The 55,875-nt window shown below is 68.0% G+C and carries 61 protein-coding genes (1 of these 61 only partly in view); 12 read left to right on the top strand and 49 right to left on the bottom strand.

Annotated elements, in window-relative coordinates; genetic code table 11:
* Together HZB86_02925 and HZB86_02920 are read right to left on the bottom strand one after the other, a co-directional pair.
* Positions 1–677, bottom strand: the start of a protein-coding gene (locus HZB86_02925) for a PAS domain S-box protein (GenBank protein ID MBI5904495.1). Its footprint begins 2,365 nt before the window's first position; only the first 677 of its 3,042 coding nucleotides appear in the window; it begins with the start codon at positions 675–677; its stop codon lies off the left edge, out of view.
* 15 nt (positions 678–692) lie between these two features.
* Entirely contained in the window at positions 693–902 is a 210-nt protein-coding gene (locus tag HZB86_02920) for a hypothetical protein (GenBank protein MBI5904494.1), read from the bottom strand.
* A 14-nt stretch (positions 903–916) separates the two neighbouring features.
* Here HZB86_02920 and HZB86_02915 point away from each other — a divergent pair, with 14 nt between their 5' ends.
* Positions 917–1,480 (top strand): DUF4124 domain-containing protein, encoded by a 564-nt coding sequence (locus HZB86_02915; protein ID MBI5904493.1) that lies wholly within the window; start codon positions 917–919, stop codon positions 1,478–1,480.
* Here the strand turns inward: HZB86_02915 and HZB86_02910 are convergent.
* Positions 1,473–2,378 carry an RluA family pseudouridine synthase gene (locus tag HZB86_02910; GenBank protein ID MBI5904492.1) on the bottom strand — a complete coding sequence of 302 codons (906 nt, stop codon included), beginning with the start codon at positions 2,376–2,378 and terminating at the stop codon, positions 1,473–1,475. The two genes, HZB86_02915 and HZB86_02910, sit on opposite strands and share 8 nt — an antisense overlap.
* A gap of 80 nt (positions 2,379–2,458) precedes the next feature.
* On the opposite strand from HZB86_02910, the gene HZB86_02905 reads away from it, so the two are divergent.
* Positions 2,459–2,944, top strand: coding sequence for a universal stress protein (locus HZB86_02905; GenBank protein ID MBI5904491.1), 486 nt, complete (start codon positions 2,459–2,461; stop codon positions 2,942–2,944).
* Positions 2,945–2,985: 41 nt separating this feature from the next.
* On the opposite strand, the gene HZB86_02900 is transcribed toward HZB86_02905, so the two are convergent.
* A complete protein-coding gene (locus HZB86_02900; protein MBI5904490.1) occupies positions 2,986–3,576 on the bottom strand; it encodes a peptidyl-prolyl cis-trans isomerase in 591 nt (196 codons plus the stop codon).
* 80 nt (positions 3,577–3,656) lie between these two features.
* On the opposite strand from HZB86_02900, the gene HZB86_02895 reads away from it, so the two are divergent.
* The 4 genes from HZB86_02895 to HZB86_02880 are packed head-to-tail and all read left to right on the top strand — an operon-like array spanning position 3,657 to position 8,310.
* Positions 3,657–5,153, top strand: a complete 1,497-nt coding sequence (locus HZB86_02895; GenBank protein ID MBI5904489.1) for a TolC family protein — start codon at positions 3,657–3,659, stop codon at positions 5,151–5,153.
* Positions 5,150–6,346 carry an efflux RND transporter periplasmic adaptor subunit gene (locus tag HZB86_02890; protein ID MBI5904488.1) on the top strand — a complete coding sequence of 399 codons (1,197 nt, stop codon included), beginning with the start codon at positions 5,150–5,152 and terminating at the stop codon, positions 6,344–6,346. Before HZB86_02895 ends, HZB86_02890 begins: the two co-directional genes overlap by 4 nt.
* Positions 6,347–6,352: 6 nt before the next feature.
* The gene (locus HZB86_02885) at positions 6,353–7,087 is read left to right on the top strand and encodes an ABC transporter ATP-binding protein (protein ID MBI5904487.1); all 735 of its coding nucleotides are present in this window, start codon (positions 6,353–6,355) and stop codon (positions 7,085–7,087) included.
* 50 nt (positions 7,088–7,137) lie between these two features.
* The gene (locus tag HZB86_02880; protein ID MBI5904486.1) at positions 7,138–8,310 is read left to right on the top strand and encodes an ABC transporter permease; all 1,173 of its coding nucleotides are present in this window, start codon (positions 7,138–7,140) and stop codon (positions 8,308–8,310) included.
* Positions 8,311–8,314: 4 nt separating this feature from the next.
* On the opposite strand, the gene HZB86_02875 is transcribed toward HZB86_02880, so the two are convergent.
* Positions 8,315–9,763 carry a cytochrome c3 family protein gene (locus HZB86_02875; GenBank protein MBI5904485.1) on the bottom strand — a complete coding sequence of 483 codons (1,449 nt, stop codon included), beginning with the start codon at positions 9,761–9,763 and terminating at the stop codon, positions 8,315–8,317.
* Between the two features lie 56 nt (positions 9,764–9,819).
* On the opposite strand from HZB86_02875, the gene HZB86_02870 reads away from it, so the two are divergent.
* A complete protein-coding gene (locus tag HZB86_02870; protein ID MBI5904484.1) occupies positions 9,820–10,926 on the top strand; it encodes a tetratricopeptide repeat protein in 1,107 nt (368 codons plus the stop codon).
* A 22-nt stretch (positions 10,927–10,948) separates the two neighbouring features.
* On the opposite strand, the gene HZB86_02865 is transcribed toward HZB86_02870, so the two are convergent.
* Together HZB86_02865 and HZB86_02860 are read right to left on the bottom strand one after the other, a co-directional pair.
* Positions 10,949–11,641 carry a DUF3047 domain-containing protein gene (locus tag HZB86_02865; protein MBI5904483.1) on the bottom strand — a complete coding sequence of 231 codons (693 nt, stop codon included), beginning with the start codon at positions 11,639–11,641 and terminating at the stop codon, positions 10,949–10,951.
* Complete coding sequence (locus HZB86_02860; GenBank protein MBI5904482.1) at positions 11,634–12,401, bottom strand: competence/damage-inducible protein A; 768 nt, start codon at positions 12,399–12,401, stop codon at positions 11,634–11,636. The genes HZB86_02865 and HZB86_02860 overlap by 8 nt, the downstream gene beginning before the upstream one ends.
* A gap of 102 nt (positions 12,402–12,503) precedes the next feature.
* Between HZB86_02860 and HZB86_02855 the strand changes: the two genes are divergently transcribed.
* Both HZB86_02855 and HZB86_02850 read left to right on the top strand, forming a co-directional pair.
* On the top strand, positions 12,504–13,556 hold the full coding sequence (locus HZB86_02855) for a phosphoribosylformylglycinamidine cyclo-ligase (protein ID MBI5904481.1): 1,053 nt from the start codon (positions 12,504–12,506) through the stop codon (positions 13,554–13,556).
* Positions 13,553–14,209: a phosphoribosylglycinamide formyltransferase gene (locus tag HZB86_02850; GenBank protein ID MBI5904480.1), complete on the top strand. Its 657-nt coding sequence runs from the start codon at positions 13,553–13,555 to the stop codon at positions 14,207–14,209. Before HZB86_02855 ends, HZB86_02850 begins: the two co-directional genes overlap by 4 nt.
* A 23-nt stretch (positions 14,210–14,232) precedes the next feature.
* On the opposite strand, the gene HZB86_02845 is transcribed toward HZB86_02850, so the two are convergent.
* Positions 14,233–14,841: a YdcF family protein gene (locus HZB86_02845; protein MBI5904479.1), complete on the bottom strand. Its 609-nt coding sequence runs from the start codon at positions 14,839–14,841 to the stop codon at positions 14,233–14,235.
* A gap of 44 nt (positions 14,842–14,885) precedes the next feature.
* Here HZB86_02845 and HZB86_02840 point away from each other — a divergent pair, with 44 nt between their 5' ends.
* Positions 14,886–15,074, top strand: coding sequence for a 50S ribosomal protein L28 (locus tag HZB86_02840; protein ID MBI5904478.1), 189 nt, complete (start codon positions 14,886–14,888; stop codon positions 15,072–15,074).
* A 90-nt stretch (positions 15,075–15,164) separates the two neighbouring features.
* Here HZB86_02840 and HZB86_02835 read toward each other — a convergent pair whose 3' ends face one another.
* The 30 genes from HZB86_02835 to HZB86_02690 all read right to left on the bottom strand — a co-directional run bounded on the left by HZB86_02835 (position 15,165) and on the right by HZB86_02690 (position 45,825).
* Positions 15,165–15,551, bottom strand: coding sequence for a reactive intermediate/imine deaminase (locus HZB86_02835; protein MBI5904477.1), 387 nt, complete (start codon positions 15,549–15,551; stop codon positions 15,165–15,167).
* Position 15,552: 1 nt separating this feature from the next.
* Complete coding sequence (locus HZB86_02830) at positions 15,553–17,697, bottom strand: bifunctional (p)ppGpp synthetase/guanosine-3',5'-bis(diphosphate) 3'-pyrophosphohydrolase (protein ID MBI5904476.1); 2,145 nt, start codon at positions 17,695–17,697, stop codon at positions 15,553–15,555.
* Between the two features lie 22 nt (positions 17,698–17,719).
* On the bottom strand, positions 17,720–17,911 hold the full coding sequence (locus HZB86_02825) for a DNA-directed RNA polymerase subunit omega (protein MBI5904475.1): 192 nt from the start codon (positions 17,909–17,911) through the stop codon (positions 17,720–17,722).
* A gap of 28 nt (positions 17,912–17,939) precedes the next feature.
* Positions 17,940–18,551: a guanylate kinase gene (gene gmk / locus HZB86_02820; GenBank protein MBI5904474.1), complete on the bottom strand. Its 612-nt coding sequence runs from the start codon at positions 18,549–18,551 to the stop codon at positions 17,940–17,942.
* Positions 18,552–18,553: 2 nt separating this feature from the next.
* Positions 18,554–19,432, bottom strand: a complete 879-nt coding sequence (locus tag HZB86_02815) for a YicC family protein (GenBank protein MBI5904473.1) — start codon at positions 19,430–19,432, stop codon at positions 18,554–18,556.
* Positions 19,429–19,974 carry a DUF4416 family protein gene (locus HZB86_02810; GenBank protein ID MBI5904472.1) on the bottom strand — a complete coding sequence of 182 codons (546 nt, stop codon included), beginning with the start codon at positions 19,972–19,974 and terminating at the stop codon, positions 19,429–19,431. The genes HZB86_02815 and HZB86_02810 overlap by 4 nt, the downstream gene beginning before the upstream one ends.
* On the bottom strand, positions 19,971–20,996 hold the full coding sequence (gene rfaE1, locus HZB86_02805; GenBank protein ID MBI5904471.1) for a D-glycero-beta-D-manno-heptose-7-phosphate kinase: 1,026 nt from the start codon (positions 20,994–20,996) through the stop codon (positions 19,971–19,973). Before rfaE1 ends, HZB86_02810 begins: the two co-directional genes overlap by 4 nt.
* On the bottom strand, positions 20,989–21,153 hold the full coding sequence (locus tag HZB86_02800; GenBank protein ID MBI5904470.1) for a Trm112 family protein: 165 nt from the start codon (positions 21,151–21,153) through the stop codon (positions 20,989–20,991). Before HZB86_02800 ends, rfaE1 begins: the two co-directional genes overlap by 8 nt.
* A gap of 2 nt (positions 21,154–21,155) precedes the next feature.
* Positions 21,156–22,328, bottom strand: coding sequence for a DUF3108 domain-containing protein (locus HZB86_02795; GenBank protein ID MBI5904469.1), 1,173 nt, complete (start codon positions 22,326–22,328; stop codon positions 21,156–21,158).
* Positions 22,325–22,903 (bottom strand): HAD family hydrolase, encoded by a 579-nt coding sequence (locus tag HZB86_02790; GenBank protein ID MBI5904468.1) that lies wholly within the window; start codon positions 22,901–22,903, stop codon positions 22,325–22,327. The genes HZB86_02795 and HZB86_02790 overlap by 4 nt, the downstream gene beginning before the upstream one ends.
* A complete protein-coding gene (locus HZB86_02785; protein ID MBI5904467.1) occupies positions 22,900–23,805 on the bottom strand; it encodes a lysophospholipid acyltransferase family protein in 906 nt (301 codons plus the stop codon). Before HZB86_02785 ends, HZB86_02790 begins: the two co-directional genes overlap by 4 nt.
* A complete protein-coding gene (gene lpxK / locus HZB86_02780) occupies positions 23,802–24,791 on the bottom strand; it encodes a tetraacyldisaccharide 4'-kinase (protein MBI5904466.1) in 990 nt (329 codons plus the stop codon). Before lpxK ends, HZB86_02785 begins: the two co-directional genes overlap by 4 nt.
* Complete coding sequence (locus tag HZB86_02775; protein MBI5904465.1) at positions 24,788–26,122, bottom strand: 3-deoxy-D-manno-octulosonic acid transferase; 1,335 nt, start codon at positions 26,120–26,122, stop codon at positions 24,788–24,790. The genes lpxK and HZB86_02775 overlap by 4 nt, the downstream gene beginning before the upstream one ends.
* Before the next feature lie 4 nt (positions 26,123–26,126).
* A complete protein-coding gene (gene msbA, locus HZB86_02770) occupies positions 26,127–27,869 on the bottom strand; it encodes a lipid A export permease/ATP-binding protein MsbA (protein MBI5904464.1) in 1,743 nt (580 codons plus the stop codon).
* 14 nt (positions 27,870–27,883) lie between these two features.
* The gene (gene lpxB, locus HZB86_02765) at positions 27,884–29,044 is read right to left on the bottom strand and encodes a lipid-A-disaccharide synthase (GenBank protein ID MBI5904463.1); all 1,161 of its coding nucleotides are present in this window, start codon (positions 29,042–29,044) and stop codon (positions 27,884–27,886) included.
* A gap of 5 nt (positions 29,045–29,049) precedes the next feature.
* Positions 29,050–29,832, bottom strand: coding sequence for an acyl-ACP--UDP-N-acetylglucosamine O-acyltransferase (gene lpxA, locus HZB86_02760; GenBank protein MBI5904462.1), 783 nt, complete (start codon positions 29,830–29,832; stop codon positions 29,050–29,052).
* Positions 29,829–30,287, bottom strand: a complete 459-nt coding sequence (fabZ, locus tag HZB86_02755; GenBank protein ID MBI5904461.1) for a 3-hydroxyacyl-ACP dehydratase FabZ — start codon at positions 30,285–30,287, stop codon at positions 29,829–29,831. Before fabZ ends, lpxA begins: the two co-directional genes overlap by 4 nt.
* Positions 30,173–31,105, bottom strand: coding sequence for a hypothetical protein (locus HZB86_02750; protein ID MBI5904460.1), 933 nt, complete (start codon positions 31,103–31,105; stop codon positions 30,173–30,175). Before HZB86_02750 ends, fabZ begins: the two co-directional genes overlap by 115 nt.
* The gene (locus HZB86_02745; protein MBI5904459.1) at positions 31,092–31,646 is read right to left on the bottom strand and encodes an OmpH family outer membrane protein; all 555 of its coding nucleotides are present in this window, start codon (positions 31,644–31,646) and stop codon (positions 31,092–31,094) included. Before HZB86_02745 ends, HZB86_02750 begins: the two co-directional genes overlap by 14 nt.
* Before the next feature lie 35 nt (positions 31,647–31,681).
* Complete coding sequence (bamA, locus tag HZB86_02740) at positions 31,682–33,967, bottom strand: outer membrane protein assembly factor BamA (GenBank protein MBI5904458.1); 2,286 nt, start codon at positions 33,965–33,967, stop codon at positions 31,682–31,684.
* The gene (locus HZB86_02735) at positions 33,964–34,644 is read right to left on the bottom strand and encodes an ABC transporter ATP-binding protein (protein MBI5904457.1); all 681 of its coding nucleotides are present in this window, start codon (positions 34,642–34,644) and stop codon (positions 33,964–33,966) included. Before HZB86_02735 ends, bamA begins: the two co-directional genes overlap by 4 nt.
* Positions 34,637–35,872 (bottom strand): lipoprotein-releasing ABC transporter permease subunit, encoded by a 1,236-nt coding sequence (locus HZB86_02730; GenBank protein MBI5904456.1) that lies wholly within the window; start codon positions 35,870–35,872, stop codon positions 34,637–34,639. Before HZB86_02730 ends, HZB86_02735 begins: the two co-directional genes overlap by 8 nt.
* Before the next feature lie 3 nt (positions 35,873–35,875).
* Positions 35,876–37,339, bottom strand: coding sequence for a lysine--tRNA ligase (gene lysS / locus HZB86_02725; GenBank protein ID MBI5904455.1), 1,464 nt, complete (start codon positions 37,337–37,339; stop codon positions 35,876–35,878).
* A gap of 20 nt (positions 37,340–37,359) precedes the next feature.
* Complete coding sequence (gene prfB, locus HZB86_02720; protein MBI5904454.1) at positions 37,360–38,433, bottom strand: peptide chain release factor 2; 1,074 nt, start codon at positions 38,431–38,433, stop codon at positions 37,360–37,362.
* An 11-nt stretch (positions 38,434–38,444) separates the two neighbouring features.
* On the bottom strand, positions 38,445–40,007 hold the full coding sequence (lnt, locus tag HZB86_02715) for an apolipoprotein N-acyltransferase (GenBank protein ID MBI5904453.1): 1,563 nt from the start codon (positions 40,005–40,007) through the stop codon (positions 38,445–38,447).
* Between the two features lie 67 nt (positions 40,008–40,074).
* A complete protein-coding gene (ybeY, locus tag HZB86_02710) occupies positions 40,075–40,452 on the bottom strand; it encodes an rRNA maturation RNase YbeY (protein MBI5904452.1) in 378 nt (125 codons plus the stop codon).
* Positions 40,453–40,553: 101 nt separating this feature from the next.
* Positions 40,554–42,062, bottom strand: coding sequence for an HDIG domain-containing protein (locus tag HZB86_02705; GenBank protein MBI5904451.1), 1,509 nt, complete (start codon positions 42,060–42,062; stop codon positions 40,554–40,556).
* Positions 42,031–42,993: a PhoH family protein gene (locus HZB86_02700; protein ID MBI5904450.1), complete on the bottom strand. Its 963-nt coding sequence runs from the start codon at positions 42,991–42,993 to the stop codon at positions 42,031–42,033. Before HZB86_02700 ends, HZB86_02705 begins: the two co-directional genes overlap by 32 nt.
* 37 nt (positions 42,994–43,030) lie before the next feature.
* Positions 43,031–43,912, bottom strand: coding sequence for a DUF4388 domain-containing protein (locus tag HZB86_02695; protein ID MBI5904449.1), 882 nt, complete (start codon positions 43,910–43,912; stop codon positions 43,031–43,033).
* 2 nt (positions 43,913–43,914) lie between these two features.
* Entirely contained in the window at positions 43,915–45,825 is a 1,911-nt protein-coding gene (locus HZB86_02690; GenBank protein MBI5904448.1) for a tetratricopeptide repeat protein, read from the bottom strand.
* Positions 45,826–45,894: 69 nt separating this feature from the next.
* Here HZB86_02690 and mazG point away from each other — a divergent pair, with 69 nt between their 5' ends.
* Positions 45,895–46,668 carry a nucleoside triphosphate pyrophosphohydrolase gene (gene mazG, locus HZB86_02685; GenBank protein ID MBI5904447.1) on the top strand — a complete coding sequence of 258 codons (774 nt, stop codon included), beginning with the start codon at positions 45,895–45,897 and terminating at the stop codon, positions 46,666–46,668.
* 124 nt (positions 46,669–46,792) lie between these two features.
* Here mazG and HZB86_02680 read toward each other — a convergent pair whose 3' ends face one another.
* Positions 46,793–47,218, bottom strand: coding sequence for a methylated-DNA--[protein]-cysteine S-methyltransferase (locus tag HZB86_02680; protein ID MBI5904446.1), 426 nt, complete (start codon positions 47,216–47,218; stop codon positions 46,793–46,795).
* A 198-nt stretch (positions 47,219–47,416) separates the two neighbouring features.
* Here HZB86_02680 and rpsT point away from each other — a divergent pair, with 198 nt between their 5' ends.
* On the top strand, positions 47,417–47,686 hold the full coding sequence (gene rpsT, locus HZB86_02675; protein ID MBI5904445.1) for a 30S ribosomal protein S20: 270 nt from the start codon (positions 47,417–47,419) through the stop codon (positions 47,684–47,686).
* Positions 47,687–47,699: 13 nt separating this feature from the next.
* On the opposite strand, the gene HZB86_02670 is transcribed toward rpsT, so the two are convergent.
* The 10 genes from HZB86_02670 to nrdR all read right to left on the bottom strand — a co-directional run.
* Positions 47,700–48,614, bottom strand: coding sequence for a hypothetical protein (locus HZB86_02670; protein MBI5904444.1), 915 nt, complete (start codon positions 48,612–48,614; stop codon positions 47,700–47,702).
* Positions 48,611–49,129: a hypothetical protein gene (locus HZB86_02665; protein ID MBI5904443.1), complete on the bottom strand. Its 519-nt coding sequence runs from the start codon at positions 49,127–49,129 to the stop codon at positions 48,611–48,613. The genes HZB86_02670 and HZB86_02665 overlap by 4 nt, the downstream gene beginning before the upstream one ends.
* Before the next feature lie 13 nt (positions 49,130–49,142).
* On the bottom strand, positions 49,143–51,722 hold the full coding sequence (locus HZB86_02660) for a leucine--tRNA ligase (protein MBI5904442.1): 2,580 nt from the start codon (positions 51,720–51,722) through the stop codon (positions 49,143–49,145).
* Entirely contained in the window at positions 51,719–52,093 is a 375-nt protein-coding gene (gene nusB / locus HZB86_02655) for a transcription antitermination factor NusB (GenBank protein ID MBI5904441.1), read from the bottom strand. Before nusB ends, HZB86_02660 begins: the two co-directional genes overlap by 4 nt.
* A 72-nt stretch (positions 52,094–52,165) precedes the next feature.
* The gene (locus HZB86_02650) at positions 52,166–52,627 is read right to left on the bottom strand and encodes a 6,7-dimethyl-8-ribityllumazine synthase (protein ID MBI5904440.1); all 462 of its coding nucleotides are present in this window, start codon (positions 52,625–52,627) and stop codon (positions 52,166–52,168) included.
* Positions 52,628–52,638: 11 nt separating this feature from the next.
* A complete protein-coding gene (locus HZB86_02645; GenBank protein MBI5904439.1) occupies positions 52,639–53,844 on the bottom strand; it encodes a bifunctional 3,4-dihydroxy-2-butanone-4-phosphate synthase/GTP cyclohydrolase II in 1,206 nt (401 codons plus the stop codon).
* 19 nt (positions 53,845–53,863) lie between these two features.
* Positions 53,864–54,502: a riboflavin synthase gene (locus HZB86_02640; protein MBI5904438.1), complete on the bottom strand. Its 639-nt coding sequence runs from the start codon at positions 54,500–54,502 to the stop codon at positions 53,864–53,866.
* Complete coding sequence (locus tag HZB86_02635; GenBank protein ID MBI5904437.1) at positions 54,502–55,146, bottom strand: RibD family protein; 645 nt, start codon at positions 55,144–55,146, stop codon at positions 54,502–54,504. The genes HZB86_02640 and HZB86_02635 overlap by 1 nt, the downstream gene beginning before the upstream one ends.
* Entirely contained in the window at positions 55,143–55,484 is a 342-nt protein-coding gene (locus HZB86_02630; protein ID MBI5904436.1) for a hypothetical protein, read from the bottom strand. The genes HZB86_02635 and HZB86_02630 overlap by 4 nt, the downstream gene beginning before the upstream one ends.
* Positions 55,485–55,516: 32 nt before the next feature.
* A partial coding sequence (gene nrdR / locus HZB86_02625) for a transcriptional repressor NrdR (protein ID MBI5904435.1) occupies positions 55,517–55,875 on the bottom strand: 359 nt, incomplete at its 5' end.

Here is a 55,875-nt window from a genome sequence, read left to right as displayed (position 1 = left end):
GCGTAGACGTCCCCGATTCCGTCGAACAGCCCGTAGCAGACGAAGACTCCGGCGGCCACCAGGATGACGAGCTTGACCACCGATTCCGTCGCGACGGCGGTCAGGACTCCCCCCTGGGGACGGGTGAAGTCCAGGTACCGCCCCCCGAAGAAGAGCGCGAAGGCGCCCAGGAACAGCGCGACGACGAGCATCGGGTCGATCGCGGCCGCGAAGCCCCCGCCGCCCGAGATGGCGTCGTACGTGAGCCCGACGGCGCGCAGCTGAAGGGAGATGTACGGAACGCTTCCCAGGACGAGGAAGAGGGTCGCCAACGCCCCCAGCCACGGGGTCCCGCCGTACCGGACGCTCAGGAGGTCGGGAACGGATGTGACGTTGTGGGCCCGGCAGAACCGCACGAGCTTGCGGAGGACCGTCCACCAGGTCAGGGCGAAGACCGAGGGTCCGATGAAGAGGGCGAGGAACGACGGGCCGTTCTGCGCCGCGTTGCCGATGCATCCGTAGAAGGTCCAGGAGGTGCAGTAGACTCCCGCCGCGAACACGTAGACGTACCGGTCGAGTCCGCGCGCGCGGATCGCGTCGAATTTCCGCTCGCCGAGGTACCCGATCCCGAAGAGGAGCAGCAGGTACCCGGTCAGCACCGCGAGGACGAATCCCCCCTGGAACAGCGTCCCCGGCAACGGCGCCCCGCCTCCCTACCCGTCCGTCCGGCGGCTCGCCGTGAAGAGCGCGTAGACGAGGACGGCCCAGAACAGGAATATTCCCGCGAGAAACGACGGGATCCCGAGGATCGTCGCGGGAGCGTCGATCACGCCCAGGAACGGCCACGAGAACGCGGCCAGGAACAGGAGTACGGCGGCCTTGCCCAACGGGACCCCTTTCATTGCCAGCGCGGATCGCTTCATTGTACTATCAAAGCATGGCCGATCGGTCCGGAACGACGAACCGGGGACGGTACCTGACGATGTCGCTCGCCGCGTTGGCGGCCGTGGCGCTGTTCCCTTGCGCGGCCCCGGCGGATGCCGACATCTACCGGTGGGAGGACGAGCGAGGGGTCATCCACTTCACCGACAACCCGTCCGCGATACCGGAGCATCTCCGCGGAAAGATACAGCCGATCCTCAAGGAGCCGCCGATCCCGGGAAAACCGTCCCTGTCCACCGTCGGAAGCCCAACGCTCCCTTCTCCCGGCGGGGTCAACGGCGCATCCGCCCCTTCGAACGACACCTCTCTGGGAGACCGGGTCACCCTGCCGGTCGGGGACGACCCGTCCCGGCAGGCGGAATCTCTACGGGCCAAGATCGATGCGAAGGAACGGTTCCTCGAAAAGGTCGACAACAAGCGGTCCCAGATACTGAATCCCCTGGGAAACCGGTTCGTTTCACAGGAAGACCTCGAGTTGTACAAGAAATACAGCGAAGAGCTTCCGGGCGACCGCGAGCGGCTCCGGGAGCTTGAATCCGGCGCACCTTCCGTCAGGTAGCCCCGAACTCCTCGGGAGCGGGGCATGACACCCGCAGCGTCTCCCCCGTTGCCGGATGCCGGAACGACACCTCCCACGCGTGCAGCATCAGGCGGCTCTTCCCCGGACCGGACGCCGGGACGGCGGAGTACCGCCGGTCTCCCACGATCGGGTATCCCGCGGCGGCCAGATGGGCACGGATCTGGTGCCGTTTCCCGCGGGAAATCGTCGCCCGAAGCAGCGTCCACCCGTTCCCGGTCCGTATCGGTGCGATCGCGGTCCACCGGTGCGGGTCGGGATCGTCACGGCCGCGAAGCACCCGGACAGCTTCCCCCCCTTCCGCGCGGATCTCCCACGGAATCGACATCGGTGCGGCGACCTCTCCCCGGACCATGCACAGGTATCCCTTGACGACCCGCCCCTTCTCCCGCTCGCGACGCAGGAAATCCAGCGAGGCTTCGGTCAGAGCGGCGGGGACCGCACCGCTGGTCGCGTAATCCAGCCGCGTGAGGAGCGTCAGACCGGGCTCCGGCGAGATTCCGGCCACCCCGGGGAACCGCCGGAGCAGGAACCCGGCGAGGGTCCCGGATTCGTTCGGCCGCTGCGGCTCCGTGTGGACGTCCGGAGGCTTGCACAGGACGGCGACCTCCGCGTCCTCGTAGGCGACCGAAGCGCCGGGCAGGTCGCACGGGACGGGCAGCCAGTCCTCCGGTTCCGCGAGGGCGTCCGCGGACACCACCTCTCCCTCCCGGAGCGGGCGGCCCTTCGGGGCGGGAATCCCTCCCACCCGGATCGCCCCGGCGTCGAAGGCGAACCGCAGGCTCCGCGCCGGCAATCCGGGGAAGCGGTCCCGCAGGACCCGGTCGAGACGCCTCCCCGACTCCTCCCCCTCCACCCGGAAGATCTGGTCTCTCCGCATGCCCGGAAGTATACTGTACCCAAACAGGGGTGTCGTCCCGTCAACCCGGATCTTCTCCAACCGGAAAGGGGGATACCGCCATGTACAGGAAGGTGCTTGTTCCGCTGGACGGCTCCGCCCTCGCGGAGCGGGCCGTCCCCCACGCCGAGGAGATCGCCCGGGCTTCCGGCGCCGAGATCCTCCTCCTGCAGGCCGTCGGCATGCCGATGCCGGTCGTCCCCGAAGCGGTCCTCGTGGCGGACGCAAGGATCCTGCAGGAGGCGATGCGGAGCGCTTCGGAGTACCTCGAGCGGACCGCCTCTCCCCTCCGAAAGGCGGGGATCGCCGTGCGGATCCGTGTGGACGACCGTCCCCCCGCCGACGCGATCCTCCACACGGCCGAGATGGAGGACGCCGACCTGATCGTGATGAGCACCCACGGCAGGAGCGGCATCTCACGGCTGGTCATGGGGAGCGTTGCGGAGAGCGTGCTGCACGCCTCGCGGCGGACGTTGATGCTGGTCAAGCCCGAGCGGTCCGCCGTCCCGGAGCACCGCGGCGACGAATGGTACCTGAACGTACCGTGAGTCGATGCCGCCCCCGGCGGTGAACCGGGGGCGGCCCCGGCCTACTTTTCGGCGACCGTCACTTTCTGGATCGTCACCGGCTTCTTCGGCACGTCCTGGAACATCCCGACCGAGCCGGTGGGGACCGCGCGGATCTTGTCGACCACGTCCATCCCCTCGATCACCTTCCCGAAGACGGCGTAGCCGTACCCTTCCCGGGTCTTCGAACGATGGTTCAAGGGGGGGTTGTTCACCGTATTGATGAAGAACTGTGCGGTGGCCGAATCCACGACCATGGTCCGCGCCATCGCGATCGTGCCACGGTCGTTCGCAAGGCCGTTGTCCGCCTCGTTCTTGATCGGGGGCCGCTTCGTCCCCCGCTCCTTCATGTCGGGCGTGAAGCCGCCGCCCTGGATCATGAAGTTCCCGATGACCCTGTGGAAGATCAGGCCGTCGTAGTGGCCCTCCTTCGCGTACGCGAGGAAGTTGGCGACGGTGACCGGCGCCTTTTCCGGGTACAGTTCCAGCTTGATGACCCCCAGGCTCGTCGTCATGGTAACCACGGGCTTGCCCCCTTTGCGGGCGGTGTCCGCGCCGGACGCCGCCCCGCAGAAGAGCAGGAACGCTCCCGCGGCGATGAGCAGCTTGCGCATCGGAACCCCCTTGTATGAAATGAGTGCCGGACTTCGTCTGATTATATAATGCACGGATATCAACCTGACGGATGGTTTCCATGAGGACGGTGCGGACCCTGCTGGCGCTTCTACTTTCCCTGCCGCTGTTCGCTTCCTCCGACGTCCGCGCCGGCGAGGTCGCGGTGGCGGTGGAGGACGCCATCCGGTTGGCGGTGGAGAACAACCTGGACCTCCAGGTGCAGACCTTTTCCCCCGCGATCGCGGAGGCGGGCATCCGGGGCGCCCGGGGCATATACGACACGCGGCTGACCGCGCTGCTGGACCACAGGGGAAAGGACGCCCAGGTCGCGCCCGGGTCGGCGACGGCCGACCGGCAGCGGTTCTTCGACTTCGACGCCGGCGTCCAGAGGCTGGTCCCCACCGGCGGGACCGCGTCCGTTTCCGTCAACAACGCCTGGTTCGCCGACAACCAGGGGACCTCCTTCTCGAGGTACGCCAATCCCCAGCTCTCCTTCTCGTTCACCCAGCCGGTCCTCCAGGGGTGGGGACGCGAAGTGACCGAGCGGGGGATCACGCTCGCCCAGGACTCCGCCGACGTCTCGCTGGCGGATTGGCGGCAGAAGGCGGAGAGCACGGCGTCCGCCGCCAGCGGCCGATTCTACGACCTGTACAAGGCGCGGGAGAACCTGGAGACGCGCAGGGCGTCCCTGGCCGTCGCGCGGAGGATCCACGAGGAGAACGAGGCGCGGGTGAAGGCGGGCGTACTCGCGTCGTTTCAGCTCCTGGACTCCGAGCTGGGGGTCCTGTCGCGCGAGACGGACCTGCTCGCGTCGGAGCGGGCGCGCCGGGAGGCGGCCGACGGCCTCGGGGTCTTCCTGCAGCGGAAGGAACCGGGAGAGATCGTTCCCGTCGTGGGGTCGGTCGCCGAGCGGATCGACACGACGGAGGAGGCGGCGATCGCCGTCGCGCTCCGGAAACGCCCGGAGCTGGTCAGGGCGCGCGTCGGCGTCCACAGCGGCGAGTTCTCGGAGAAGGTCTCCCGAAACCTGGCGCTCCCCTCCCTCTCGCTCGCGGGAACGGTCGGCGTGACCGGGCTTGGGAAATCGTACGGAGAAGGGTTCGAGGACATGGCTTCCGGGAAGTACCCGAACTGGTCGGTCGCCCTCAACTTCTCCTTTCCCATCGGAAACTCATCCGCCCTGGCGGAGCTGGAGGCGAACCGGCTGAAGGCCGGGCAGGCCCGGGTGACGCTGCGGTCCGTCGAGGAGTCGGTGGCGCTCGAGGTCCGGACGGCCCTCCGCGCCCTCGAAACGCGGTACCGGCAGATCGAGGTGGCCCGGAAGGGGGTCGCCGTCGCCGGCGTCCGGTTCGAGTCGTACGAGAAGCGGCAGAAGCTCGGGCTGGCCACGACGAAAGATCTGCTGGACGCCGAATCGCAGCTGGTGGCGGCGAAGGAGGGGCTGGTAGGCGCCCTGGCGGATTACCAGGTCGCGGTGACCGAGTTCTACCGGAGCACGGGGGAACTGCTCGACCGGCACAACCTGGCGGTCGAAGGAAAATCGATCGCATCGAAGGCGCGGAAGGGAACCCGATGAGGAAGGCAGCGGTCGCCGTTGCGATCGCCCTGGCGATTTCCGCCGGCGCGTACGCCTGGTTTACGAAGTCGCCCCAGGGATCGGTGTTCCGGACCGCGAAGGTCGAGAAGGGCGTGATCATCGACGCGATCACGGCCACGGGGAACATCAACGCGGTGACCACCGTGTCGGTCGGAAGCCAGATCTCCGGAACGATCCAGCAGATCTTCGTCGACTTCAACTCGCGGGTGCGGAAGGGACAGGTGATCGCGCAGGTCGATCCGCGACTCCTCGAGTCGGCGCTGGTCCAGGCGCAGGCGGCGGTCGAAAACGCCAAGGCATCCCTCGAGAGGGCGCAGGTGGGGGTGATCGACACGGATCGGACGTACCGGAGGAACCAGGAGCTGATCCGGAGCGGGTTCGTGGCGCAGGCCGACGTCGATTCGGCGCAGACCGCCTACGAGCAGGCGCTCGCCCAGAAACGGAGCGCCGAGGCGGCGCTCCGCCAGGCGGAGGCGTCCCGGAACACCGCGCAGACCAACCTGGAGTACGCCACCATCCGCTCCCCGGTGGACGGGATCGTCATCTCGCGCAGCGTGGACGTCGGCCAGACGGTGGCGGCGAGCTTCCAGACGCCGACCCTCTTCTCCATCGCGCAGGACCTGACGAAGATGCAGATCGACACGAACGTGGACGAGTCGGACATCGGCCGGGCGATCCCGGGGCAGACCGCGACCTTCACCGTGGATGCGTACCCGGAGAAGGTGTTCTCGGGGAGGGTGGAGCAGGTCCGCAACTCGCCGATCGTCACCCAGAACGTGGTCACGTACAACGTCGTCGTCCGGGTCGACAACCGGGATCTTTCCCTGAAACCCGGGATGACCGCCAACGTGACGATCGAGGTGAAAAAGTACGAGGACGTCCTGAAGATCCCCAACGCCGCGCTGCGGTACCGCCCTGCGGACTCGAAGGAGAGGGCCGAAGGGAAGAAGCGGGAACGGGAGAAGGAGCCGGCCGGCCAGAAGGTCTACATCTTGGGCAAGGACGGCAGGCCGGCCCCCGTGACGATCCGCACCGGGGTGTCGAACGGGACGTTCACGCAGCTGCTGGACGGCCCCCTGAAGGACGGCGATGCGCTCGTGACGGGCGAGACCGGCCAGAAAAAGAACGGCGGCGGCAGCCCCCCCGGAATGGGATTCGGGGGGATCCGGTAGCGCGCGATGGGCACCGCGGCGATCGAGATCGGCGGACTCGTGAAGACGTACCTTCTGGGAGACGTCCGCGTCGAGGCGCTGAAGGGGGTGGACCTGTCCATCCTGGCGGGGGATTTCGTCGCGGTGATGGGCGCCTCCGGATCGGGGAAATCCACCCTGATGAACATCCTCGGATGCCTCGACCGCCCCACGTCGGGAAGCTACCGGCTCGACGGAGAGGAGGTGGCGGGCCTCTCGCGCGACGCGCGGGCGGTCCTCCGGCGGAACCGGATCGGCTTCGTCTTCCAGGGATTCAACCTCCTGCCGAGGCTCTCCGCGCGGGAGAACGTCGAGCTGCCGATGATCTACGACGGAACGCCGACCGCCGTCCGGCGGGACAGGGCGTCCGCCGCGCTCTCCGCCGTCGGGCTCGAGGAACGCTCCCACCATCTCCCGAGCCAGCTCTCGGGAGGGCAGCAGCAGCGCGTGGCCATCGCCCGCGCGATCGTCAACACCCCGGCCCTCCTCCTGGCGGACGAGCCGACGGGAAACCTCGACTCCGCGACGAGCGACGAGATCCTGGGAATTTTCCAGCAGCTGAACGAGGAGCGCGGGATCACCCTCGTCCTGGTGACGCACGAGCCGGACATCTCCGGGTACGCGCGAAGGATCGTCCGTTTCCGCGACGGTCGGATCGTGGAGGACCTGCCCGTCCATAACCGGCGCCGTGCGGCGTCGCCCCCACCGGCGGCGGAAGCGTGAACCTCTACTCCGCCGCGAAGGTGTCCTTCCGCTCCCTGCGCGCCAACAAGATGCGCTCGGTGCTGACGATGCTCGGTATGATCATCGGCGTCGCCGCGGTCATCGTGATGGTCGCCATCGGAGAGGGGGCAAACGAGCGGATATCCGCCCAGATCTCCTCGATCGGATCGAATCTCCTGCTCATCCTCCCGGGGAGCACCACATCGGGTGGGTTGCGCTCCGGGTTCGGCGGCACCCCGACGCTCACGATGGCGGACGCCCGGGCGATCGGAAAGGAGCTCTCCGCGGTGCGCCTGTCCTCCCCCTCGGTCCGGACCAGCGCCCCCGTGGTCTACGGAAACCAGAACTGGAGCACCATCGTCCAGGGGACGGGGACGGACTACCTCGAGATGCGCGAGTGGAACACCGTGTCGGGGCGGAACTTCACGGCGCAGGAGTTGGAGGCGGCCTCCAAGGTGTGCCTCCTGGGGCAGACGGTGGCGGATTCCCTGTTCGGCTCCGAGGACCCGGTCGGGAAGATCGTCCGGATCAAGCGGTCCCCGTTCACCGTGGTCGGGGTGCTGGAGCGGAAGGGGCAGTCGCCCCAGGGGCAGGACCAGGACGACACGGTGATCCTGCCGATCACGACGCTCCAGAAGAAGCTCTACGCCAGCGCCCATGCCGGCACCGTCGGTGTCGTCATGGCGCAGGCGGTCGACGCGGAAAGCGTAAAGGAGGCCGAGCGACAGATCGCCGCGCTGCTGCGACAGCGGCACCGGATCGGGCCGGGCCAGGACGACGACTTCTCGGTCCGGAACCTCTCCGAGATGCTCGCGCTGGCGGAATCCGCCACGAAGATCATGAGCCTCCTCCTGGGCGGGATCGCCTCCGTGTCCCTGATCGTCGGGGGGATCGGGATCATGAACATCATGCTCGTGTCGGTCACGGAGAGGACCCGGGAGATCGGGATCCGGATGGCGGTCGGGGCGCGCGAGCGGGACATCCTTTCCCAGTTCCTGATCGAGGCGGTGCTTCTGGCCGCGACCGGGGGTGCGGTCGGGATCGGCCTGGGGGCCGGCGGCGCTCTGCTCACTTCCCGCTACGCGGGGTGGTCCACCGTCATCTCCCCCGGCGCGGTGGTCCTGGCGTTCGGATTCTCCGCGGCGGTGGGGATCTTCTTCGGATTCTACCCGGCGAGGAAGGCGTCCCGGATGGACCCGATCGAGGCGCTCCGGTACGAGTAGCGGCCTACCTGCGGTGGCAGTTGGAGCAGATCGCCCGCCCCTCCCCTTCGGTCACGAAACGCCCCTTCGCCTTCCCCTCCCCCCGCACGTCGATGTGCGGATTGTGGCACGTCGTGCACGTAAGGCGTCCCCGGGAATCAACCTTGAACGGCTCGGGGACGGCCAGGCGCGGCGTCACCATGTGGTCGACTCCGGAAGGGTGGCGGTCCTGGGAGTGGCAGCGGAGGCAGATCAGCCGGGTGTTGGAGATGAACGAGATCTGCCCCGCTTCCTCGTTTGTGGGATCGGTCATCGTGTCGTGGCAGAATTTGCACGTCTCCCGGTTCGTCATCGACGCGTGCGGATTTCTCCCGGACAGGTCCTCCTTGTCGTGGCACCGGTAGCAGAGCGCATTCCTCGGCTCCCCTTTCTCCTTCCTCCGGACCGCGACTCCGCTCCCGGTCTCCGGCATCGGGTCGTGGCACGTCAGGCACTTGATCTTGCCGTCGGAGGAGAGCGGGAGGTCCTTCCCCGGGTTCATGCTCTCCGGCAGGTTCACCAGCACCGGGTGGCAGGCGTCCATCGCGCCGTGGCAAGAGTGGCAGATCCGCATGTCGTCCCCGCCGTACCGGAGGTTCGTCCGCATCTCCTCCTTCCGGACGGACACCCCGAGGTGGCACCCCATGCAGGAGGTGTAGTCGACCTTCCCGTGGGGGTTGGCGTATCGTCCGCGCTCCAGCGCCTCCACGTACGGTATCCGGAGGAAGTGGATGGTGTCCGGCGCCCCGTGCGGGTCGTGGCACGTCCCGCACATCGTCTCGCCGTTCTTCCCCCTGGGGAGCGATTCCGGAAGCTTCTTCAGCGCATCCACGTTCCCGGGATGCGCCCGGGAACGCACGTCGTGGCAGAAGTCGCAGATCCGCTCGAGGTTCTCCTGGATCTTCACGGAAGGCCCGTCGGGATCGCCGGGCCGCCCCAGGTGGCACGTGTGGCACTTTTCGGTCTCCGCTCCGGCGTGGTGCGGGTTGATGGCGCGGAACTCCTCCCCGTGGCAGTCGAGGCACATGTCCATCCGGACGGAGTACCTGCCGGTGTCGTAGCCGCGGAGCAGGAACACGGCCGGTTTCTCCTGGTGGACGTCGTGGCAGGTCGAGCAGATCACCTCGCCGCCGGCGCTCAAGGGAAGCCCTTCCGGAAGGCGGCGTGCCGTCCGCTTCACGACCGGATGGTGGGTGGTCTCGGCGTCGGAGTGGCAACCCCGGCACAGTTCCACCGGAGACTTCAACAGGCCGGACAGGACCTCGGACGCGGAGCTTTTCCCCTTGTCGGGGATCCGGGCGTGGCAATCCTTGCAGGGGAAGGACCGGTGCGGGTTGACCGGGCGTTCCGCTCCGTGGGAAGGTTCCCCGGTCAGGATCGCGGCCGCCGCGAAGAACAGCAGGGGCGCGATGGAAGATTTCCATACCCGCCGCATCGTTTGTGACGTATAGTAGCACAACGAAGGATGTTCATCGCTGTCCGTTCGCCGGGGTGGCTGTGCGGCACGGTACCTCCCTCATCCCCCTGACCCTCCTCGCAATGTCGATCGTCGCCTGCCCTCGCCCCGCGATTTCCGGCGCGGCGGAGGCGGACGCCCACTACTCCCGGGGGCGCGACCTGGTGAACGCGGGAAATTACGCGGAAGCCCGGTCGGCGTTCGCCCGGGCGATCGCGGAGCACCCGGTCCACGGCGAGGCCCGCCTCCAGCTGGCGAACCTGTACTCCCGCGATATCAACACCTACTCGAAAGCGGAGGAGCTGTACCAGGGGATGCCGGAGGTCGCCGGAAAATCCGGCGGGAAGACGCGCGACGACCTGCTGTTCCGGTCGGGCGTCGGGCTGGGGAGGCTCCTCGTCAAGAGCGGCAGGAACGAGGAGGCCGCCTCGGTGCTGCGGAACTGCATCGCGTCCGCTCCGCGCGGAGCCGCCCTGGACGAGGCGTACAACGCCCTGGGGCTGGCGCATTACTACGAGCGGCACTACGAGGACGCCATCTTCGAGATGCGCCGGGCGATCAAGCTGAATCCGAACAACGAGTTCGCGAAGTTCAACCTGAAGACGATCCGCACCCGGCTCGAGCATTTTCAGGCGGGGAAGCTGTATTCCCGGCTGGGAGATCGCCCTCGCGCCGTCGAGGAATATCGAAAGGCCATCGCGCTGGATCCGCGCTTCGTCGACGCACGCTATCGTCTCGGCGTCGAATTCCTCACGGCGGGCAACCTGCAGGATGCGCTGAAGGAGCTGCGGCGCGCGGAGCTCGTCTCCGCGGCGTACCGGAAAGGGTATGAGATCTGGTACGCGGAAGGGTTGACGATGCTTCGAATGAAGCGGGTGGCCGAGGCCACGGCCCTGTTCGAAAGGACCGTCCAGGCCCGTCCCCGTTTCGCGCCCGCCCACAACGAGATCGGCAAGATCCGTCTCGATCGGGGGGAGTACGACGCGGCGATCGACCATTTCGTGAAGGCGATCGGATCGGATCCGAGGGCCGAATACGCCCGCGGGCTGCAGATCGCGATGACGCGGAAGTCCCAGCAGAAAGAGGCTCCGGGCGCACCCGCCCCGGCGCCGAAGGAATCGCCTTCCCCCTCGCCGAAATAGCACTCTCGGGTTCGCGGGCGGATCAATCGGCCGGAAACCGCACCGTGGCGGCGGAGCGCGCCGACCCCTTCTCCCCGGACGGCCTTCCGGCCCGCAGCTTCACCTCGGTGACGGGACCTTTCGGCGGCCTGCCGTACGCCGCCCGGAAATCGTCCCGGATCCGTCGGACGGCGTTGACCGCCTTCCCGACCTCGTCGGGGCCGGCCAGGACGAACACCGTCTCCTCCTCCCACAAGCGGTACATCGATCCCACGGGGAGCCGGTTTCCCCAGGCGTAGGTCAGGCGGATGCCGGACGGGGTGAACCCGTTCCACAACTGCCGGAAGAAGAGCCACACCCGTTGCTTCACCCCCAGCCTCAGCGAGTCGTCGCCGAAAACGAAGGTGACCGCGACCGGGAAGTTCGCCTCTCCGGGATAATATTCGTTCCCCGACGTGTTCACGTTGTCGGTGGCGAGGCGAATCGCCGCGTTGTCGTGCATGAACCGGCCGGAGCGGGAGTACGCGACTCCCGTCCCGGGGGGAAGCGTCATCTCGACGGAAACGCCGTTGTCGGTGAACCCGGCGCGCCTCTCGGGGGCTGGGCTCCACAACCCGGACGACGTCGATTCCCTCCAGCCGCGCATCGCGTCTTCCGCGGAGAGGACGCCTTCGGGAACCGCGGCCGCGGAAAGAAGCACCAGCAGGATCAAGGCGTTCCGGCATGCGTTACGCATCGTCCCCCCGCTCCTCCAGCCTGCGGAGGACATTGTACCCGATGCCGGCGAGCTTCTCCTCGAACCGGGCGGCGCACTCTGCGGTCCGGGCGAACCCCGGGCCGCGAAACACCACGCGGACCCTGTACTCCCCGTCGGTGACCGGGTACGATCCGATCCCGACATCGGGGTACGCCGCGATCATCTCCCCCATGATCCCGGCGTAGGAAGATTCGGGCGCCATCGAATAGAGGGTGACCCGGGTCTTCCGGCTCCCTTCCACCAGCGGACGGACCCAGCCGAACATCGCCTGCAGCAGCCGGGGGATGCCGGGGAACGCCGCCATCCGGTGGACGTAGAAACCCGGCGCCGGGGAGTACGGGTTCGGAATCAGGGTCGACCCCTGCGGGACGTGCGCCATCAACATCCGGTACTTCGGGTTCCCCCCCTGGAACGGCCTGGCCTCCAACGCGGCCCGGGTCTCCTCGTCCACGACCAGCGGCACGCCGGCGACCTCCGCAACCGCGTCCCGGGTGATGTCGTCCGGCGTGGGGCCGATCCCTCCCGTGAGGATCAGGAGGTCCGCCTCCTTGAGGTACGCCCGCAGGTGGCGAACCACGACCGGGATGTCGTCGGGAAGGATCGCGCACAGCGTCGTCTCCGCACCCCACTCCGCGAGAAGCGGGAGCATGTAGGCGAGGTTGGCCTCGCGGACCTCCCCCTTCAGCACCTCGTCCCCGAGGATGACGATCCCGACCTTCGTCGCCACGCGTGCCTCCATGACTCGAATCTTCCTATCTTACCTCCCCGAGGGGGGAAAATCATTGACATCCACGTCCGTGGATCGCTACCGTTTAGGTACGCACGGAACGGAGCCGCGACGTTGAAAAAACCCGTCACCTACAAGACCGCGGGCGTCGACATCGACGAGGGGGAACGCCTCGTCTCCCTGATCCGCCCGATGGTCCGGACGACGCACCGGAAGGAAGTCCTGGGAGACATCGGCGGATTCGCCGGGTTCTTCCGCTTCCCGAAGCGGAAGTTCCGCGACCCGGTCCTGGTCTCCGGCACCGACGGGGTCGGCACCAAGGTCAAGGTGGCCGCGATGGCGGGGAAGTTCGACACGGTGGGGATCGACCTGGTCGCCATGTGCGTGAACGACATCCTCGTGCACGGCGCCGAGCCGCTCTTCTTCCTCGACTACTACGCCACCGGGAAGCTGTCCGCGGCCGAGGGCGCGCGCGTGGTTTCGGGCGTCGCCGAAGGGTGCCGGCAGGCCGGGTGCGCCCTCCTGGGAGGGGAAACCGCCGAGATGCCGTCGGTCTACTCCCGGGGGGAGTTCGACCTCGCCGGGTTCGCCGTGGGAGCCGCCGACCGGCACGCGATCATCACGGGAGCGGGGGTTCGCCCCGGCGACGCGCTCGTGGGCCTCGCCTCCTCCGGTCTCCACAGCAACGGCTACTCCCTCGCCCGGAAGATCGTGTTCGAGGTGATGGGAAAGAGGATCGGCCAGCGCGTTCCGGAGTGGGGCGCCACGGTCGCGGAGGAGCTCCTCCGCCCGACGCGGATCTACGTCCGGCCGGTCCTCTCCTACCTGCGGAAGGGAAGCATCCTGGCGATGGCGCACATCACCGGCGGGGGAATCACGGGGAACCTTCCGCGGTCCCTTCCGCGCGGAACCGCGGCGGTCGTGGATCGCGATTCGTGGGAACCCCCGCCGGTGTTCCGCACGCTCTGCGAGGCGGCGCGGTTGCCGGAACCGGACCGTTTCCGGACGTTCAACATGGGGATCGGGATGGTGATCGTGGTCCGGCCGGGGGACGCGGACCGCGCGGTTTCGCACTTCCGCCGGTCGGGGTTCCCGGCCTGCGTGATCGGCGAGATCCGCAAGGGCCGCGGGGAGCCCCGCGTCGCCCTGGTCGGGGGGAAGCGATGAGCGACCGTGCCGTCATAGCCGTCCTCGTGTCGGGGAGCGGATCGAACCTGCAGGCCATCATCGACGCGTCGGAGCGCGGGGAGATCCCGTGCCGCGTCGGGATCGTCGTGAGCAACAAGGCGGACGCCTACGGCCTGGTGCGCGCCCGGAACCACGGGATCCCCACGGAGGTTGTGGACCACCGCGCCTTCGAGAGCCGGGAGGCGTTCGACGCTCGCCTGGTGGAGATCCTCCGCGCTTCCGGCGCTTCCCTCGTCTGCCTGGCCGGATTCATGCGCGTGGTGACGCCGGTATTCCTCCGGGCGTTCCCGCACCGGATCCTGAACATCCACCCGGCGCTGCTGCCGTCCTTCCCCGGAACGCACGGCCCCGCCCAGGCGGTCCGGTACGGGGTCCGCTTCTCCGGGTGCACCGTGCACTTCCTCGACGAGGGGGTGGACACCGGGCCGGTGATCGTGCAGGCGGTCGTCCCGGTGCACGAGGACGACACGGACGATTCCCTCGCGGCGCGCATCCTCAAGGAGGAGCACCGGATCTACCCGATGGCGATCCGCCTGTTCCTGGAAGGAAGGCTGACCGTGTCGGGGCGGCGCGTCCTGGTACGGGACGCGGGGAAGATCCCGGATTTTTCGCGGCGAAACCCCGACGCCTGACGCCCGCCGGGGGACGGGGGATTCTACTCCCAGCGGAGCAGGACCCGGTACCCCCAGTATTTCCACCCCTCGAGAAACCGCCTTCTCCCCCACCTCCATGCGGCGCCCGGCCGCTCCCACCGCTCGGACCGCACCGGCAGGACGGTGAGGTCCAAGCCGGGGGACAGGACTTTCCGGAACGCAAGGTACGCCCTTGGGACATGGTAGTCGGAAGTGACGACCACCACGGAGGTGAAGCCGCGGGACCCTACGACCGACTTCGCCGAAAAGGCGTTCTCCAGCGTGTTCTCGGACCACATCTCCACGTGGATCCGGGAGCGTGACGATGCCGGCAGCGCCGAAGCTTCCGGCAGGATGCGGGTCAGTTCCACTCCGACGCCCGCCCCGAGGATGTAGAGCTCTCCGGCCCCCCGTTCCGTCCATTCCCGGTACCCTTCCTGGATCCGGCCCTCCCCCCCCGAAAGGACGAACACGGCATCGGCGGCCCGTGAGGCCGGCCGGGGGATCCTCGACGCCGTGAGGTGCGGGATGGCGGGGGGGACCAGAAGGATCGCGGCCGAAAGGACGGTCCACAGCAGGATGCCGGCGCCTCCGGCCCTTTTCCGGCCGAAAATGGGGGGTTGTTTTTTCATGCAAGGAGTGGTAGATATTCAAGGTTCATATCACGGAGGTTCCCATGGCAAAGTGCGCGATCTGCGGCAAGGGCCCGAGCTTCGGGCACAACGTTTCCCACGCCAACAACCGGACGGCGAAGGTGTGGCGTCCGAACATCCAGCGGGTAAAGGCGGTCACCAACGGCACCGTCCGGCACGTGAACGTCTGCACGCAGTGCATCAAGTCCGGAAAGGTGGCCAAGGCCGTCTGAACTTCCTCCCATCGCGACATCGACGACCGCCATGGATGGCTTAGTCATGGATGGCCTAGTGTCGAGGCGGGCATGGATGCCCCCCCGGTTTCATGTAGTCTCTACTGTTGCTATTGCCTCGACCTCCACACGCGCCCCCGCCGGCAACTTCGAAACCTCCACGGTGGCCCTGGCCGGCGGCTCACCGGGAAAAAACCGCTTGTAGACCTCGTTCATCGCCGGAAACTCCGCCAGGTCGGTAAGGTAGACGGTCGTCTTCACCACGGAGGCGGGCGAAGACCCCCCGGCGGCCAGGACCGCCGCAAGGTTGGCCAGCACCCTCTCCGTCTGCTCCGCGATTCCCCCCTCCACGATCTTTCCCGTCGCGGGATCCAGCGGGATCTGTCCGGAGCAGAACAGGAACCCCCCGCACCGGACCGCCTGGGAGTACGGCCCGATCGCCGCGGGGGCCTTTTCCGTTTTCACCGTCGTTCGCATCTCATCCCCTTCCTCTCTCCACGGAGTGGACCCCCCGGACCTTTCCGATCGACTTGATCAGGGAGGAGAGGTGGCCGGCGTCGTGGACCGACACCTCGAAGTTGCAGATCGCGCGCTTGTCGCGCGTGGTGGTGACCGACGCCCGCCGGATGTCCACGTCGCTGGTGGTGATCGTGCGGGAAATGTCCGCCAGCAGGCCCGGCTTGTCCGCGCACACCACCCGGAGCTTCACCGGGTGGACCGCTTTGGTCCCCTCCTCCCACGACACCTCGATCGCCCGGGCCGGATCGATCTCCAGGATCTTCGGGCACTCCTTCGAATGGATCGTCACGCCCCGGCCGCGGGTGATGAAGCCGACGATCGGGTCCCCCGGCACCGGGTGGCAGCAGTTGCCGAGCCGGATGAAGATCCCGTCCATCCCCTTGACCACGATGGAGCTCGGTTTCCGCGACACCACCTTCCGGATGAGCGTGGAGAGGCGGGACTCCTTCGTCTTCTCCTGGAGCTGCTCCGGGGGCACCAGCCGGCGAAGAAGCGGAAGGATCGAAACCTTCCCGTACCCCAGCGCCATCTGGTAATCCTCCGCGGTCCTGCACCGGCTCTCCGCGAGCGTCTCGGCGAATTCCGGACCCTTCATCACCTTGTTCGGGTTCAGGGAGTATTTCCGGAACTCCTTCTCGATGATCTGCTTCCCGAGGTCGAGAGACTGTTCCATCTGCTCCTGCCGGAGCACCGCGCGGATCTTGTTCAGCGCCCGGCTGGTCTTGGCGACTTTGAGCCAGTCCCTGCTCGGCTTGTGGGACGGCTGGGTGACGATCTCGACGACGTCGCCGTTCTTCAATCCCGTCCGGAGCGGGACCATCCGCCCGTTCACCTTGGCCCCCACGCACGTGTTCCCGACCTCGGTGTGGATGGCGTAGGCGAAGTCGATCGGCGTGGCGCCCCGCGGCAATTCCTTCACGTCTCCGCGCGGGGTGAAGACGTACACCTCGTCCGGAAACAGCTCCACCTTGACGGTGTTCAGGAACTCCCGGGGGTCCTTCATGTCCTGCTGCAGCTCGAGGATCTGGCGCAGCCAGAGGAACATCTGGTCTTCCTTGTCGCCGGTGCGGCGTCCCTCCTTGTATTTCCAGTGGGCCGCGACGCCGTTTTCGGCGAGCGCGTGCATCTCCTCGGTCCGGATCTGGATCTCCATCATCTCCGCATTGGGCCCGAAGACCGTCGTGTGGAGCGACTGGTACAGGTTCGCCTTCGGCATCGCGATGTAGTCCTTGAACCGCCCGGGCACCGGCTTCCACAGGTTGTGCACGATCCCCAGCGCCTCGTAACATTCCCGAAGCGTCTTCGTGATGATCCGGAACCCGATGAAGTCGTAGACGTGCTCGAAGTCGATCCCCTGCCGGTTCATCTTCTGGAAGATGCCGGCCAGGTGCTTCGAACGGCCGGTCACCGAGGCCTCGATTCCGGCCTCCCGGCACTTGGATTCGAGGAGCGCGATGACCGTGCGGACGTGCGCCTCGCGGTTCCGCTTCCGCTCGTCGGCCTGGCGGGCGAGCACGGCGTACTGCTCGGGGTGGAGCACCTCGAAGCAGCGGTCCTCGAGCTCCGCGCGGATCCGGGACATCCCCAGCCGGGACGCGATCGGGGAGTAGATCTCGATCGTCTCGCGGGCGATGGACGCCTGCTTCTCGGGGGGAAGGTGTCTCAGGGTCCGAAGGTTGTGGAGACGGTCGGCGAGCTTGACGAGGATGACCCGGAGGTCCTTCCCCATCGCGAGGATCATCTTCCGCAGCGACTCCGCCTTCTGGGCGGCGGCGTCGGAGAGATCCACCCGGCTGATCTTGGTGACGCCGTCCACGAGGACGGCGACCGACTCCCCGAAGAGGTCCCGGATCTCCTCGTTGGTGGCGACGGTGTCCTCCACGGTGTCGTGGAGGAGGCCCGTGGCGACGGTCTCCTCGTCGAGGTTCCAGTCGGCGAGGAGGTACGCCACGTTCAGGGGGTGGATCAGGTACGGCTCGCCGGACTGGCGAACCTGCCCGTGGTGGACCTTCGCCGTGAAAACGTACGCCTTGTGGATGAGCTCCACGTTGGCGGAAGGCCGGGCGGCCTGCACCCGGTCCACGATGTCCATGAGACGGAGCAAAGCGTCGCCGCCCGCCCCGGCGCTATTTTACCCGGACCTTCCCTTGGGCGATCTCGCGAAGCGCGACGACGGTCGGCTTCTCCTTGCGCGCCGTGGTGTCGATCGTGGCGCCCGCGCCCGAATAGAGCTGCTTCGCGCGCCGCGCGGCGACCACCGTGAGCTGGAAGTGGCTGTTGACCTGCCTTAGACAATCCTCCACCGTTACGCGAGCCATCCCGTCACTCTCCTTTTCCCGTTATCCGTTACCCGTTATCCGATAGAATCCGGTCCACGGCGGCGGCCTTCCGCTTCATGCGAAGCCGCCGCGCGCGGATGATCCACTCGACCTGCCGGACCGCCGTCTCGAGCTCCTCGTTCACCACCAGGTAGTCGTACCCCTTCAGCTCGGCGATCTCCCTCCGCGCCGCCTCGAGCCGGCGTTCCATCTCTTCCCGGCTGTCCCTCCCGCGTCCGTAGAGCCGCTCCCGCAACGTCTCCCGGTCGGGGGGGAGGATGCCGATCAGCACCGCCCCCGGAACGGCCGCCTTCACGGATCGGCCTCCCTGGACGTCGATCTCGAGCACCGCGTCGTCCCCGCGGGAGACGATCGCGTCGACCGTGGAACGGGCGGTCCCGTACCGATTCCCGTAGACGGCTGCCCATTCCAGAAACTCTTTCGATTTCACCATTTTATCAAATTCCTGCTCATCCACGAAATAATAATCCACCCCGTGGGTCTCCCCGGGCTTTCTCCCGCGCGTCGTGTAGGAGATGGACAGGGAGAGCCGATCCACGCGATCCAGGACGGCCCTGCAGATCGTGGTCTTTCCGGACCCCGAAGGGGCCGATATCACGAAGATGTCGCCGCGCTCCATGCTCACTCCACGTTCTGGATCTGCTCGCGGACCTTCTCGAGCTCGGTTTTCGCGGAGACGACCAGCGCGGAGACCCCGGCGTGCGCCGATTTGGCGCCGGCCGTGTTGAGCTCGCGGAAGATCTCCTGCACGAGGAAGTCGAACCGCTTCCCCACCGCGTCGCCGGGCGTCCGGAAGAGGGCTTCCGCGGCGGCCAGGTGCACGCCCAGCCGGTCGCACTCCTCCGTGATGTCGAGCCGGTCGATCAGGATCGCCGCCTCCTGGGCGACGCGGACCGGATCGGTCCCCGCCTCCCCGGAGAGCGCCGCGATCCGTTCCCGGAAGCGGGCGGCGGCAAGGGACCGGTTTTCCTCCGCCAGCGACCGGATCTCTCCGGCCATCGCGGCGAGGAGGGAAACGTTGGCCCGGACGATCTCCTTGAGGCGTTCCCCCTCCCCGGCGCGCGATCCGGCGAGCATCGCAAGGGCGTCTTTCGCGGCGCCCTCCGCAAGCGGCCAGAGGATCTCGGCCGGGTCGTCCCCGTCCGGCGCCACCTGGAAGAGGTCCGGCACGGCGAGCAGGTCGCCGACGGTCACCTCGCTCCCCACCCCGTACTCCTTCCGGATCCGGGCCGCCTCGTCGAGGAACGCCGAAAGGAGTCCCCGGTTCACGCGAAGCGCGGCGCCGAGCCTCCCCCACTCCCGCACGTTCACATGGAGGTCCACCTTCCCCCGGCGCAGGACGTCCCGGGCCATTCCCCGCAGTCGAGGCTCCCAGGACAGAAAGCGGGAAGGACACCGGGTGTGCACGTCGAGGAACCGGTGGTTCACCGAGCGGACGTCCACGGAGACGGAGACCTCCTCTCCATGCCGCTCCCCGCGGCCGAACCCGGTCATGCTCATCCACATGTCCTGCTCCCTTCGGACGCGCGGCCGTACAGCATCTCCCGCCGGACCGACGCAAGCAACGCGCGGACCTCGTTCGATGCGTAGTCCGGGTACGTCCACGGCTGCGGGCGAAACTCCCCGCCGCGATACTCCAGCGTCAGCTCCGCGAACACCCCCTCGCCCAGGTACACCCGGTGCGTGAAGTTCTTCGCCGTCGCCAGCACGAAATTCTCCGGCGTCACCAGCCCCGGGTCGAGGTTCACCGTCCGCCGGCCCGCCACCGACAGCTCTCGCTCGATCGCCTCGAGCCCCACCTTGATCCCCGGCAGGGAGTCCCTCCGGACCGGGTCGACGGCGACCAGGAACCGACGGGATAGCGGCGACCCCATCTCGGCCGCGTAGTAGTCGGTCCAGTCGAACGGAAGGGGTTCGCCCGCGGGCCGGATCTCCCCGAGGAGCTTCGCCATCCTCGGGATCGCCGCTTCGAAGGCCCTCGGCTCGCGATAGATCGCGGATACGACGATCCTTCCGGGGCCCGGTGCCGAACGGACGCTCACCGCTTACCGACGTCCGGATCGAGCGCCCGCGCGCGGACCGCCCGAAGGAGCTTCTCCGCGGTGATCGGGGAGGTGCCGACCTCGCCGACGACAACGCTCGCCGCCACGTTCGCCAGCACGGCGGCCTCCCGCATCGAAGCGCCCGCGGCGAGGCACGAGGCCAGGGTCCCGATCACCGTGTCCCCCGCTCCCGTCACGTCGAACACCTCCCGCGCGAACGCGGGGACGTGGAAGCAGGCGTTCCTGCCGCGCTCGACGAGGGTCATCCCCTCCTCCCCGCGCGTGATGAGGATCGCCGCGGAGCGGCTCCTGCGAAGCAGCTCCCTTCCCGCCTCCCACACCTCGAGGTCGGATCGAAGCTCGCGTCCCCCGAGGGCCGCCTGCGCCTCTCCCTTGTTCGGGGTGATCAGCGTGCAGCCGCGATAGAACGCGAAGTCGTTCCGCTTCGGATCCACCGCCACGAACAGGCCCGCCTTCCGGGCGGCGTCCGTGACCTCGCGGACCAGATCCTCGGACAGCGCCCCCTTCCGATAATCCGAAAAAACCACCCCCTGCACCCGCGGGAGCATCCCCATCACCTTCTTCCGGAGCGCCTCGCACGTCTTTCGGGAGGGAGGGGTGTTCCGTTCCCGGTCGACCCGCACCACCTGCTGGCTGTGCGCGATCACCCGCGTCTTCACCGTGGTCTGGCGGTCGGGTTCCGGCACGAGCGCGGAAACGCCGACCCGCCGGCGGCGGAGCATCCGCGCCACGTCCCTCCCCGCCGCATCATCGCCCACGAGGCCCGCCAGCTCCACCCCGACACGGAGTCCCGACAGGTTCAACGCCACGTTCGCCGCCCCTCCGGGAATCCGCGCGTCGCGCGTGACCGCCACCACGGGTACGGGCGCCTCCGGCGAGATCCTTCCCACCGTCCCGAACACGTACTCGTCGAGCATGACGTCGCCCACCACGAGCACGCGGCACTTCGGGAACCGGGCGATCAGCCCGGCGGCACGGGACAGGGGGGAAACGTCATTCATACGCGGTCGCCTCGTCGATCAGCAGGATGGGGATGCCGTCGTCGATCCGGTACGAGAGACGGCACGTCGCGCACCGCAGCTCCGATTCGTCGGCGGTGAGGACGAGCTCCCCCTTGCACTTCGGGCACGCAAGGATCTCCAGCAGCTCCTTGTCCATGTCTACCCTCCCTCCCGTTGCGGAACCAGTTCCCCGACCAGCGTCCAGTCCCGGATTTTCCGGAACTTCGCGTAGAGCCGGACCGGGACGCGTCGTTCGTCGCTGGAGAGCCACATCTTCAGGTCCCCCTTGTCCTCCAGCTTCCCGTCCCGGCGGATCACCGGCCGGATGACGACGGTGTCCATTTCGCCGTTTTCCGTGCGAATCCGCTCCTTGCCGAGCACCCGCGCGGAGATCTGCCACACCTTTCGTCCCGCGTAGACGTTCCTCGACTTCTCGTCCCCTCCCACATCGCGCCAACGGAAGTAGTAGGCGGCGCTCACCGGGTCGTACACCATCGGGACGGCGTTGACGCGCTTGCGAACCTCCCCGGTCCGGCGGTACCGGTACGTGATCTTCCCCGTGTCCTGCTCGTATGTGGCGACGTCGTCCGGCAGCTTCGCCCGCTGGGTGAACTCCTGCCGGAGAGGCGCGAGCGTTTCGGCGTCGAGGTAGTAGTCGATGGTCTCGTTCACGGGGTAGATGTACGACAGAACCCCCGACGTCCACGCGCGGACGTTCAGGTGGTAGGCGACCTTGCCCCCGACCGCGACCTTTCCTTGGTAGCGGAAGCGGGCGTACCCCATCGTGATCCCGATGAAGTCGACCCGGTAGACGAGCTCCTCCCTCCCGTTCGCCCAGGCCGGACCGGCCGCCGGCGAAGCCCCCTTCGCCTCGGGCGGTGGCGGCGTCGAAGGGTGCGGTTTCGGTTTTTTCGCGACGGGGTGTGCCGCCGACGGGGTTTCCCCGATCTCCGGGGGGAGCGTTTCCTTCGACGGTTCCGCCGCCGCGGGGGGCGCAGCGTCGGTGACGGCCGGCTCCTCTTTCGCCTCGGCGGGGGCCCCGGGCGGGATCCTCCCCGGGACATCGGGGGGAGGGGCAGCCGGCACCGCTACCGCGGCGTTATCGGCCTCCGGTTCCGCGAGTCGTACCACGACGGGATTGAGATCGATCCACGAGTTCGAGGCATTGTCCGGAGCGTCCGCGCGGACCGTCGCGGGCGGCGATGGAGGCGGTCCGCCCTCGATTCCCCGGCCACCGCGGAAACAGCCGGGTGCGAGCAGCAGCGGAAGCAGCAGCAGCGGCCGGCACCGGCGAAGACGGCCCTCGCGTCCCCTCCCGTCGCGCCGGCTCACGACCGGACGCCCCCGCCCGTGATCCACAAGGCCGCCTCCCGCATCCCCGGGAGGAAGACATCCGGCGCGACGCCCATCCGCTCCCCCTTCTCCCGCTCCTCGCGACCGTACCCCGTCGCCACGAGGACCGTCCGCGCCCCGATCCGCGCGCCCAGCGCGATGTCGCTCATTTTATCACCGACCATGAACCGGGGGCACGATTCCGGCACCCCGAGGCGAAAAAGGATCGACTCCGCCATCGCGGTCCCGGGTTTCCTGCACGGGCACGCCACCCGCAGCTCCGGCACCACCCCCTCCGGGTGGTGCGGGCAGTATTCCCACGCGTCGAAGGCGACCCCCTCCTTGCGGAACGCCGAAAGGAATGCCCGGTGGACGGAATCCATCTCCTCGCGGGTGAATTTCCCCCGGGCGAGTCCGGCCTGGTTCGATACCACCGCGAGGAGATACCCTTTCCCCGCGAGCCTCCGGAGCCCCTCCACCGCACCGGGCAGGATCCGGACCGCGGCGGGGTCGCGCAGGTACCCCGTCTCCTCGATCAGCGTCCCGTCCCGGTCCAGGAAGACGATCCCTTTCAACGCGCCTCCCCGTAGATGTCCGGCTCCCCGGGGGGGCGCGTCTTCCAGCGGCGATGGAACCAGAGCCACTGGTCCGGGGCCTCCCGGATCGCCTTCTCCAGCTCCTCGTTGCACCGCCGCGTCACGCGGAGCACCTCGTCGTCCCTCGGAGCGTCGTAGTCGATCGCGACCGGTGGGCCGAACCGGAGCACGTGGTGGAATTTCCTCTCCGGATCCCGGAAGATGAATCCGGTGTGGACGGCCGCGCGCATGGACAGCGCCAGCCGCGCGATTCCGTCCGTGGTGTACGCCTTGCGCGTGAAGAAATCCACGAGGACCCCCTTGTGACGGTCCACGTTCTGGTCGATCAGGATCCCCACCAGGATGTTCCTGCGCAGGATCTTCACCACGGACTTCGCGGATTCCTCCTTGCGGATGACGATGTTGCCGCCCCACTCCCTCCGCTCCGTCACGATCCGGTCCAGGATCGCGCTTTTCAGCGGCCGGACGATGAACGCGACGGGGGCGATGTTCAGGCCGTAGACGTGGGAGAGCAGCTCCCAGTTCCCGAAGTGTCCGGTCATGACCATTGCGGGCTGCTTCCGCTCCTCCATCGATTCCCGGACGTGCCCTGCCCCCTCGATCCGGAAATGCTCCCGCACGTAAGCGTCGTCCATCCTCGGGATGTGGATGAACTCCGCGGCGGCGGTGCCCATCCGGACGTAGCAGGTCCGGATGATCCGCGCGGCCTCCGCGTCCCCCATCTCCGGAAACGCGATCCGCAGGTTGATCCGTCCGATCCTCCGGTGCTTCCGGTCCGCCCGCCAGACCGCGAGCATCACCGTCTCGCAGAAAACCGCCAGCAGCGGGAGCGGCACCGACTCGAGGATCCGCAGCAGGAGGCGGGCCAGCTTCTCCTTCACGCTCCGCCCCCTTCGACCCGATCGAGGATCGCGCACGAAAGCCCTTCCCATCCGGAAAGGTACTCGACCTCCACCCGCAGGGCGCCGACCGGGAACGGGACGTCCGCGGGGAGGCGGACCGCGTCCTTCTCCGTGGTGAGGACCGGGAGCCCGGCGGACTCCCGGGCGATCCGCGCAAGGTCCCGGTGCCCGTAGGCGTGATGATCGGGAAATCCGATGAACCCGCGGACCCGGAATCCGGCGGCCGCAAGGGTTTCGCGGAACTGCCCGTTGCGCGCCAGGCCGGAGAACCCGAACAGTTCGGCGCCCGGCGGAAAATCCGGAATCTCCCGGCCGGCCGCTCCGACGATCTCCCCCGGCGTGAACCGCGACGTCGCCGACGGGCAGCCGGCCCGAACCGGCACCGATCGGGCGACCGCCTCTCCCGCCGCGGCGTCCGGGCACTTCGTCACGACGAGCCCGTCCGCGAACCGCGCGTGGCTCGGGGGTTCCCGGAGCGGCCCGAACGGCGCCGTCCCATGGCCTCGAATCCCCCGCGGGCAATCGACGAGCAGCAGGTCGAAATCCCTTTGGAGCGGCAGGTGCTGGAACCCGTCGTCGAGGAGAAATACATCCACGGGCCGCCGGGCGAGGATCTCCCGTCCGGCCGCCGCGCGCGATTCGCCGACCGCGACGGGGATCCCCGGGAGCCTCCGCGCCATCAGCACCGGTTCGTCGCCGCATTCGGCCGATCCGCCGATCCTTCCCTCTCCGTCCGACACCCAGCGAACGCCCCGCGTCGCCCTACCGTATCCCCGCGAAAGGATCGCGACGCGGCGTCCCCTTTCCGTGAGCCACCTCGCGAGGTGGATCACGTGCGGGGTCTTCCCCGCGCCTCCCAGGGAGAGGTTCCCGACGCTCACCACGGGGCGGGGAAGACGCTCCCCACGCAGGAATCCGCTGGAATACAGCCTCCTTCGCACGCGCGCCGCCGCGCCGAAGATCACGTTCGCCCCCCGCGTCCGATCGCGGAGAGGACCGCCGCCGCGTTCTTCTCCGTGGCGCCGCGGAACGACTCGAGAAGCTCGCGGCCTCTCCGCCCGACACCTTCGAAGGAGGACGGATTGGAGGCGAACCGGACCACGACGGCGGCGAAGCCGTCCTCGTCCGGGACCTGGACCAGTGCGCCTGCCGCCAGGAACGCCGCCGCGATCTCCCGGAAATTCTCCATGTGCGGCCCCACCACCGTAGGGATCCCGTGCCACGCGGGCTCCAGCACGTTGTGGCCGCCTTTCGGGACGAGGCTCCCCCCGACGAACGCGAGTCCCGCCGCCGCGTAGGCGCTGGAGAGTTCTCCCACCGTGTCCAGCAGCAGCACCTCCGCGTCCAGCGCGGTATCCCCTTCCGCGATCTCCGTCCGGCGCGCGACGCGCACGCCGGCCTGGCGGGCCAGGGCGAAAACCGGCTCGAACCGTTCGGGATGGCGGGGAGCCAGCAGGAGCTTGAGGGAGGGATTCGCCTCGCGCGCCGAGAGGTATGACCGGAGGACCGCCGCCTCCTCCCCCTCGTGCGTGGATCCCGCGACGATCCAGCGGGTGCCGGAACGCCTCTCCGACTGGAGCAGCACGGAAAGGGTGGATGCCGCTCCCCGGGGCGGGGAAACGTCGAACTTGAGATTTCCGCCTACCTCCACCGCCCCTTCCAGCGCGCCGAGGGCGATGAACCGGTCGGCGTCTTCCCGCGACTGGGCGGAGATCGTCCGGACCGTGCGCAGCACCGGCGCGAAAAACCGGCGGAGACGCAGGTACCCGCGGAAGGAGCGTTCGGAGAGGCGACCGTTGACGATCACCACGGGGACTCCCCGCCGCGCGCACTCCGCGAGGAAGTTGGGCCAGATCTCCGTTTCCACGATGACGACCGCGTCCGGCCGGAGGCGGTCCAGGAACTTTCCGCAGAGGCCGGGCAGGTCGAACGGGAAGTAGAACCTCTGGTCGACGACGTCCGAAAGCGCCTTCTCCGCCGTATCCCGCCCGGTGACCGTCACGTTCGAGAGCGCGATCCGCGCATCGGGGACGACCCTCCGCAGTTCCCGCAGCAGGGGAACCGACGCGAGCGTCTCCCCCACCGAGACGGCGTGCACCCAGACCGCGGGGCGGGCATCCCGCGGACGGGCGTCCGGCACGCCGCGAATCCCCAGCCGTTCCGGGAAGTTGACGCGTCGTTTCCGCGAGACGAGAAGCCACGGGAGCCACAGGGGGACCCCCGCCGTCAGGACCACCGCGACGGCGGCGTTGTAGAGGACGTGCCCGGGGCACCCGGGGAGAAACGGGCGGGCCAACCGGTCACCCTTTCCCGGACGCGGTGGCCGGATCGTTCCTTCTCTCCTCGAACTGCTTGTGGTAGAAGGCGCGGTACCGCGACTCCGTCGCGAGCAGTTCGTCGTGCCTCCCCCGCTCCACGATCCTCCCCCCCTCGATCACCAGGATCACGTCGGCGTTGCGCACGGTGGAGAGGCGGTGGGCGATGACGAACGTGGTGCGCCCGCGCATCAGCGTGTCGAGGGCGTCCTGGACCACGCGTTCGGACTCCGAGTCGAGCGCGGAGGTCGCCTCGTCGAGGATGAGGATCGGAGCGTCCTTCAGGAGGGCGCGGGCGATCGCCAGGCGCTGCCGCTCGCCGCCGGAAAGGCGAAGTCCCTGCTCTCCGACCACGGTCTCGTATCCCTCCGGCATCCGCTCGACGAACGCGTGGGCGTTCGCGCGGCGCGCCGCCTCCGCCACCCTTTCCATCGGGGCGTCGGGGATCCCGTAGGCGATGTTGTTCCGCACGGTGTCGTTGAACAGGATCGTGTGCTGGCTGACGACCGCGATCTGGGCGCGCAGGGACGAAACGGTCGCGTCCCGGATGTCGACCCCGTCGACCCGGATGGAACCGGCCTTCGGATCGTAGAATCGGGGAATGAGGTCGACCAGGGTCGTCTTCCCGGCGCCGCTCGAACCGACGATGGCGACCATCGTCCCCGCGGGGACGCGGAAATCGACGTCCGTGAGGACCGGATCGCCCTCCTCCGCGTACCGGAAGTCCACGTGCGAGAATTCGATCCCGTCCCGGATCGGCGGCAGCTCGACCGCGTCCTCCTTCTCGCGGACTTCCGGAAGCGTGTCGATCACCTCGAACACGCGGGTTCCCGCGGCGATCCCCTGCTGCACGACGTTGTTGATGCGCGAAAGACGCTTGACCGGCTCGTACAGCATGAAGAGCGCGGTCATGAAGGAGAAGAAGTTGCCCGGCGTGCTGTGGCCCGAGACGACGCTGTACCCGCCGTAATAGATCACCGCCGCCGCCCCGACGCCGGCGAACGTCTCGGAGAGCGGCGAGGTCATCGCCTGCACCTTCACCACCTTCATGCTGAGGCGGAACAGCTCCTGGTTGCGGGTGGCGAACCGCTCGACCTCGTACCCCTCGGCGCCGAACGACTTCACGAGCTTCGCGCCGCTGATCGTTTCCTGCAGGTGGGACGTAAGCCCCCCGGTGATCTCCTGCGCCTGCGTGCTGGTCCTGCGCAGCCTGCGGCCGAAGCGGGCGATGGGCCAGAACGCGAGCGGGAACGCCACCAGCGCGACCAGCGCCAGCCGCCAGTCGCGGTAGAAGATGACGAAGACGAGGAAAGCGGCCGTGAAGATGTCCTTGATGAGTCCGGTGGCGGCGTCGGTGATCGCGCTCTGCATGAGGGCGACGTCGTTCAGGACCCGCGACATGAGCACGCCGGTGGAGTTCTTCAGGTAGAACGACAGCGACAGCGACTGCATGTGCCGGTACAGGTGGTCCCGGATGTCGCGAACCACCCGCTGCCCCGCCCCGCTCATCAGGTACGCCTGGGCGAATTCGAGGAACCCGCGGGAGAGGTAGATCGCCAGCACCAGCAGCGGGATGTAGGTGAGCCGCGTCGCGTCCTTGCGGATGAAGATGTCGTCGAGGATCGGCTTGACGAGGAACGCCGTGGATCCGCTCAGGGCCGACACGCCGACCATCAGCAGCATCGCGAGCAGCAGCCGGGAGACGTACGGACGAACGTACCCCAGCATCCGCTTGTAGAGGGTCACGCCCACGCGCCCGCCGCCTCCCGGTCCAGCATGTCCACGACGGCCCCCGTGGGGCCCGGGCCGCGCAGCCGGTCCCGCAGGGAGAGGCACCGCGCGCGAAGCCCGAGACGCCGCGGCCCGTCGGAGAGCATTCCTCCCAGCGCCGCGGCGATCCGGCCCGCGGTGCAGTCGTCCTGGATGAGCTCGGGGAGGAACCGCTCCCCCGCGACGATGTTCGGCAACCCGACGTTTTGGACCTTCGCCAGGCGCCGGCCGATCTGGTAGGTCACCCAGGAGGTGCGATAGACGATGACCGACGGGACCCCCAGCAGGGCGAGCTCGAGGGTGACCGTTCCGGACACCGCCATCGCCGCGGTCATTCCGCGGAACAGCAGGTGTCTCCCCTCGTCCACCACGGTCAGCGGAAGGGAAGTTCCGGACAGCCGGCGCGCGATCCGCTCCCGCAGCGCGGGGCGCGCCACCGGCAGCGCGAAGTGGACATCCGGATGCTCCCGTGCGACCTCCTCCGCCGCGGACAGGAGGACCGGGAGGTGCGCCTCGATCTCCCCGGGACGGCTCCCCGGGAGCAGCCCCACGACCGTCTTCCCCTCCGGCAGGCCGAAACGCGCCGGATCGGGGTCCGCGTCGAGGAACGGCGCAAGCTCCTCCAGGAGCGGGTGGCCGGCGAACACCGCGTTGACGCCGAACTTTCGCAACAGGGTCTCCTCGAACGGGAACAGTACGACCGCCCCTCGCGTGAACTTCGCCAGGGTCTTCGCGCGACCCGTGCGCCAGGCCCACACCTGCGGCGGTATGTAATAGATCACGGGAACGCCGCGCCTCCACGCCGAAAGTCCGACCCGGAAATTGAAATCCGGGTAATCCACCAGCACCACGGCGCCGATGTCCGGGCGCAGGACGCGGTCCGTCGCGGCCGCGAGGGCGGAGCGGATCGCCGGGAGGTGCGTGAGGACCTCCGTCACCCCGACGACCGAGATCCCGCCGTAGTCCAGGAGGAGCTTCACCCCCTCGTCCGCGAGCCGCGCCCCGCCGATCCCCTCCATCGGCGCGCCGGGGTGGCGGCGCCGGAACTCCCGGGCCACCCGGGCGGCGTACGCTTCCCCCGACGGCTCCCCGCAGAGGAGGAACAGGGTCTTCTGGCCCGGTTTCATGGACACGCCCGCTACCGCAGCACCCCCCGCTTGCTGGACCGGACGAATTCGATCAGGTACTTCACCTCCGGCAGCGGCGGCAGCTCCGCCTCCGCGCGTTCGAGCGCCTCCTTCATCGGCACTTCCGCGCGGAAGATCAGCTTGAACGCGGCCTTCAGCGCCGCGATCGTCTCCGCGGAGAACCGGTTCCGCCGGAGGCCGATCAGGTTCAGTCCGTACAGGGCGAACCCGCGCTGGGGTCTCGACACCACCGCCGTGACGTACGGCGGGACGTCCTGCGCCACCCCGGAGAGGCCCCCGATGATGCAGTGCTTCCCGATCCGGACGAACTGGTGGACGGCGGTCAATCCGCCGACGATCGCTCCGTCCTCCACCGTGACGTGGCCCGCCAGGGTGGCGGCGTTGGCCATGATCACCCGGCTCCCCACGATGCAGTCGTGCGCGAGGTGGCAGTACGCCATCACCAGCGTGTTGCTCCCGATGCGGGTCACCCCCCCGCCTCCGGCCGTCCCGCGGTTGACCGTGGCGAATTCCCGGACGATGTTCCCGTCGCCCATCTCCACCCACGTCTCCTCGCCCTTGTACTTCAGGTCCTGCGGGATCGCGCCCACGGAGGCGAAGGAGTGGATCCGGTTCCCCTTCCCCATCCGGACGTGGGATTCGATGACCGCGTGGGAACCGACGCTGCTGCCGTCCCCGATGGTCACCCGGGGGCCGATGACGGCGTACGGCCCCACCGTCACGTCCACCCCGAGCTCCGCTCCCGGGTCGATGATGGCGGTCGGATGGATCATATCGACGCTCCCGGCTCCTGCACCTCCACCCCGTCGGGGATGGTGGCGGTCACGTCCCCCTTCGCCGCGAGGACGCCGTCGACCGTCGCTTCCCCGTGCATCTTCCACACGGGGCCCCGGTGGGCGAGGACGGTGACTTCCAGCCGGAGCTGGTCGCCGGGGACCACGGGACGGCGGAACTTGCAGCCGTCGATCCCCGCGAAGTAGGCGATCCGCTTCTTCCCCCCGAGCGCGCGGAGGGCGAGGATCCCGCCGGCCTGCGCGATCGCCTCGATCACCAGGACGCCGGGCATGATCGGGTGCCCCGGGAAGTGTCCCTGGAAGAACGCCTCGTTGATCGTCACGTTCTTGATCCCGACGATCCGTTTTCCGGGCTCCTCCTCGACGATGCGGTCCACGAGGAGAAACGGGTACCGGTGCGGCAACAGCTCCATGATCTCCTGGACGGATAGCACCTCACTCCTCCTCCTTCACGGATTCTCTCTCTTCCAGCTTTCTCACCCGGCGGAACAGCTCCGGGAGCTTCGGCAGCAGCGCCGACATCTTCAGCCAGGTCCTGTGCGGCATCGCGGGGGTCCCCGACCACGCCGGGGTTTCCGACGCGTCGACGGACCCGGCGATCCCCGACTGCGCCCCCACCATCACGCCGTCGCCGACCTCGATGTGCCCCGCGAATCCCGCCCTGCGGGATCTTGCGGAACCCCTTCGAGGACGGCGCGAAGCCGAACCCGTCGCTGCCGATCACGCACCCGGCGTGCAGGATCGCCCGGTTCCCGACGCGGACCCCCTCGTACAGGGTCACGCGGGGGTACAGAACGCAATCGTCGCCGACGGCGGCCCCCGTGCCGACGTATACCCCCGCGTACAGGGAGGTCCGGTCTCCCACCGTCGCCCCCTTCTCGACGACGGCGAACGGGCCGATGGAAACGTCCTTTCCGATGGACGCCCCGGGGTCGACGCACGCCTGCGGGGAGATGCCCGACGCGGGGCGGACCGGCGGGTGGAAGATCTCCAGGGCGCGCGCGAACGAATCGTACGGATTGGGAGACAGGAGGAATGCGCACGCGGCGCCGGCCAGCGGCTCCCGGACGATCAGGGCGGACGCCTTCGTCTCCCGCGCCAGCCGGACGTACCGGGGATTGGACAGGAACGCGACCTGGCCCGGCCCCGCCTCCTCGAGCGGAGCGATCCCGCGCACCGGGGAGTCCGGCCCCCGCAGGACCGCGCCGATCCGGGCGGCCAGCTCGGAGAGCGGAAGGCTACTTTTTGGCACCGCCCCCCTCCTTTTTCGCCCCCGCCGCCTTGTCGCTCCGGTTCACCAGCTCAAGGACCTTGGCGGTGATGTCCATCGAATCGTTGAAGTGGACCACCCCGCTGGACCGCTCCAGCACGAGGTCCAGCTTGTCGGCCTTCACCACGGCGTCGACCTGCACCTCGATCCGCTTCAGCACGTCCCGGGTCAGCTCCCCCTGGCGCGCCTGCATCTCCCGCTCCCCTTCCTGGGTCAGCTGCCGAAGCTCGTTCACCTTGGCCTGGAGCGCGTCCTCCTTCTCCTTCAGCTTCTCCTTCCCCAGCATCACCTTCTGCTTGTCGAGCTCGTCCTTCAGCTTGCGCGCCTCGTCCTGCCGGGCCTCGAGATTCTTCTTCAGCTCCTCGTAGCGCGCCTCCATCTTCTTCTTCGCCGCAAGGCCGGCCTCCGACTCGTTCAGGATCCTGTTCACGTCGATGACCGCCACGCGAAGCCCCTCCGCGAAGGTCGTTCCCGCGAACAGCACCGCCAGCGCCAGCACCACCGGAATCGCCGTTTTCCGCATCGCACCCGCTCCTTGGACCACCGTATTTTCGCCCCTTAAAATGCCGTTCCGATCGTGAACTCCATCACCCGTTTCGGCTCCCCGGCCGGCCGGTTCAGGTTCCAGCCCCACTCGAACCGGAGCGGCCCCATCGGGGAGTACCACCGGACGCCGAATCCGTACCCGATCCACAGCCCCTCGTCGTTCGCGGGCCACGCGCCCTGCACCCAGGAGTTCCCGGCGTCGGCGAACAGCACGCCCTTGAACCCGATCTCGGAGACGAGCGGGAACTGGTACTCCAGGTTCATGATCAGTTCCTTGTTCCCTCCGACCAGCTCCCCCGTGTTCCGGTCCTTCGGGGAGAGGGACCGGGAGCGGAAGCCGCGGACGCTGTAGGGGCCTCCGAGGAAGAACCGTTCGAACAGGGGCACTTCTCCTCCGGCCCAGCCGCCGTACATGGGGATCACGTGCCCCCACAGCAGGTTCCAGGAGAAGACCGTGGAGGCGGTGACCGGGTGGAACGCCTTCGAGTTCAGGAAATATTTCACGAACTCGCTGTCCCCGCCCATCGGCCCGCCCGCGTATTCCAGGGTGGCGGCCTGCAGGGATCCCTTCGAGGGATCGATGTACCGGTCGGTGCTGTTCCGGGTCACGTTGAAGGCCACGCTCCGCGTCCGCTGCAGCCCCTTCACGATCTCGTCCTCCACCGTCCGGGTCGGCACCGTTCCGGAGATCCCCAGGATCCGCGTGGAGTCGCTCCGGAAGCTCATGCTCGCGTTGGTGAAGCGGCTGATGTTGTACCCGATGCCGGCCCTTCCCCCCTGGGAGTCCTTCTCGAAATCGTTGTACCGCACCTTCGTCTTGTACGCGGAGAGCAGCAGCGAGAAGTCGGTGTCGAGGAAGTGCGGATCGCGGAAATCGAGTGAGAAGGTCGTGCGGCGCGCGCCGAACTGAGAGTTGAGCGACGCCTTCCAGCCGCGGCCGAACAGGTTGTTCTCGGTCAGCTGCACCACCCCGAAGATCTTGTCGAGCGAGCTGTATCCGAGCCCGCCCGACAGGGTGCCCGTGGGCCCTTCCTGCACGTCGACCTTCACGTCCATCAGGCCCGGAGTCGCGGACGGAGCCGTGCTGATCTTCACGTCCTTGAAGTAGGAGCTCCGCGTCAGGTTCTCCTTGCTCTCCTTCAGGCCCGTGGCGGTGTACGTCTGCCCGTCGGACACCTCCAGGTTCCGGCGGACGACGCGGTCGAGGGTCTTGGTGTTCCCGGTGACCTCCACCTTGCCGAACCGGAATTTCCCTCCCCGCTCGAACCGGTAGGTGACGTCGGCGACCGGGTACTCCTTCCGCTTCTCCACCCCCGGGGAGACCAGCGCCTGGGCGTACCCCTCGTCGTTCACGAGCGTGGTCAACGCGAGCAGGTCGGAGAGGAGCTTTTCGCGGTTGAAAAGCTCGCCGGTCGAAAGCTTCACGGAGGAACGAAGCCTCTCCTCGGTCATGCCCGATTCGCCGGCGAACCGGATCTCGCCGATCCGGAACTGCTTCCCCTCGAACACCCGGATGGTGAGGAGCAGTCCCTTCCCGCCCCGGGCGATCTCCGGGTCGAACACCTTGGATTCGAGGAACCCGTTGTTCTGATAGAGCGCCTCGATCTTCCGGATGTCGTTCTCCAGGACGTCCTTCTTGAACGTCCCGGAATCGGTGATGAAGGAGAAGAACCCCTTCTCGGAGGTGTCCATCTGCTTGCGGATCTGCTTCGGGGAGAAGAAGAGGCTGCCCGTCACAACGATCTTCTCGATCTTCAGCTTCGGCCCTTCCGTCACCCGGAACGTAACCCGGAGCGCCCCCTCGGCGTCCTCCGACACGGCAGCCTCAACGACAGAATCCACAAACCCTTTGTTTTGGCACAGTTCCTGTAATTTCTTGACGGATTCCTTTACCTTTTCCTCCTGGAAGAGGGACCGTTCCTTCACCGTGACGGCGGCTCGAAGGTCGGTCGTTTCGACGTCCTTGTTCCCTTCGATGGCGATCGAGCCCACGATCGGCTTCTCGGACACCACTACGGTCAGCCGGTACCCCCCCGGTACCTCCTCGGCGTCGAACGTCACGTCCCGGAAATACCCCAGGCGGTAGATCGCCTTGACGTCCTCCCGCACCCTGGCGAAATCGAGCTCCTGGCCGGCCCGGGTCGTCATCGCCTTGAGGACCGCGTCGGGGGACACCCGCTTCGCCCCCCGGACCTCGATGGCGGAGACGCGAAATCCCTCCGCGCGAATCGGAGCGGCAAGGAGCGACGCCCACAGGATTCCCGCAAGCAGCGTCGCGGCGATCCGGCGGGCGGTCACCACGCGATCCTCCCGTCGTCGATCGTCACCACCCGGTCGAGGCGGGAGGCGACCTTGTCGTTGTGTGTGACCATCAGGATGGACAGGCCGCGGGACCGGTTGAGCTCGACCAGGAGGTCCACCACGCCGGCCGCCGTCCCCCGGTCGAGATTTCCGGTCGGCTCGTCCGCGAGAAGGACGGACGGTTCCATCGCGAGCGCCCGGCAGATCGCCGCACGCTGCTGCTCCCCCCCCGAGATCTCGCCGGTGCGATGCGCGATCCTGCCGGCCAGACCGACATCGGACAGCAGCTTCTCGGCCCTTTCGCGGGCGCGCTCCGGATCCATCCGGGCGATCCGGCACGGGAGCATCACGTTCTCCAGCACGGTGAACTCCGGGAGGAGGTTGTGGAACTGGAACACGAATCCCACGGTGCGGTTGCGGAACGCCGCCACCTCCTCGTCGGACAACCCGGTGACGTCCCTCCCGTCGTACAGGACCTTCCCCGACGTCGCGCGGTCGAGCGTTCCGAGGATCTGCAGGAGCGTCGTCTTCCCGGCTCCGGACACGCCGACCACCCCGACCATCTCGCCGCGGTCGACCGAGAGGGAGACCCCTTTGAGCACCTCGATGTCGTACCCGTCGCGGCGGAACACCTTCCACACGTCTTCCGCGCGAAGGGCGGCGGCGCTACTCATACCGGATCGCCTCCGCGGGGTCCACGCGGGACGCCTGCCACGCGGGGTACACCGTCGCGAGGAAGCAGATGAGGATCGAGCTCGCGACCACGAGGAGCACCGTCCCCGGATCGAGGGATACGGGGAGCGTGGAGATGTAGTAGACGTCGCTCGGCAGGCGGATGAACCGGTACTTCCGGAGGAGCTGGCACAGCCCCGCGCCCAGGACGGTCCCGGCCGCGGTGCCGGCCACCCCGATGATCAGCCCCTCGAGGGCGAAGATCCGGCGAATCGTGCGGCGCGTGGCGCCCATCGTCATCAGGACCGCGATGTCCTTGGTCTTCTCCATGACCACCATGATCAGCGTGCTGATGATGTTGAACGCGGCCACCATGACGATGAGGACGAGGATGACGAACATCACCACCTTCTCGAGCTTGAGCGCCGAGAAGAGGTTCCGGTTGCTCTGCATCCAGTCCTTCGCCCAGAACGGGTGACCGAGGGAGGTCCGGATCCGCTGCGCGACCGCCGCGGCGGCGTAGATGTCGCGCACCCTCACCTCGATCCCGGTGGCGCGCCCCTCCATGCCGAGAAGCCTTCCGGCCTCTTCGAACGCGACGTACGCGAACGTCGCGTCGTACTCGTACATCCCCGACTCCGAGACGCCGACCAGCCGGAACCGGGCTGCCTTCGGAAACGCTCCCAGCGGAGTGATGGAGCCGCCCGGCACGAGGACCTCCACCACGTCCCCGACCCCCGCGCCGAGGTTTCCCGCGAGCTCCTTGCCCAGTATGACTCCCGGAAGCGCGTCCGGACTCCTCCGGGCCAGATCCTCGAGCTTGCCGATGCGCAGGTCCCGCGGCAGGCGGGTCACCTCGCCGACCGTGGCGGAGTCGACCCCGCGCAGCACCCCCCCGACCGAGTTCCCGCCGGAGGAGATCATCATGGGGCTGAAGATGTACGGGGACGCCGCGACGACCCCCTCCACCCGGCCCACCTCGCGGGCCACGGCGAACGGCTTCGGGACGCTTCCGTCCAGGCTCGTCACATGGGCGTGGGCGGTGGCCCCCAGGATCCGGTCCTTGAGCTCCCGCTCGAACCCGCTCATCACCGCGAGCACGATGATGAGCGCCATGACGCCCACCGCGACCCCCCCGACGGAGATGAAGGAGATGATCGAGATGAAGGTCTGCTTCCGCTTCGCCAGGAGGTACTTCTTGGCGATGTACAGCTCGACCGGGGCGCGCAACCCCTACCCCTCTTTCCGGAGCTGCGGGAACAGGATGACCTCCCGGATGGACGGGGAGTCGGTCAGCAGCATGACGAGCCGGTCGATCCCGATCCCCTCGCCCGCCGCCGGCGGCATGCCGTACTCGAGCGCGCGGAGGTAATCCTCGTCGAGGAAGTGCGCCTCCTCGTCGCCCCGTTCCCGTTTGCGAAGCTGCTCCTCGAACCGGCCCCGCTGGTCCACCGGATCGTTCAGTTCGGAGAACGCGTTGGCGATCTCCCGCCCGCGGACGATCAGCTCGAAACGGTCCACGATCCGCGGACGCCGTTCGTTGCGCCGGGACAGCGGGGAGATCTCGATCGGGTATTCGGTCACGAACGTCGGCCCGGCGATCTTCCGCTCGGCCACCTCCTCGAACACGCCGGCCAGCAGCTCGCCGGGGGAAGCAGTGGCCGCATCGGGAATCCCGAGCCGTCCCGCCATCTCCCGCAGGAACCCCTCCTCCGAAAGCCTCTCCTCGGGGACGTTCCCGTGCCGCGCAACGGCCTGCGCGACGGTCAGCCGCTCCCACGGCGGGGTGAAGTCCACCGTCTCCCCCTGGTAGGTGAAACGCGCCGTGCCGAACATCGCCTTCGCCAGCGAGGAGAGCATGTCCTCGGTCAGGGAGATCAGGTCCTCGAACGTAGCGTACGCCTGGTAGAACTCGATCATCGTGAACTCGGGGTTGTGCTGCGTGGAGATCCCCTCGTTCCGGAAGTTCCGGTTGATCTCGAACACCCGCTCGAAGCCGCCGACGAGCAGGCGCTTGAGGTAGAGCTCGGGGGCGATCCGCAGGTACAGGTCCATGTCGAGCGTGTTGTGGTGGGTGACGAACGGGCGAGCGGTGGCCCCCCCGGCGACCGGCTGCATCATCGGCGTCTCCACCTCGAGGAAGTCCCGCTTCGTCAGGTATTCCCGGATGAAGGACACGATCCGGGAACGGCGGCGGAAGATCTCCCGGACCTCCTCGTTCACGATCAGGTCCACGTACCGCTGCCGGTACCGCGTCTCCACGTCCGAGAGGCCGTGCCACTTCTCCGGCAGCGGCCGGATCGCCTTCGTCATCAGGCGGTACCGCCCGGCCTCCACGGTCAGTTCGCCCGTGCGGGTCGTGAAGAGCGTCCCCTCCACCCAGAGGATATCGCCCACGTCCACGGTCCCGAGGAAGAGGTCGTACTGCCCCTCCGCCAGCGCGTCCTTCTTCAGGTATGCCTGCAGGCGGCCGGTACGGTCGGACAGTACGACGAAGGTCGCCTTTCCGAAGCGGCGAAGCGCCACCACGCGCCCCGCGACGTCCACGCGGATCCCCTTCGCGGCCAGCGCCTCGGGGGGGATCTCTCCCGCCGCCGCCCGCGCCGCGGCGGCGGTCCACCCCACGGGCTGGTCGTTCGGGTACGGGTTCACCCCCTGGGCGCGCAGCGCATCGGCCTTCCGGAGCCGCTCCCGCATCAGGTCGTTCCAGCTCTCCGTCACGCCGCTCCTCCCATTTCCCCTTCCGCCCCCCCGCCCAGCAGGTATTTCCGAATGAACTCGAGGATGTCGCCGTCGAGGACGGCGTCGACGTTCCCCGTCTCGTGCCCGGTGCGGTGGTCCTTCACCATCCGGTACGGCGCCAGGACGTACGAGCGGATCTGAGAGCCCCAGGCGATGTCCTTCTTCGTCTTGTGGGCCTCCATCGCCTTTTCCGCGCGCTGCCGCATCTCGAGCTCGTATAGTTTCGACCGGAGGATCTTCATCGCGAGCGCCCGGTTTTTCCCCTGGGACCGCTCCTGCTGGCAGAGCACGACGATCCCGGTGGGAAGGTGGGTGAACCGGACCGCGGACTCCACCTTGTTCACGTGCTGCCCGCCGGCGCCCCCCGAGCGGAGGGTGTCGACCTTCAGGTCCGACTCGTTGATCTGGATCTGCACATCGTCGTCGATCTCGGGCGAAACGAACACGGAGGCGAACGACGTGTGGCGCCGCTTGTTCGCGTCGAACGGGGAGATCCGGACCAGGCGGTGCACCCCGCTCTCCGCCTTCAGGTAGCCGTACGGGTGGTCCCCCGAAAGGACGAAGGTCGCGCTCTTGATCCCCGCTTCCTCGCCCTCCTGCCGCTCCACCAGTTCCATTCCGAAACCGTTCCGGTCCGCGAACCGGGAGTACATCCGCAGGAGCATCTCCGCCCAGTCCTGCGACTCGGTACCCCCCGCGCCCGCATGGATGGTGACGATCGCGTTCCTGGCGTCGTTCTCGCCCGAAAGCATGCGCTCCAGCTCGACCGCATCCAGGGAACCGGCGACGGACTCGATGTGCCCGCCGATCTCGTCGGAGAGCGACTCGTCCCCCGACTCGTCCGCGAGGTCCAGGTACGCCCGCAGGTCCCCGACCGAGGACGACAGGGACGCCCACCGGACCAGGAACGTCTCGAGACCTTTCCGTTCCCGCAGCAGGCGCTCCGCGGCCTCGGGAGCGTCCCAGAACCCTTCCCTGGCGACCTCCGCTTCCAGCTCCTTCAGACGGGCGATCTTGGCGTCTACTTCAAAGATAACCCCGGAGCGCATGGAAACGCGCCTCAAGCGCCGCGGTCTTTTCCACCAGCAATCCGGAAGCCATGGGGTCCTCTCATAGGGAAAAATAGCGTCAAAACGGTGATTATAATACAGGAAAACCCAAATATTTCCCCAGTTTTTGCGTACAGGGTCTCCCCAATCCCCGGCGCGACCTCCGCGACGACGACACCGCGGCGGAAAAGCCCGACGGACGCGACGATTTCGCCGCCGGAGTCCACGACGGCGCTGATGCCGGAGTTGGCCGCGCGGACCATCGGGCGCCGCAGCTCCACGCACCGCAGCCGGGCCATCGCCAGGTGCTGCCGGGGCGCGACCGTGTCGCCGAACCACGCGTCGTTCGTGACGTTCACCAGCCACCCCGCCCCGTCCCGAACCCCCTCCCGGGAGATCGCCGGGAAGACCGCCTCGTAGCACACCGACGCCGACAACAGGGTGCCATCCACCCGGAACAGGGAGGAGCTCGTCCCCGCGGTGAAATCCTCGTCCCCCACCGTCAGCTTGCGGAGGAAGAAGAGGATCGTCCGGAGAGGGATGTATTCGCCGAACGGCACGAGGTGCCGCTTGTCGTATCGTCCCAGGACCAGCCCGCGCGCGTCCATGTGGAAGACGCTGTTGTAATATTTCCCGCCGCCGGCCGGGTCGTACCACGGCGCCCCGAAGATGAGCGGGATCCCCACGCGAGCGGCGATCCCGTCGAGACGGCGCGTCAACTCCCGTTCCCACCCGTAGAAGAAGGGGGCCGCCGTTTCCGGCCACACGACGATCCGGGCCCCGTCGTCGCGCGCCCGGACCGTCAGTTCCTCGTACAGGTCCAGCGTGCGCGCCTGGTTCCCCGGCTCCCATTTGGCCGACTGGTCGATCCCGCCCTGCGCGATGGCGACCTTGAGCGGCTCCCGGCCGGATCCCGCCTTCGCGCGATCCGCCAGGGCGAGGCGGCCGTATCCGGCGAGAAAGAGGACGACGGCCAGCCCGGGCAGAACCGCGAGCGCCGCGGTGCGTACGGAGCCGGCGGAGAGCCGTCTTCCGGCGAGGAACAGGGCGGTGCCCGAAAGGCAGGCGAGGAACGAGAGGCCGAGAACCCCGGCCAGGTCCGCCGCCTGGCGAAACGGCGGGCTTCCCGCGAGCGCGTACCCCAGGAGCATCCATGGAAATCCCGTGAAAAGGTACGTGCGCGCGAGCTCCAGCGCCGTCCACGCGAGCGGAAACACCCACAGCCCGCGCTCTCCGAAGCGGTCCTCCAGTCGCCGGGCGGCAGCGGCGGCGACCGAAAAGTACGCGCCGATGTAGGCGGACACGAGGAAAGCCGCGAGGGCGCCGAGGGGCCACCCGAGCTTCCCCTCCACGGCGACCGTGTACGCGATCCAGTAGTAGAGCGGGACGCTCGCGGCGGTCCCGGCGATCCATCCCCTCCAGGCGGCGGCCCGAACCGATGCGGCGCCGGAGGCAACCGCCAGAAACGGCGCCATGCACAGCAGCGGCAGCCCCGGCACGTCGTACCCCGGCGTCCCGAGAACGTACGCGGCGACGAACAGCCCGCCGGCGAGCAGCGTCCGCATTCTACCCATGCAATCGCTCACCCTGCATCGATATCACGTGCGCTCTGTGCATAGGGCGAGCCCGAGCACCGGACAATCACGCAGCACCCGACTGTCTGCGGTCTTCCGCCAGGACACGGCGGTACAGCTGGAGCTCCCGCCGGCGCATCCTTCGGGCGTCGGCACCCCCCGGCTCGTGGTCGTACCCGGCAAGGTGGAGGATGCCGTGGAGGACGAAGAAGAAGACGCGCGCCTCCGGGGTCTCCCTCCACCCTTCCGTCTGCGCGAGGCAGGTGGGGGCGGATACGAGGATGTCGCCGGAGACGATGCCTCCGCGGGCGGGAACTCGCTCCTCGTCGGGGAAGGAGATCACGTTCGTCGGCCGGTCGCGCCCGAGGAACTCCCGGTTCCACCGGGCGATGGCGACGTCGCCGACGATCCGGATGCGCAGGTCGGCGCCCGCGGCGGGAAGAATCGAAAGGGCGCGGATCGCGAACCGCTTCACCCGTCGGCCCGAAACCGCCGCGGGACGAAGGTCCTGGCGGACCGACACCCGGTATGCATCCGCCGGGCGGGTCAACGGGCGCCCGCCGCCCCCCTGCCGCTCGCGGGGTAGTCCACCCGGCCGTGCGCGACGGCGGTCAGGAGCTGGCGCATCGCGCGCCCGACGGCGTGCAGGTCGCGCAGCGTCAGGTCGCACTCGTCGAGCTGCCCATCGAGGTAGACCCGGTTGACGACCGATGCGACGGCGTCGTCGACCTCCTGCACCGTCGGATGGTTCAGGCTTCGCACCGTCGCCTCGGCGGCGTCCGCCAGCATCACGATCGCCGCCTCCCGCGTCCTCGGCCGGGGACCGGGGTACCGGAACATCTCCTCCGACGCCTTCCGGTCGCGGATGAGCGGCATCGCCTTGTCGAGGAAACAGTACAGGAGGCTGGTGCCGTGATGCTGCTCGATGATCTCCACCACGCGGTCGCCGAGACGATGCTCGCGGCCCGCCTTGGCCCCCTCCTTCACGTGGGAGAGGATCACGGTGCGGGAAAGTCCCGGAGACAGGCCATCGTGGACGTTTCCCACGCCCGCCTGGTTCTCCGAGAAGTATTGCGACTTCCCGATCTTCCCGATGTCGTGGTACAGGGCGGCGACCCGGCAGAGCACCGGGTTCGCGCCGATCGCCTGCGCCCCGGCTTCCGCGATCGTACCGACCACGACGCTGTGGTGGAACGTTCCCGGGGCTTCGACCATGAGGCGGGTCAGGAGCGGGTGGGTCGTGCTCGCCATCTCCATCAGCCGGATGTCGCTGGTGTAGCCGAACGCGTACTCGGCGACGGGAAGGACCGCGAGAGCGATCGGCCCGGAGAGGAGCCCGTTCACCGCGCCGAAGATCCCCGCCCAGACGACCCCCCCGCCTCCGTAAAACGCGTATTCCAACGCGACCGCCGCGATGGCGCACACGGGCGCGGTCTGGACTCCGACCCAGAGCATCCGGTACCGGTCGGGCACCCTCCGGGAGCGCGAGGCGCCCGCCGTTCCGCACAGGAGGAGGAACAGCATCGCGGGCCACCTGCCCGACGCGGCGGCCGCCGAGAGGACCGAGGCGGCAACGGTGAAGAGGATCGCCGTCTCGGAGTTCAGCAGGATCCGGACGACCATGGCGAACGCGGGGAGGGGAATCAGGTAGGCGTACACCCTCGGCGGGACGGCGTAGCCGGGGGAGTGCGCCTGCGCGAGGATGTCGATCACCACCTTGGCGGCGAAGAACAGGAGGAGGGCGAGGGTGCAGAGGAAGACGAAGTCGCGGGCGGCCAGGCGGACCTTTCGAACCTCCCGCCCGGCGAAGCCGAACCACTCCGTGAGGAACAGGGCGACGGCGAGCGTCAAGGAAACCGCCCCCACGAAGGGAAACATCGTCCCCCAGCGACCCGCCGCCCGCGGGAGGAGCTCCTGCCCCCACAGGTAGAAGAGCACCGCGAACACCGCGGCCGACCCGACGCTCAGCGCCAGCAGCCGCGCGTACCGGCCGCCGCGCGTCGCAGGCCTCCCGCGGTGGCCGTTATCCCTGCTGCCGTTTCTCGAACCGCTCATACGCCTTGATGATCTCCTGCACGATCGGGTGGCGCACCACGTCGATGTCGCTGAACCGGCAGAACCGGATCCCGTCGACCCCGTCGAGGATCGCGATCGCCTCGTTCAATCCCGACACCCTCCCGGAAGGAAGGTCGGTCTGGGTGATGTCGCCGGTGATCACCGCCTTCGACCCGAAGCCGATCCGGGTGAGGAACATCTTCATCTGCTCCGAGGTCGTGTTCTGCGCCTCGTCGAGGATGACGAAGGAATCGTTCAGGGTCCTTCCCCGCATGAACGCCAGGGGGGCGACCTCGATGGTGCCCCGTTCCATGAGTTTCGCCGCCTGCTCGTATTCGAGCATCGTGTAGAGGGCGTCGTGCAGCGGACGCAGGTACGGGTTCACCTTGTCCGCCATGTCCCCCGGAAGGAAACCGAGTTTCTCCCCCGCCTCCACGGCGGGGCGCGCCAGCACGATCCGCTTCACTTCCTTGCGGAGGAGGTAGCCGACCGCCATCGCCATCGCCAGGAACGTCTTTCCGGTTCCGGCGGGCCCCACGCCGAAGACGATGTCGCGGTCGCGGATCGCGTCAAGGTATCGCTTCTGCGCGACGCTCTTCGGGGTGATCATCCGGTTCCGGGACGACTTGAAGACCACGTCCTGGAACACCTCGGACACGTCGGCGCCCCGGTCGTTGGTGACCACGCGGACGGCGGCCGCCACGTCGTTCCCCGTCACCGGGATCCCCCGCCGCAGCACGCGGTAGAGGCCGGTCAGCACCTTTCCGGCGAGCTCCACCTGGATCGGGTCCCCGGAGAGGTGCGCCTCGTTCCCGCCCGGACGGATCGCCACGCCGAGCGCCCCCTCCAGCGCCCTCAGGTGCGCATCGTGGATCCCGAACAGCTCCGGGAGAACGGACGGGTCCTCGAACCGCACGATATCGTTCTTCATCTCGGGCAACGCCTTCCCACCTCCCGCGGGAACGCCTTCAGAAGAAATGGACCCACCCCGCGAATACCGCCACGACGTCCGTGGACAGGAGCGCCTCGCGCATCCATACGGCCGCGATCCCGGCCGCGCCGGCCCAGAGCCCGGCTTCCGCCCACGCGAGATGCCGGCGGAAGCGCATTTCCTCCCGGTGCCGCTTCGCCGGATCCACCGTCTGATGCGCGGTGGCGATGTCGATCAGTCCGCGCTCCAGGAGCGCGGCGAGCGCCTTGATCCCCTCGAATCCCGTGAGGCAGGCCTTCCGGAAAACCCGGTCCGGCTCCTCGGAAAATTCGAGCGCCTTCCAGAGGATCCGCTCCTCCTCGGAGAAGGCGTACGGATCCACCTTCTCCCCCTTTTTCCGATTCACACGGAACGCGCCGGACGGAAACTTCTGCCGGTAGATGGGGTATTCGTCCAGGAACTGCATCCCCTCCATCATCAGGACGTCCGGCCGGATCTCCTTGCCTGCCCACGGGGGAGGGCGGACGAGGAACCCCTCGAACCGGTACTCGCCGTCGCGCAGGGTCAGGACGTCGAACACGCACTCCTTGATCTGGAGCGCGAGGTACCGCCCGAGGAGCTCTCCGGAGATCTTTCCCTTCTCGACCAGGATCTCCCCGAGCTTTTTCCCTCCCCCTCCCTGCGATTCGAGATACCGCCTGAGCTCCCCGTCGGTCAGGTACCCCGCATCCCGGAGCATCGTGCCCAACAGCGACCGGGCCTCCCGCCGGTCCGGCTGAACGTCCACGATCCTCCCGTCCGAGAAGAGGAATACGGTGACCCGGTCGTTCCCGGAAATCGCCAGGGAGCCGCTCTTCCGCTGCGAGGAGACCAGCTGGAAGATGTCCGGGATGCTGAAATCGGCGATTTTCCCCTGCACCGTCACTTCCCCTCGATCGCGACGTTGAACTTGCCCTGTAGCGCGTCGAACGAGCGCCAACCCCACACCGCACCGATTACCCATACGATCACCGTCGCGGCGGCGGCGGCCACGGTTACGCTGGTCTGCATGTCGGTGATCAGCGCGTGGTTCATCCTCCCCGCCCCGATGGAGACGGTGAACGCTCCCAATGGGGTCGAGAGGATCCCCCCGAAGATCATCGCCCGGAGCTCCTTGCCCGCCCACAGCGCCCCCGCCCCGGGGACCAGGACCGAGCAGGCCCTCACGAAACGTCGGTGCATCCCGATGCCGAAGAGCCTCCTCTCGCGCTCCTCCCCGGGACGCACCCCGGCCCCGACCTGCGCACGGCACGCGTTGCAGATGTCGGTGGTTTCGCGGCTTCCGACGATCAGGGAGCGGCTCCCGCAGGCGCGGCATGTGTTGTGCATCCAGATCTTGCGCGAAAGAAGCTTCCACAAGGTCGCCCAGAACAATCCCGCGGCGAGAAACAGCGGGATCCACGATGACGGAAGCGGGGTGAAGAACCGCGGGAGGAACGGATTCTCCCTCCCGCTCGAAAACCACGCGCCCCGGTGCGCGAACATGCTCCGCCAGACGTCCCCCACGCGGAGGGGCGAGGCGACGAGCTCTCCGCGGGTCATCTCCTCCGCGCGGAAGTCGAACGGTTTCATCTCCCGCAGGCTGGACCAGGCGGCCGCCTGTATCTTCCCCGCCTGCTCCAGGCGGAACTCCCGCAGGTACAACTGGTAGGCGTTCCAGTGCGCCGGCCCCCCCCCGGGGGTGAACGTTATGGCGGCCTCGAAGTCGGCCAGCGCCTCCTCGGTTCTACCGAGCCGGGCGCGGACGATCCCGCGGTTGTTGTACACCCCCGGCAGGTCGCCGCCCATCGGGAGCAGATTCGTCCACATCGCCTCCGCCTGCGAAGGGTTTCCCGACTGCATCTCGGCCCGGGCCCGCGAGTATCCGATCATCGCCTCCCACCCGGGGCCGGAAAACGGATTGTCCGGCGATGGATTCGATTCCGGCCACGCTGCGGGGGCGTATCCCTCGACTCCAAGCCATCCTCCCCGCCCCGCCTCTCCGGAAACCCCCGAGATCGATCGGAACAGGCCGCCGGCGACGTACACGCCGGACAGGAGGATGATCGTCACCGACGCGATCACCAGCTCCCTCCTGCGCAGGTACGCCGCGGAGAGCATGATCCAGAACACCGCCGCCACCGCAAGCCCTGCCCCGGATACGAGAGGGGCGACGAAACAGCAGAGCGTCGCGGCGGAAGCCCATGCGTCGGGCCGCGGAAACCTCGAGAAGATCCTGGAGATGTCGGAAGCGAGGGAGGGGCGGGCGCGCAGGAACAGGGAGATCGACGACCAGACCGCGAACCAGCACGCCGACGCGCTGAAGAAAAGAAGCAGCCATGCGGCGTAGCCGAGCAGCCCCGGACCGAACTGGCGAAGGGATCCTTCCAGCCCGCTGAAATCCTCCAATACACGGTCGAGGGCCAGGTCCGGGATGTCCTCCCGGAGAAGCCACGCCCAGAGGGGAACCGAGTAGGGGGCGACGCGGGTCACCGGGCGCAGGACGCTGCCGGCCCTGCGTTTCCACCCCTCGCGCGCGGCGCGCTCGAATATCCGGTCCGGGATTTCGTTGATCGACAGGATCCCGTGGTCGAACATCAGCCGACGCAGGGACCGGACCTCCCGTTCGAGCGTCTCCTCCTTTCCGGGAAGAGCCGCGTCGACAACGGTCTCCGCTTGTGCCCGCACCTCGTCGGAGTAGCCGGGGAACCGGCCGGCAGCCGCCGGATAGGGAACGGATACGAGCAGGAACAGGAGAACCGGCGCTGCGAACGACGCGCAGGACCGGGGCCGGTTGGGAAACCATCGGGCCATAAAGGATTATGCTAACATTAGTCCGGGGAAAAGGGGTGTTTCCAAAAGCATCCCGGGAATCGGGGACCCATGGACGAATTCGGGAAACTCGTGGAAATCATGGCCCGCCTCCGCGGCGAGGGCGGTTGCGAGTGGGACCGCGCCCAGTCCCACGAGTCGCTTCGGCAGTACCTCGTCGAGGAAACCCACGAGGTGGTCGACGCGATCCGGAAAAAAGAGCCCGCTCTCCTGTGCGAGGAACTGGGGGATCTGCTCCTCCAGATCCTGTTTCACGCCCAGATCGCCAGCGAACACGGGGAGTTCGGCATTTCCGACGTCGTATCGTCCATCACGGAGAAGATGATCCGCAGGCACCCGCACGTTTTCGGCGACACCCGGGCCGACAGCCCGGAGGCCGTTTCCCTTCAGTGGGACCGCATAAAGCGCACGGTGGAAAACCGCGGAGAGGGATCGATCATCGGAGGAATCCCGAGGGATTTCCCCTCCCTGTTGCGGGCGGCGAAGATGTCCAGGAAGGCCGCGAGGGCGGGATTCGACTGGGAGCGGAAGGAGCAGGTCCTCGAAAAAGTGGAAGAGGAACTGGCGGAGCTGAAAAACGAGATGGCACAGGGGGATCCGGCGCGGCTGGAGCATGAACTGGGGGATGTCCTCCTGGCCGTCGTGAACCTGGCGAGATTCCTCGATCTGAACCCGGAGGTCGCCATGATGGCGGCCAACGACCGGTTCGAGCGTCGTTTCCGTGAGATGGAAAAAATCGCATCGGAAACGGGGAGTTCCATCGAAACGGCGGACATGCGGACCCTGGATCGTCTCTGGGAGATGGCGAAGAATTCGATCGGGTGAACCCCGTCTTCTTTTTCCACACCCTTTGTGGAGTATCTGTGGATTCCCCTGTGGAAAATTTGGACCGTCCGCGCAGGAGTGCCCCCCCCAACGGATTGCCCGATAAATGTGCAACCCGGATTCGTCAGGATCGATTCGATTCGAAATCGAGAAGGCGTTTCTTCGCCGCCACTCCTTTTCCGTACCCGGTGAGCCGTCCGTCCGCGCCGATCACGCGGTGGCACGGGATCAGCACCGGCCACGGATTGCGGCCGAGCGCCCCGCCCGCCGCCCTTGCCGCTCCCGGGTGTCCGGAAGCTGCGGCAACCGCGCCGTAGGAGGATGTCTTCCCCGCGGGGACGGACGCGGCGGCCTCGAGCACGCTGCGGTCGAAGGGGGATACGGCCTCCCAGTCGAACGGAAGCGCCAGGATTTCCCCCGGGGAAGGAAAGCTGCCGGCGGCGTACCGGCGAAGCGATGCCGTCCCGGGATGCGTGGTCAGGGTCGTGTGCCGCACGCCGGGAAAGAGCGACCGGACCACGGCGAGCAGACGGCGTTCCGACGATTCCATCGACACGGCCGCGATCCTGCCGTCCCGGAAAACCAGGGTCGCGAATCCGGAAGGGACCCGGACGACGGCCGCACGGTGAAACCCGCCCCGCGACGCCGCGACGCCGGAAGGTGCCCGATTTCCTTTTGACATTTGATGCCTCCTGATATTAAATGAATGTCTTTCCATTGTACCGAATGAATCCCGAGGAGGCACAGTTTGGCGAAGTTAGCGTCGGCCGTGAAGCGGCACAAGCAGAGCCTGAAGCGCCGGGCGAGGAACCGGCACGTCCGCTCGACCGTGAAGTCCATCGTGAAGGACGTACGGGCGGAGATCGAAGAGGCGGGAGAGAAGAGCGCCGAACTGCTCCGCAAGGCGGCGTCGGCGATCGCGCGCGCGGGGTCCAAGGGCGTACTGCACAGGAAGACCGCGGCCCGGAAGATCTCCCGGTTGGCGAAAGCCGTCCACAAGGCGGCCGCGAAGAAGTAGCGCCGCCCTCCCTCTACGCCAGCACCGATAGCACCCGGATCTCGAAAACCTGCGCGGGGGGGAGCCTGCTCTCCCCCTTCAAATCGCGGTCGATCCGGGACAGCGCCTCGAAGAGTTCGGCCGCCCTCCCCGGCGTCACCGCTCCCCCTTTCCCGCGAATCCGGTCCCGGAGGTACCAGGCGACCGCGCCGATCAACTGGTGATACTCCTCGTCCTTGGCGTTTTGCGCGAAGCGTCGGAGGAGCGACAGGCACCCCGGACGGTCTTTCCGCACCAGCGCTTCCGCGAGCTGGAACGGGCTCACGTCTCCGCGGAAGACGCAGACGGCCCGGATGTCCTCCTCCGAAATCTCCGCCTTTCCCGACGAGTACGCGAGCAGTTTCCCGAGCTCGGACGTCATCGCCTCGAACGACGCACCCGTCCAGCGGGCGAGGAACAGGGCCGACTCCTTCGACAACCGTCGCCCCGCTTCGAGGGCGACCGCGACGGCGTGGCCGGCCAACGCGTCGATCGCCTGCTCTTCGCCCGGCGCCGCCGAAGGAAGGTTCGCGGCGGCGGAGAACGTCTTCGCCTGGCGGAAGTCGGTCCCGTGCAGGATCAGGATCGCCGAAGGTTCGGGGGCCGCGAGGTACGACTTGACCGCGTCCCGTCCGGCCTTCTTCGTTTCGGCCAGGTCCGGGAGCACGTAGATCCGCATGGACGCGAAGAACGACGGGGAACGCCAGGCGATCGAGGAGGAATCGCGCTCCAGCTCCGCGGCGGTCCACCCGTACGTCTCCACCGATTTCCCTTCCGCCCTCAAGACCCGCTCCCACTCGTGGGCCAGAAGCCCGGCGATTCCGGCGCCTCCGCCGTAGAGCAGGTACGCCGGAGCGGGCCCCCTGTCGATCCACGCCTGGAAGATACGGAAGGGAGAAGATCGTTTCAAAGGATCACGCGGAGCGTCTGGGCCATCCGGAGGACCATGCGGCGTACCGCCTCCTCGAACGCCGCGCGGCGGTTTGCTTCCTTGTACTGGGCGTCGGGGCCCGAAAAATAGGAAACGGTCTCGCTTACCCCTGCGTCCTTCCACAGCACCCCGCCTCGGACGACCTCGATCACCCGGATTTCCGCCACGACGGTCAGGCGATGCTCCAGCGCGAACCGGTCGGTCCCGTGGGAGAAGACGTCGTCGCGCGCCTCGCGGACCTTCCCCTCGACGAGGAAGTCGGCGGCGGACGGATCGAACGCGCCACGGAATCCGGATCTGCGAAGCTCCTCGCGCAGGCGGGCGGCGATGTAGGGGCCGGCATCGGCCTCGGGGGTGTAGTTCGCGAAGGGGGAAAGGTCGATCCGGACCGAGGGGTCGGAGAAACGATTCTTCCCCACCGGCTGGAGGCTGTACCCGCACCCCGATGCCGCGAGGGCGAACGCGACGAGGATCGCCGCCGCTCGGTGCGTCACGGGGCGGAACGCCTCATGTGGCGACGATGCTGTAGAGCTTGCCTTGGACATAGACGGTTTTCCGTATGGTCTTCCCGGAGGTGTACTCCCGGACCCGCGGATCGGCCATCGCGATCGCGCCGACCTCCGCCTCCCCGGCGCCCGCGCCCACGACCATCCTGGAGCGCACCTTCCCGTTCACCTGGACGACCACCTCGACCTGGTCCTCCCGGGCGACTTCCGCGTCCGGAACGGGCCACGGCCTGCGGCAGAGAAGCCCATCGCCGCCGATGCGGGACCACAGCTCCTCGGACAGGTGCGGGGCGAACGGGAACAGCATGTGGAGGAGGATCTCCACCGACTCCGCGAGCGCGGCGGAGACGGGGCCGCCCTTCCAGGCGTCGTCGTCCACGAGGTAGAGGAAGTTGACCATCTCCATGATGGCGGAGATCGCGGTGTTGAAGTGGAACCGCTCCTCCACGTCGCCGGTCACCTTGATGAGGGTCCGGTGGGTCACCTGGCGGACACGACGGACCTCCTCCGATTCGATCCGGTCGCGCGGGGCGGCGGCGATCTCCTTCGCCCGCTGGGCGATCAGCCGGTGCACCCGCCCGAGGAACCGGTACGCTCCCTCCACCCCCTGCTCGTTCCAGTCGAGGTCCTTCTCGGGCGGCGCGGCGAAGAGGATGAACACGCGGGCCGTGTCCGCCCCGTATCGCTCGATCAGCGTGGACGGTTCGACGACGTTCCGCTTGGACTTCGACATCTTCATCGAGCGGCCGACGTCGACCTTCTCGCCGCACTGCCGGCACGCTCCCTTCTCGTCGACCTCCTCGGGATACCGCCAGCCGTGCTTGGGACATTCGTTCGTCTGCATGCACACCATCCCCTGGGACAGGAGGCGCGCGAACGGCTCGTTCCCGGGGGCGAGCCCCTTGTCGCGAAGGAACCTGTGGAAGAACCGCGCGTAGATCAGGTGCATGCACGCGTGCTCGACGCCGCCGACGTACTGGTCCACCGGCGCGAAACGGCGCATCTTCTCCGGATCGAGGGGCGCCCGGTCGTTCTTCGGGTCGATGTACCGCAGGAAGTACCAGCTCGACTCGAAGAAGGTGTCGAACGTGTCGGTCTCCCGCCGGGCGGGGCGGCCGCACGAGGGACACGGGACCCGGCACCACTCCTCCGCCGCTACCAGCGGGTTCCCGCGCTCCCGCGTGTACGGGAGGTCTTCCGGCAGGACCACGGGAAGATCCTTCTCCGGGACCGGCACCACGCCGCACGCCTCGCAGTGGATCACCGGGATGGGACATCCCCAGTACCGCTGGCGGCTGACGCCCCAGTCCCTCAGGCGGAACTGGACCTTTCCGCGCCCGAGTCCCTTCCCCTCGAGGTGCTTCGTGATCTCCTTCTTCCCGTCCTCGCTCGACAGCCCGCCGAAGGGGCCGGAGCGGACCAGTCGGCCATCCCCCTCGTGGGCCGCCGCCATGGTCGCGGGGTCGAGCGGATCACCCCCTTCTGGCTGGACGACCACCTCCACCGGGAGTCCGTACTTCCGGGCGAACTCGAAGTCGCGCTGGTCGTGCGCCGGGACCGCCATGACGGCTCCGGTGCCGTATTCGTAGAGGACGAAGTTGGCGGCGTAGACCGGGATCCGGTTCCCCGTGACCGGGTTCACGCAATACCCGCCGGTGAACACCCCTTCCTTGACCAGCTCTTCGCTCGTGCGCGCGATCCGGTCCTGACGGGTCACCCGGTCGACGAACTCCGCGACCTCCTTCTCGCGGCCGGCCTTCCGGGCGAACTCCATCGCCATCGGGTGCTCCGGCGCCATGCTCATGAAGGTGGCGCCGTACAGCGTGTCGGGCCGGGTCGTGAAGACCGTGATGTCCCCGCCTCCGTCCGCCAGCGGGAACCGGATCTCGGCCCCCTCGCTGCGGCCGATCCAGTTCCGCTGCATCTCGAGGATATTCTCCGGCCACCCGCCGGCGAGCTCGCGGTGCCCTTCGAGCAGTTCGTCGGCGTACTTCGTGATCCCGACGAACCACTGCTCGAGCTCCTTCTGGGTCACCGGGGTCTGGTCGTGGATGAAGCAGGTGCCGTCGCGGTTCACCTGCTCGTTCGCGAGGACCGTCTGGCACTCTCCGCACCAGTTGAGGGTGGCGCGCTTCCGGTACGCCAGCCCGTCCTTCATCATCCAGAGGAAAAAGAGCTGCTCCCAGCGGTAGTAGTCCGGGGAGCAGGTGGCGAATTCGCGGTCCCAGTCGTAGGAGATCCCCATCTGCTTCAGTTGCTCCCGCATGAAGGCGATGTTCTCCCACGTCCACTTGGCGGGGTGCGTCCCGTGGCGGAACGCGGCGTTCTCCGCGGGGAGGCCGAAGGCGTCCCACCCGATCGGGTGGAGCACCTGGAATCCCCGCATCCGCTTGAAGCGGGCGAGGAGGTCGCCGATGGTGTAGACCCGGACGTGTCCCATGTGGATCCGGCCCGACGGGTACGGGAACATCTCGAGGCAGTAGTATTTCGGCGCGGAGAGGGTGTCCGGGCAGCGGGAGACTCCCGCCTCGTCCCAGACCTTCTGCCACTTCCCTTCGATGTCCCGGGGACTGTACTTCACCGCGCTCCCTCCGTCTTTTTCCGCGCCATCTCGGAGATCCGGTCGAGAATTCCGTTCACGAACGCGCCGGACTCCTCCGCCCCGAACCGCTTCCCCAGATCGACCGCCTCGTTGATCGCGACGGCGAACGGGATGTCGCGGCCGTGCAGGATCTCGTACGCTCCCAACCGCAGGATGTTCCGGTCCACGAGCGCCATCCGTTCGATCCGCCAGTTCTCCGCCGCCTCGCGGATGAGGGCGTCGACCTCTTCCCGGCGCTCCCAGGCCCCGTGGACCGTTTCCCTGTAATAGTCCGGGTCGGACGGCGGGGCCGACGCCAATGCGAAAAGGGGGATGGCCTCGTCGGGGCCAACCCCCAGGACGTCCATCATGAACAACGTCTGGAAAACCTTCTCCCGGGACTCCCTGCGCACGGCGTTCCAGTTCCTCCCGGTGCGCCGGGGCTACATCTTCCGGAGCAGGCTGACCATCTCCAGCGCGGACTGCGCCGCTTCGGCGCCCTTGTTCCCGGCCTTGGTTCCCGCCCGCTCGATCGCCTGTTCCACCGTGTCGGTGGTGAGCACGCCGAACGAGACCGGGACCCCCGTGTCGAGCATCGCCTGCGCGACGCCCTTGGTCACCTCGGCGCTCAGGTAGTCGAAGTGCGGGGTTCCGCCGCGGATGAGCGCCCCGAGCGCGATCACGGCGTCGACCTTCTGGCCGGCGACCTTGCGAACCGCCAGGGGGAGCTCGAACGCCCCCGGGACCTTGATCACGGTGATCCCCTTCTCGTCCACGCCGTGCCGCCGCAGGGCGTCGAGCGCGCCGTCCTGCAGGCGCTCGGTGATGAAGCTGTTGAATCGCGACACGACGATCGCGACCTTGACCCCCTGTCCCTGCAGATCCCCTTCGATGACGCGCGCCATACTATAGCCTCCTACTCGACGTTCAGAATGTGCCCCATCTTCTTCTTCTTCGTCCGGAGATACCGGACGTTCGCCTCGTTGGGAGCCACCTCGATCGGCACCCGCTCCACCACCTGCAGCCCGTATCCGGACAGCCCGATGATCTTCTTCGGGTTGTTCGTCAGGAGCCGGATCTTCCGGATTCCGAGGTCCACCAGGATCTGCGCCCCGACCCCGTAGTCGCGAAGGTCGGCCTTGAACCCCAGCTTCTCGTTCGCCTCGACGGTGTCGAACCCCTTGTCCTGCAGGTTGTAGGCGCGGATCTTGTTCTCCAGCCCGATCCCCCGCCCCTCCTGCCGCATGTAGAGGAGGACGCCCGCCCCATCCGTCTCGATCCGGCGGAGGGCCTTGTGCAGCTGCTCCCCGCAGTCGCACCGGAGCGATCCGAACACGTCCCCGGTGAGGCACTCGGAGTGGACGCGGACCAGGACGGGGGCACCGGACCGGATCTCCCCCTTCACCAGCGCGATGTGCGTGTCGCCGTTCAGCTCGTTCCGGTAGAGGTACGCCGTGAACTCGCCGCCGGAGCGGACCGGCATCCGGGTCTCTCCGCACCGCGTCACCATCCGCTCGCGCCGCATCCTGTGTTCGACCAGGTCCTGGATCGAGACGATCTTCAGCCCGTGCTCCGCGGCGACCGCCTCGAGGTCGGGCATCCGGGCCATCGTGCCGTCCTCGTTCATGATTTCGCAGATCACGCCCGCCGGGGTCACGCCGGCCAGGCGCGCGAGGTCCACCGATCCTTCCGTCTGCCCCGCCCGGACGAGCACCCCGCCTTTCCGGGCGATGATGGGAAAGACGTGCCCGGGACGGACGAGATCGTCGGGGCGCGCGGTCTCCGATATGGCGGTCCGTATGGTCGTGGCCCGGTCGTGCGCGGAGATCCCGGTGCTCACGCCGCGCCGCGCCTCGATCGATACCGTGAAGGCGGTGCCGAACGGAGAGGAGTTGTCGTGGACCATCGGAGGGAGCTGGAGCTGCTTCGCCTTCTCCTCGGTGATGCTCATGCAGATCAGGCCGCGCCCGTGCCGCGCCATGAAGTTGATCGCCTCGGGGGTGACGAACTCCGCCGCGAGGGTCAGGTCCCCCTCGTTTTCGCGGTCCTCGTCGTCCACGAGGATGACCATCTTCCCGGCCCGGATGTCCTCGAGGGCATCCTCTATCTTCGAAAGCGGCATCCGCCTACCTCGTCCTTCCTCACGAAAAACCGTGTTTTTTCAGAAAATCGAGCGTCACCCCTCCCTCGCCGCGTCTCTCCAAGTGCGACAGGACGTACTTCCCCACGATGTCGACTTCCAGGTTGACCCGGTCTCCGGGACGCGCGCCCCCGAGGGTCGTCCGGTCGAGCGTGAGCGGGATGAGGGCCAGTTCGAATCCGTCCTGGCGGACGGCGCTGACCGTGAGGCTTACGCCGTCCACGGCCACCGCCCCCTTGTAAACCACGAACTTCATTATAGAAGGATCGGCCTGCAGATGGAATACCCGCGCTTCCCCGATGGGGCGGATCTCCCGAAGGACGCCGGTCCCGTCCACGTGCCCGTAGACGATGTGACCGCCGAGGCGGCCCGAGAGGGTGAGGGACCGCTCCAGGTTCACCTTCGCCCCCGGTCGGACGGCGCCGAGCGTGCTCTTCGACAGCGTCTCCTTCGAGACGTCCGCGGTGAACGTCCCCCGCCCCTTCGCCGTCACGGTCAGGCACACCCCGGACACCGCGATCGATTCCCCGATGGCGAAATCCCCCACGGGAAGGCCCGTCGCGACCGTCAACGCCGTCCCCGCGCGGAGCGGCGAGAGCGACTCCACGGTGCCGATGTCCTCCACGATGCCGGTGAACATTATCGTCCCTCCGCCGGTTCCGCCGTGATCTCGATGTCGGGCCCGACGCGGCGGACGGAGGTGAAAACGAGGCGTTTCCCCGCGGCGGGGGATTTCGCCGCCCACCCGGAAACCGCGCGGACGCCCTCTCCCAGCAGGAGCGGCGCGACGTACACGACGTACCGGTCGACCGCTCCCTCCTCCGCGAGCCACCCCGCGATCCCGCCTCCCCCCTCGACCAGCAGGGAGGTGACGCCTTCCGCGCCCAGCGCGGCGAGGAAATCGCGCGCCCGCACCTTCCCCTGGCGCGAAGGCAACGGGAGGACGCGGGCTCCCAGCGACCGGAGCGCCTCCACGTCGCGCTTCCCGATCCCGGTCGGGCAGGCGACGATCACCTCGCCGCCCTCCTCCCGGAGCATGCGCCGCTGGAGCAGTTCGGCGGGGCGGGAGGTCAGCACCACCCGTTTCGGCTGCCGGCTTCCCGGATAACGGGCGGTCAACCGCGGGTCGTCCCGCCGCGCCGTGCCGCCCCCCACCATCACGGCGTCCGCCTCCGACCGCATCCGGTGGACGCGATGCCTCGCCGGCTCGCCCGAGATCCATCGGGAGTCGCCCGCGGCCGAGGCGATCTGTCCGTCGAGGGATATCGCGAGCTTCAGCGTCACGAACGGGGCCCCGGACACGACCCATCGGCGGAACCCGCGGGTGATTTCCGCCGCCGCCGCCTGAAGGAGCCCTTCGTGGACCGTGACGCCGGCCTCGCCGCCGTGCACGGCCCGGTGCGCCCGTGGTGGTCGCACGGTTCGAGCGTCACGTACAGGTCCGCCCCGCGGGCGGCGCTCCCCGCCTGGAGCAACGCCACGACCTCGGCGTGGGGCATCCCCGCCGCCCGGTGGTACCCCTTTCCGACGATCCGACCCGCGCGCACGACCACCGCCCCGACGGCCGGATTCGGCGCGGTCCGCCCGAGCCCCTTCCTCGCCAGCCGAACCGCCTCCCGCATGAACCCGGGGTGCGGAAACGGGGGGCGTGCCATCACTTCTGGCCGCGGCGGTCGCCGGGCTCGGTGATCAGCGTCTTGATCTCCTCGACGAACTGGCTTACGTCCTTGAACTGCCGGTACACGGAGGCGAACCGGACATAGGCGACGTCGTCCACCTGGAGAAGTTTCTCCATGACCCGCTCGCCGATCCGGATGGAGGAGATCTCCTTCTCGGCCGACGCCTGGAACTCCATTTCGAGGGATTCGACGAGGTGTTCGATGGTGGCGTAGCTCACGGACCGCTTCTCGCACGCCTTCATGATCCCGTTCAGGATCTTCTGCCGGTCGAACGGCTCGCGGCGCCCGTCCCGCTTGACGACCAGCGGGAGCTCCTCCTCGATCCGCTCGTAGG

It is taken from the genome of Deltaproteobacteria bacterium (assembly GCA_016234845.1).
GTDB lineage: Bacteria > Desulfobacterota > Deferrimicrobia > Deferrimicrobiales > Deferrimicrobiaceae > JACRNP01.
The sequence above is the reverse complement of the archived record's forward strand: the minus strand, read 5'-3'. Positions and strand labels throughout refer to the sequence as shown.

Bases quoted from the DNA above. Each gene is read 5' to 3' on its own strand.
- HZB86_02920 (MBI5904494.1), bottom strand. From the start codon at position 902: ATGAAGCGATCCGCGCTGGCAATGAAAGGGGTCCCGTTGGGCAAGGCC.
- HZB86_02915 (MBI5904493.1), top strand. From the start codon at position 917: ATGGCCGATCGGTCCGGAACGACGAACCGGGGACGGTACCTGACGATG.
- HZB86_02910 (MBI5904492.1), bottom strand. From the start codon at position 2,378: ATGCGGAGAGACCAGATCTTCCGGGTGGAGGGGGAGGAGTCGGGGAGG.
- HZB86_02905 (MBI5904491.1), top strand. From the start codon at position 2,459: ATGTACAGGAAGGTGCTTGTTCCGCTGGACGGCTCCGCCCTCGCGGAG.
- HZB86_02900 (MBI5904490.1), bottom strand. From the start codon at position 3,576: ATGCGCAAGCTGCTCATCGCCGCGGGAGCGTTCCTGCTCTTCTGCGGG.
- HZB86_02895 (MBI5904489.1), top strand. From the start codon at position 3,657: ATGAGGACGGTGCGGACCCTGCTGGCGCTTCTACTTTCCCTGCCGCTG.
- HZB86_02890 (MBI5904488.1), top strand. From the start codon at position 5,150: ATGAGGAAGGCAGCGGTCGCCGTTGCGATCGCCCTGGCGATTTCCGCC.
- HZB86_02885 (MBI5904487.1), top strand. From the start codon at position 6,353: ATGGGCACCGCGGCGATCGAGATCGGCGGACTCGTGAAGACGTACCTT.
- HZB86_02880 (MBI5904486.1), top strand. From the start codon at position 7,138: ATGCGCTCGGTGCTGACGATGCTCGGTATGATCATCGGCGTCGCCGCG.
- HZB86_02875 (MBI5904485.1), bottom strand. From the start codon at position 9,763: ATGCGGCGGGTATGGAAATCTTCCATCGCGCCCCTGCTGTTCTTCGCG.
- HZB86_02865 (MBI5904483.1), bottom strand. From the start codon at position 11,641: ATGCGTAACGCATGCCGGAACGCCTTGATCCTGCTGGTGCTTCTTTCC.
- HZB86_02860 (MBI5904482.1), bottom strand. From the start codon at position 12,401: ATGGAGGCACGCGTGGCGACGAAGGTCGGGATCGTCATCCTCGGGGAC.
- HZB86_02850 (MBI5904480.1), top strand. From the start codon at position 13,553: ATGAGCGACCGTGCCGTCATAGCCGTCCTCGTGTCGGGGAGCGGATCG.
- HZB86_02845 (MBI5904479.1), bottom strand. From the start codon at position 14,841: ATGAAAAAACAACCCCCCATTTTCGGCCGGAAAAGGGCCGGAGGCGCC.
- HZB86_02840 (MBI5904478.1), top strand. From the start codon at position 14,886: ATGGCAAAGTGCGCGATCTGCGGCAAGGGCCCGAGCTTCGGGCACAAC.
- HZB86_02835 (MBI5904477.1), bottom strand. From the start codon at position 15,551: ATGCGAACGACGGTGAAAACGGAAAAGGCCCCCGCGGCGATCGGGCCG.
- HZB86_02825 (MBI5904475.1), bottom strand. From the start codon at position 17,911: ATGGCTCGCGTAACGGTGGAGGATTGTCTAAGGCAGGTCAACAGCCAC.
- gmk (MBI5904474.1), bottom strand. From the start codon at position 18,551: ATGGAGCGCGGCGACATCTTCGTGATATCGGCCCCTTCGGGGTCCGGA.
- HZB86_02815 (MBI5904473.1), bottom strand. From the start codon at position 19,432: ATGAGCATGACCGGGTTCGGCCGCGGGGAGCGGCATGGAGAGGAGGTC.
- rfaE1 (MBI5904471.1), bottom strand. From the start codon at position 20,996: ATGAATGACGTTTCCCCCCTGTCCCGTGCCGCCGGGCTGATCGCCCGG.
- HZB86_02800 (MBI5904470.1), bottom strand. From the start codon at position 21,153: ATGGACAAGGAGCTGCTGGAGATCCTTGCGTGCCCGAAGTGCAAGGGG.
- msbA (MBI5904464.1), bottom strand. From the start codon at position 27,869: ATGCTGGGGTACGTTCGTCCGTACGTCTCCCGGCTGCTGCTCGCGATG.
- lpxA (MBI5904462.1), bottom strand. From the start codon at position 29,832: ATGATCCATCCGACCGCCATCATCGACCCGGGAGCGGAGCTCGGGGTG.
- HZB86_02745 (MBI5904459.1), bottom strand. From the start codon at position 31,646: ATGCGGAAAACGGCGATTCCGGTGGTGCTGGCGCTGGCGGTGCTGTTC.
- HZB86_02735 (MBI5904457.1), bottom strand. From the start codon at position 34,644: ATGAGTAGCGCCGCCGCCCTTCGCGCGGAAGACGTGTGGAAGGTGTTC.
- lysS (MBI5904455.1), bottom strand. From the start codon at position 37,339: ATGCGGGAGCGGCTCCGGAAGGCCGATGCGCTGCGCGCCCAGGGGGTG.
- prfB (MBI5904454.1), bottom strand. From the start codon at position 38,433: ATGCGCTCCGGGGTTATCTTTGAAGTAGACGCCAAGATCGCCCGTCTG.
- lnt (MBI5904453.1), bottom strand. From the start codon at position 40,007: ATGGGTAGAATGCGGACGCTGCTCGCCGGCGGGCTGTTCGTCGCCGCG.
- HZB86_02705 (MBI5904451.1), bottom strand. From the start codon at position 42,062: ATGAGCGGTTCGAGAAACGGCAGCAGGGATAACGGCCACCGCGGGAGG.
- HZB86_02700 (MBI5904450.1), bottom strand. From the start codon at position 42,993: ATGAAGAACGATATCGTGCGGTTCGAGGACCCGTCCGTTCTCCCGGAG.
- HZB86_02690 (MBI5904448.1), bottom strand. From the start codon at position 45,825: ATGGCCCGATGGTTTCCCAACCGGCCCCGGTCCTGCGCGTCGTTCGCA.
- mazG (MBI5904447.1), top strand. From the start codon at position 45,895: ATGGACGAATTCGGGAAACTCGTGGAAATCATGGCCCGCCTCCGCGGC.
- HZB86_02680 (MBI5904446.1), bottom strand. From the start codon at position 47,218: ATGGAATCGTCGGAACGCCGTCTGCTCGCCGTGGTCCGGTCGCTCTTT.
- nusB (MBI5904441.1), bottom strand. From the start codon at position 52,093: ATGATGGACGTCCTGGGGGTTGGCCCCGACGAGGCCATCCCCCTTTTC.
- HZB86_02650 (MBI5904440.1), bottom strand. From the start codon at position 52,627: ATGGCGCGCGTCATCGAAGGGGATCTGCAGGGACAGGGGGTCAAGGTC.
- HZB86_02645 (MBI5904439.1), bottom strand. From the start codon at position 53,844: ATGCCGCTTTCGAAGATAGAGGATGCCCTCGAGGACATCCGGGCCGGG.
- HZB86_02640 (MBI5904438.1), bottom strand. From the start codon at position 54,502: ATGTTCACCGGCATCGTGGAGGACATCGGCACCGTGGAGTCGCTCTCG.
- HZB86_02630 (MBI5904436.1), bottom strand. From the start codon at position 55,484: ATGCGGGAGGCGGTTCGGCTGGCGAGGAAGGGGCTCGGGCGGACCGCG.